General features: G+C 68.9%; 42 protein-coding genes. 20 read left to right on the top strand and 22 right to left on the bottom strand.

Going from position 1 to position 46,565, the window contains the following annotated elements; all coding sequences use genetic code 11:
* Positions 1–110 precede the first annotated feature (110 nt).
* A complete protein-coding gene (locus ACFPZ3_RS59870; protein WP_379523390.1) occupies positions 111–443 on the bottom strand; it encodes a poly(ethylene terephthalate) hydrolase family protein in 333 nt (110 codons plus the stop codon).
* 84 nt (positions 444–527) lie between these two features.
* On the opposite strand from ACFPZ3_RS59870, the gene ACFPZ3_RS59865 reads away from it, so the two are divergent.
* Genes ACFPZ3_RS59865 through ACFPZ3_RS59845 form a run of 5 tightly spaced genes read left to right on the top strand, consistent with a single transcriptional unit; the run spans position 528 to position 5,119 of the window.
* Complete coding sequence (locus tag ACFPZ3_RS59865; protein WP_379523389.1) at positions 528–1,061, top strand: 2,4'-dihydroxyacetophenone dioxygenase family protein; 534 nt, start codon at positions 528–530, stop codon at positions 1,059–1,061.
* 34 nt (positions 1,062–1,095) lie between these two features.
* Positions 1,096–2,343, top strand: coding sequence for an MFS transporter (locus ACFPZ3_RS59860; protein ID WP_379523388.1), 1,248 nt, complete (start codon positions 1,096–1,098; stop codon positions 2,341–2,343).
* Positions 2,340–3,377 (top strand): 2,3-butanediol dehydrogenase, encoded by a 1,038-nt coding sequence (locus tag ACFPZ3_RS59855; protein ID WP_379523387.1) that lies wholly within the window; start codon positions 2,340–2,342, stop codon positions 3,375–3,377. Before ACFPZ3_RS59860 ends, ACFPZ3_RS59855 begins: the two co-directional genes overlap by 4 nt.
* Positions 3,374–4,093: an SDR family NAD(P)-dependent oxidoreductase gene (locus ACFPZ3_RS59850; RefSeq protein WP_379523386.1), complete on the top strand. Its 720-nt coding sequence runs from the start codon at positions 3,374–3,376 to the stop codon at positions 4,091–4,093. Before ACFPZ3_RS59855 ends, ACFPZ3_RS59850 begins: the two co-directional genes overlap by 4 nt.
* 51 nt (positions 4,094–4,144) lie before the next feature.
* Positions 4,145–5,119, top strand: a complete 975-nt coding sequence (locus ACFPZ3_RS59845) for a helix-turn-helix domain-containing protein (RefSeq protein WP_379523385.1) — start codon at positions 4,145–4,147, stop codon at positions 5,117–5,119.
* Positions 5,120–5,288: 169 nt separating this feature from the next.
* Here ACFPZ3_RS59845 and ACFPZ3_RS59840 read toward each other — a convergent pair whose 3' ends face one another.
* Positions 5,289–6,629 (bottom strand): extracellular solute-binding protein, encoded by a 1,341-nt coding sequence (locus ACFPZ3_RS59840; RefSeq protein WP_379523384.1) that lies wholly within the window; start codon positions 6,627–6,629, stop codon positions 5,289–5,291.
* A gap of 325 nt (positions 6,630–6,954) precedes the next feature.
* Between ACFPZ3_RS59840 and ACFPZ3_RS59835 the strand changes: the two genes are divergently transcribed.
* The 6 genes from ACFPZ3_RS59835 to ACFPZ3_RS59810 are packed head-to-tail and all read left to right on the top strand — an operon-like array spanning position 6,955 to position 14,147.
* Positions 6,955–8,367: an aldehyde dehydrogenase family protein gene (locus tag ACFPZ3_RS59835; RefSeq protein WP_379523383.1), complete on the top strand. Its 1,413-nt coding sequence runs from the start codon at positions 6,955–6,957 to the stop codon at positions 8,365–8,367.
* Positions 8,368–8,406: 39 nt separating this feature from the next.
* Entirely contained in the window at positions 8,407–9,594 is a 1,188-nt protein-coding gene (locus ACFPZ3_RS59830) for a CaiB/BaiF CoA transferase family protein (RefSeq protein WP_379523382.1), read from the top strand.
* Positions 9,595–9,609: 15 nt separating this feature from the next.
* Positions 9,610–10,671, top strand: a complete 1,062-nt coding sequence (locus ACFPZ3_RS59825; RefSeq protein ID WP_379523381.1) for a zinc-binding dehydrogenase — start codon at positions 9,610–9,612, stop codon at positions 10,669–10,671.
* The gene (locus tag ACFPZ3_RS59820; protein ID WP_379523380.1) at positions 10,668–11,822 is read left to right on the top strand and encodes an iron-containing alcohol dehydrogenase family protein; all 1,155 of its coding nucleotides are present in this window, start codon (positions 10,668–10,670) and stop codon (positions 11,820–11,822) included. Before ACFPZ3_RS59825 ends, ACFPZ3_RS59820 begins: the two co-directional genes overlap by 4 nt.
* 55 nt (positions 11,823–11,877) lie before the next feature.
* The gene (locus ACFPZ3_RS59815) at positions 11,878–13,398 is read left to right on the top strand and encodes a class I adenylate-forming enzyme family protein (RefSeq protein WP_379523379.1); all 1,521 of its coding nucleotides are present in this window, start codon (positions 11,878–11,880) and stop codon (positions 13,396–13,398) included.
* On the top strand, positions 13,395–14,147 hold the full coding sequence (locus ACFPZ3_RS59810; RefSeq protein WP_379523378.1) for an enoyl-CoA hydratase/isomerase family protein: 753 nt from the start codon (positions 13,395–13,397) through the stop codon (positions 14,145–14,147). Before ACFPZ3_RS59815 ends, ACFPZ3_RS59810 begins: the two co-directional genes overlap by 4 nt.
* A gap of 111 nt (positions 14,148–14,258) precedes the next feature.
* On the opposite strand, the gene ACFPZ3_RS59805 is transcribed toward ACFPZ3_RS59810, so the two are convergent.
* The 3 genes from ACFPZ3_RS59805 to ACFPZ3_RS59795 are packed head-to-tail and all read right to left on the bottom strand — an operon-like array spanning position 14,259 to position 15,870.
* Positions 14,259–14,666: a (R)-mandelonitrile lyase gene (locus ACFPZ3_RS59805; RefSeq protein ID WP_379523377.1), complete on the bottom strand. Its 408-nt coding sequence runs from the start codon at positions 14,664–14,666 to the stop codon at positions 14,259–14,261.
* A gap of 1 nt (position 14,667) precedes the next feature.
* The gene (locus ACFPZ3_RS59800) at positions 14,668–14,988 is read right to left on the bottom strand and encodes a carboxymuconolactone decarboxylase family protein (RefSeq protein ID WP_379523376.1); all 321 of its coding nucleotides are present in this window, start codon (positions 14,986–14,988) and stop codon (positions 14,668–14,670) included.
* Between the two features lie 33 nt (positions 14,989–15,021).
* Positions 15,022–15,870, bottom strand: coding sequence for an aldo/keto reductase (locus ACFPZ3_RS59795; protein WP_379523375.1), 849 nt, complete (start codon positions 15,868–15,870; stop codon positions 15,022–15,024).
* A gap of 280 nt (positions 15,871–16,150) precedes the next feature.
* Between ACFPZ3_RS59795 and ACFPZ3_RS59790 the strand changes: the two genes are divergently transcribed.
* Complete coding sequence (locus tag ACFPZ3_RS59790) at positions 16,151–17,038, top strand: helix-turn-helix transcriptional regulator (protein WP_379523374.1); 888 nt, start codon at positions 16,151–16,153, stop codon at positions 17,036–17,038.
* 30 nt (positions 17,039–17,068) lie between these two features.
* Here ACFPZ3_RS59790 and ACFPZ3_RS59785 read toward each other — a convergent pair whose 3' ends face one another.
* The 5 genes from ACFPZ3_RS59785 to ACFPZ3_RS59765 all read right to left on the bottom strand — a co-directional run bounded on the left by ACFPZ3_RS59785 (position 17,069) and on the right by ACFPZ3_RS59765 (position 22,802).
* A complete protein-coding gene (locus ACFPZ3_RS59785) occupies positions 17,069–17,830 on the bottom strand; it encodes an IclR family transcriptional regulator (RefSeq protein WP_379523373.1) in 762 nt (253 codons plus the stop codon).
* A 291-nt stretch (positions 17,831–18,121) separates the two neighbouring features.
* Positions 18,122–19,798, bottom strand: a complete 1,677-nt coding sequence (locus ACFPZ3_RS59780; protein ID WP_379523372.1) for a carboxylesterase/lipase family protein — start codon at positions 19,796–19,798, stop codon at positions 18,122–18,124.
* 151 nt (positions 19,799–19,949) lie between these two features.
* Positions 19,950–20,855 (bottom strand): ABC transporter permease, encoded by a 906-nt coding sequence (locus ACFPZ3_RS59775; RefSeq protein ID WP_379523371.1) that lies wholly within the window; start codon positions 20,853–20,855, stop codon positions 19,950–19,952.
* Complete coding sequence (locus ACFPZ3_RS59770; RefSeq protein ID WP_379523370.1) at positions 20,852–21,691, bottom strand: ABC transporter ATP-binding protein; 840 nt, start codon at positions 21,689–21,691, stop codon at positions 20,852–20,854. The genes ACFPZ3_RS59775 and ACFPZ3_RS59770 overlap by 4 nt, the downstream gene beginning before the upstream one ends.
* Positions 21,692–21,701: 10 nt before the next feature.
* Positions 21,702–22,802: an ABC transporter substrate-binding protein gene (locus tag ACFPZ3_RS59765; protein WP_379523369.1), complete on the bottom strand. Its 1,101-nt coding sequence runs from the start codon at positions 22,800–22,802 to the stop codon at positions 21,702–21,704.
* Between the two features lie 336 nt (positions 22,803–23,138).
* Between ACFPZ3_RS59765 and ACFPZ3_RS59760 the strand changes: the two genes are divergently transcribed.
* Both ACFPZ3_RS59760 and ACFPZ3_RS59755 read left to right on the top strand, forming a co-directional pair.
* Positions 23,139–24,554 (top strand): aldehyde dehydrogenase family protein, encoded by a 1,416-nt coding sequence (locus ACFPZ3_RS59760; RefSeq protein ID WP_379523368.1) that lies wholly within the window; start codon positions 23,139–23,141, stop codon positions 24,552–24,554.
* A gap of 37 nt (positions 24,555–24,591) precedes the next feature.
* Positions 24,592–25,632 carry an NAD(P)-dependent alcohol dehydrogenase gene (locus ACFPZ3_RS59755; protein ID WP_379523367.1) on the top strand — a complete coding sequence of 347 codons (1,041 nt, stop codon included), beginning with the start codon at positions 24,592–24,594 and terminating at the stop codon, positions 25,630–25,632.
* A 13-nt stretch (positions 25,633–25,645) separates the two neighbouring features.
* Here ACFPZ3_RS59755 and ACFPZ3_RS59750 read toward each other — a convergent pair whose 3' ends face one another.
* Positions 25,646–27,013: an MmgE/PrpD family protein gene (locus ACFPZ3_RS59750; protein ID WP_379523366.1), complete on the bottom strand. Its 1,368-nt coding sequence runs from the start codon at positions 27,011–27,013 to the stop codon at positions 25,646–25,648.
* Between the two features lie 32 nt (positions 27,014–27,045).
* A complete protein-coding gene (locus ACFPZ3_RS59745) occupies positions 27,046–28,227 on the bottom strand; it encodes an FAS1-like dehydratase domain-containing protein (protein ID WP_379523365.1) in 1,182 nt (393 codons plus the stop codon).
* 288 nt (positions 28,228–28,515) lie between these two features.
* Between ACFPZ3_RS59745 and ACFPZ3_RS59740 the strand changes: the two genes are divergently transcribed.
* Positions 28,516–29,574, top strand: coding sequence for an NAD(P)-dependent oxidoreductase (locus ACFPZ3_RS59740; protein ID WP_379523364.1), 1,059 nt, complete (start codon positions 28,516–28,518; stop codon positions 29,572–29,574).
* Between the two features lie 213 nt (positions 29,575–29,787).
* On the opposite strand, the gene ACFPZ3_RS59735 is transcribed toward ACFPZ3_RS59740, so the two are convergent.
* Positions 29,788–30,525: an alpha/beta hydrolase gene (locus tag ACFPZ3_RS59735; RefSeq protein WP_379523363.1), complete on the bottom strand. Its 738-nt coding sequence runs from the start codon at positions 30,523–30,525 to the stop codon at positions 29,788–29,790.
* A gap of 751 nt (positions 30,526–31,276) precedes the next feature.
* Positions 31,277–31,975 carry a winged helix-turn-helix transcriptional regulator gene (locus ACFPZ3_RS59730; RefSeq protein ID WP_379523362.1) on the bottom strand — a complete coding sequence of 233 codons (699 nt, stop codon included), beginning with the start codon at positions 31,973–31,975 and terminating at the stop codon, positions 31,277–31,279.
* A 90-nt stretch (positions 31,976–32,065) separates the two neighbouring features.
* On the opposite strand from ACFPZ3_RS59730, the gene ACFPZ3_RS59725 reads away from it, so the two are divergent.
* Together ACFPZ3_RS59725 and ACFPZ3_RS59720 are read left to right on the top strand one after the other, a co-directional pair.
* Positions 32,066–33,280 carry a pyridoxal phosphate-dependent aminotransferase gene (locus ACFPZ3_RS59725; protein WP_379523361.1) on the top strand — a complete coding sequence of 405 codons (1,215 nt, stop codon included), beginning with the start codon at positions 32,066–32,068 and terminating at the stop codon, positions 33,278–33,280.
* A complete protein-coding gene (locus tag ACFPZ3_RS59720; RefSeq protein WP_379523360.1) occupies positions 33,277–33,789 on the top strand; it encodes a GNAT family N-acetyltransferase in 513 nt (170 codons plus the stop codon). The genes ACFPZ3_RS59725 and ACFPZ3_RS59720 overlap by 4 nt, the downstream gene beginning before the upstream one ends.
* A 276-nt stretch (positions 33,790–34,065) precedes the next feature.
* Here the strand turns inward: ACFPZ3_RS59720 and ACFPZ3_RS59715 are convergent, their stop codons facing one another.
* Positions 34,066–34,782, bottom strand: coding sequence for an IclR family transcriptional regulator (locus ACFPZ3_RS59715; protein WP_379523359.1), 717 nt, complete (start codon positions 34,780–34,782; stop codon positions 34,066–34,068).
* 91 nt (positions 34,783–34,873) lie between these two features.
* Here ACFPZ3_RS59715 and ACFPZ3_RS59710 point away from each other — a divergent pair, with 91 nt between their 5' ends.
* Genes ACFPZ3_RS59710 through ACFPZ3_RS59700 form a run of 3 tightly spaced genes read left to right on the top strand, consistent with a single transcriptional unit; the run spans position 34,874 to position 38,492 of the window.
* Positions 34,874–35,833, top strand: a complete 960-nt coding sequence (locus tag ACFPZ3_RS59710; RefSeq protein WP_379523358.1) for an MBL fold metallo-hydrolase — start codon at positions 34,874–34,876, stop codon at positions 35,831–35,833.
* 14 nt (positions 35,834–35,847) lie between these two features.
* Positions 35,848–37,512 (top strand): FAD-dependent monooxygenase, encoded by a 1,665-nt coding sequence (locus tag ACFPZ3_RS59705; RefSeq protein ID WP_379523357.1) that lies wholly within the window; start codon positions 35,848–35,850, stop codon positions 37,510–37,512.
* The gene (locus ACFPZ3_RS59700) at positions 37,509–38,492 is read left to right on the top strand and encodes an AraC-like ligand-binding domain-containing protein (protein WP_379523356.1); all 984 of its coding nucleotides are present in this window, start codon (positions 37,509–37,511) and stop codon (positions 38,490–38,492) included. Before ACFPZ3_RS59705 ends, ACFPZ3_RS59700 begins: the two co-directional genes overlap by 4 nt.
* Here ACFPZ3_RS59700 and ACFPZ3_RS59695 read toward each other — a convergent pair.
* The 7 genes from ACFPZ3_RS59695 to ACFPZ3_RS59665 form a co-directional block, all read right to left on the bottom strand.
* A complete protein-coding gene (locus ACFPZ3_RS59695) occupies positions 38,485–39,927 on the bottom strand; it encodes an aldehyde dehydrogenase family protein (protein ID WP_379523355.1) in 1,443 nt (480 codons plus the stop codon). The genes ACFPZ3_RS59700 and ACFPZ3_RS59695 overlap by 8 nt on opposite strands.
* Positions 39,928–39,936: 9 nt before the next feature.
* The gene (locus ACFPZ3_RS59690; protein WP_379523354.1) at positions 39,937–41,475 is read right to left on the bottom strand and encodes a GMC family oxidoreductase; all 1,539 of its coding nucleotides are present in this window, start codon (positions 41,473–41,475) and stop codon (positions 39,937–39,939) included.
* A 71-nt stretch (positions 41,476–41,546) separates the two neighbouring features.
* On the bottom strand, positions 41,547–42,062 hold the full coding sequence (locus tag ACFPZ3_RS59685) for a hypothetical protein (RefSeq protein WP_379523353.1): 516 nt from the start codon (positions 42,060–42,062) through the stop codon (positions 41,547–41,549).
* 72 nt (positions 42,063–42,134) lie between these two features.
* Complete coding sequence (locus tag ACFPZ3_RS59680) at positions 42,135–44,342, bottom strand: xanthine dehydrogenase family protein molybdopterin-binding subunit (protein ID WP_379523352.1); 2,208 nt, start codon at positions 44,340–44,342, stop codon at positions 42,135–42,137.
* Entirely contained in the window at positions 44,339–45,316 is a 978-nt protein-coding gene (locus ACFPZ3_RS59675) for an FAD binding domain-containing protein (protein ID WP_379523351.1), read from the bottom strand. The genes ACFPZ3_RS59680 and ACFPZ3_RS59675 overlap by 4 nt, the downstream gene beginning before the upstream one ends.
* Before the next feature lie 6 nt (positions 45,317–45,322).
* On the bottom strand, positions 45,323–45,961 hold the full coding sequence (locus ACFPZ3_RS59670; protein ID WP_379523350.1) for a (2Fe-2S)-binding protein: 639 nt from the start codon (positions 45,959–45,961) through the stop codon (positions 45,323–45,325).
* Positions 45,962–46,234: 273 nt separating this feature from the next.
* A partial coding sequence (locus ACFPZ3_RS59665) for an MmyB family transcriptional regulator (protein ID WP_465263604.1) occupies positions 46,235–46,565 on the bottom strand: 331 nt, incomplete at its 5' end.

Below are 46,565 nucleotides of genomic sequence, written 5' to 3'. Positions count from 1 at the left end.
GCCGGCACAGGTCGGCCTGGAGATCGCCACCACGCTCACCGTCCGGAACAGCACGGCTCCTCCCAAGGGGTGAGGCGCATGGGAGGATCACGACCGGCCGCCGGCGTGGTCTAGATCAGGGGGCAGCTGTTGCGGTACTGCGTGATGCCGTCGCGGTTGGCCATGGGACACAGGAACTGGCTGTAGCGGGTGTCATTGTCGATGGCTATCTTCAGCCAGGGGATCATGGTGCGCGCGAGTATGGTGCTCGGCTGCCCGATGTAGTTGTGACCCGCGCCCGCGATCTCGATGTAGGCCTTCTCGGTCGTCGCCGGAACGGTGTTGTACAGGGTGGTCAGGCGCGACGGGGGCACCAAGGTGTCGTTCTGCATCGCGTAGATGAGTGACTCTTCGCCTGTGCGCGCCCTGGTCTGCCTGCCACCGGAGATGTCCGGAATCTGCAAGCGGCGAGGTCTGCCACGGGAAAGACGGCATCGGCCCCTCCGGGATTCACTTCCTGGAAGCACGCGACGAAAGGGGCCGTTCACATGCCCGACATGCCCACCGGAGAGTTCTGGAAGGACCTCAAGCCGATCGAGAACTCCTTCCGCCCCGACGCTCTGCCCGAGGTCTACCTGTCCAAGGTGGCCACGGACGACGACCGCTACTACGTGCCGTTCACCGAGACCGTCGGCTCCCGGCCGCTGTGGATCAACGTCAAGGACAACAGTTGGGCCGACATCCTGCGGGCCAAGGAGGCGGGGCTGGTCAACCGGCACTATCACCCGCACGAGGTGTTCGCGTACACGATCTCCGGCAAGTGGGGCTACCTGGAGCGGCCCTGGACGGCGACCGCGGGCGACTTCGTCTACGAGGCCCCGGGCGAGGGGCACACGCTGGTCGCCTACGACAGCGACGAGCCGATGAAGACGTTCTTCATCGTCAAGGGCCCGCTCATCTGGCTGGACGAGAACGGCGCGCCCGACGGCTTCTTCGACGTGCACGACTACATCAAGATGTGCCGCGAACACTACGAGAAGGTCGGGATCGGCGCCGACTACGTCAACTCCCTGTTCCGCTGAGCCGCGGCGCACCCCCCCTTGAAGTGAGAACGTCATGACTGACCCCACAGCGGCGCCGGACGCCCGCGCGGCCGATCGGTACGAGATCCGCCTCCTCGTCATCCTCTTCCTGTCCTTCGGATTCGTCTTCTTCGACCGCCAGGCGCTGTCGTTCCTGGCGCCGTACATGGACAAGGACTTTGGCCTGTCCAACGCCGAGCTGGGCACTCTGTCCGGCGTACTCGCCCTCACCTGGGCGCTGGCCGGCATGTTCGCCGGTCGACTGTCGGACGCGCTCGGCCGGCGCAAGCCGATCCTGGTCGTGGCCGTGGTGCTGTTCTCGCTGTTCTCCGCCTCGTCCGGGCTGATGGGCGGGTTCGCCGGGCTGCTCGTGGCGCGGGCGCTGATGGGTACGGCCGAGGGCGCGGTGCTGCCGATGGCGCAGTCGCTGATGGTCGAGGCGTCCAGGGAGAGCCGCCGGGGCCTCAACATGGGCCTGCTGCAGGGTTCGTCGGCTGGGCTGCTCGGCGGCATCCTGGCGCCGCTGGTCGTGGTGTGGATCGCGGAGACCTACGACTGGCGCGTCGCGTTCTACGCCACGATCATCCCTGGGTTGATCATGGCCGCGCTCATCTGGCGATTCGTACGCGAGCGGTCACCGCGGGTCGAGGCGCCCCGAGAGGAAGCGGCGGCGGTCAGGGTGCCGCTGGGCGAGGTGCTCAAGCTGCGCAACATCGTCGTATGCATGCTGATCGCCTGCTGCTACCTCACCTGGTTTGTCACCATCATCACCTTCACCCCGACGTATCTGACCTCGGTCAAGGGCTTCAGCCCCGGCACGATGAGCGGGGTCATGACCTGTCTGGGTGTGGCGTGGGTGTTGTGGGGATTCGCGACTCCGGGCATCTCCGATCGGATCGGGCGCAAGCCGGCGCTGATCGGGTTCACGGTGCTCGCGGTGTGCTGCCCGCTCGCCGTGGTCTACGTCGAGAGCCCGGTGCTGCTCGGCGCGATCATGGTGGTCACCTACACCGGGCTCGGCTGCTTCACGCTGTTCATGGCCACGATCCCGGCCGAGACGGTACCGCGGGGCGCGCTGGCCACGGCGCTCGGCGCCATCATGGGTGTGGGTGAGCTGGCCGGAGGCTTTCTCGGGCCGATGGTCGCGGGCTGGGCATCCGACCAGTGGGGGCTGCAGGCCGCGATGTTCATCGCCGCGGGTGGCGCGCTGGTCGTGGTGGGGCTGTGCTTCGCGCTGAAGGAGACGGCTCCCGCCGTGCTGCGCCGCCGGGCGGCCGCATGAGGGCGGCGCTCTGGTACGGGGCCAAGGACGTCCGCGTCGAGGACGTGCCCGTGACGCCACCCGGTCCCGGCGAGGTGACGATCGAGGTGGCCTACTGCGGGATCTGCGGCAGCGACCTGCACGAATACGCCGACGGGCCGCACGCCGTCCCTGTGGGCGAGGCCCACCCGGAGTCCGGCGTGGCCGCTCCACTCATCCTGGGGCACGAGTTCTGCGGCACCGTCACCGAGGTCGGCGCCGGTGTCACCGGTCTCGTCCCGGGGGACCAGGTGGCGGTGGAGCCGCACTACCGGTGCGGTAGCTGCCCGCGGTGCCTGGCGGGGGAGTACAACATCTGCCGGCACTTCGGGTTCGCCGGGCTCATGGGACACGGCGGGCTGGCCGAGCGCGCCACCGTGCCCGCGTACATGCTGCACCGGCTCCCCGAGGCGGTCTCCCTGGAGCAGGCGGCGGTGTTCGAGCCGGCCGCCGTCGCCCTGCACGCGGTGCGCCGGGCCGGGATCCGCCCCGGCGAGACTGTCGCCGTTCTCGGCCTGGGCCCGATCGGGCTGCTCGTGACCCAGCTCGCGGCCCGGTACGGCGCCGGGCGCATCGTCGCCGCCGATCGGTCTGCGGCCCGCCGCGAGCTGGCCCTGCGCCTGGGAGCCGCGGAGACCGGCGCGGACCTCGCCGATCTGGCCTGCGGTGAGGGGGCGGACGTCGCGTTCGAGGTGGTCGGCTCGCAGGACACCCTGCGTGCCTGCCTGGCCGCCACCAGGCGGGGCGGGCGGGTGATGTTCCTCGGTCTAACCGGCACGGTCAGTGTGGACGCCTTCGCCCTGGTGAACAACGAGCAGACGATCATGACCAGCGTGGGATACCGGGACGTCTATCCGGAGCTGATCCGCATGGTGGCCGAGGAGGGCGTGGACCTGGCCGCGATCGTCACCTCCACCATCCCTCTGGAGCACGTCGTGCGTGACGGATTCGAAGCGCTGTCGCGCGGGCAGGAGCAGGTCAAAATGCTGATACGACCAGGGGAGCAGCGTCCGTGAGCGGGGAGTTCGCGGGGCGGCGGGCGTTCGTGACCGGGGGTACCTCGGGGATCGGCGCGGCCACGGCCGTGCTCCTCGCCGAGTCGGGCGCCGAGGTGATCGCGCTCGGCCTGCCGCCCGCCGACCCTGCCGACCTGCCAGGTCACCCGCGCGTCCGCATCGTGGAGCACGACGTGCTGGACCGTGCCGGGCTGACTGGCCTGCTGTCGGCGGGCGAGCCGCTGGACGCGCTGGTGAACTGCGCGGGCGTCAGCCACGACCGCGAGGAGTACGACCTCGCCCGTTGGCAGCGGGTCATCGAGATCAACCTCACCGCCGTCATGGTCGCCTGCCAGGCCGCCCGCCCAACCCTGGCTGAGAACGGCGGCGCCATTGTGAACGTCTCGTCCATGTTCGCCTTCTCCGGCAGCCGGGATCGGCCCGCCTACAGCGCGAGCAAGGGCGGCGTCTCCCAGCTCACCAAGTCGTTGGCGGCCGAGTACGCCCCCGACGGCATCAGGGTCAACGCCGTCGCGCCCGGCTTCGTGCTCACCCCGCTGGCCCGGGGCGTGCTCGACGACCCGCAGGCCACGGCACAGGTCCTGGCCCGCATCCCGGCCGGGCGCCTCGGGCGGCCGCGCGAGGTCGCCTCGGTGGTGGCGTTCCTGTGCTCGGCGGCGGCCTCGTACGTCACCGGCGCGGTCATCCCCGTGGACGGAGGCTACCTGGCCGTGTGACCCGGCACCTAAGCTGAGTCCCTCTGACATGCACGCACACCAGGAGGCCGCATGTCCGCCCTCTCCGTGATCTCCCAGGCCACCACCGAGCACATCGAACCCTCCGAGCGCATCCACTACTGGGAGGACTACAACCGCAAGGCGCTGGTGGGCCTGTCCTGCACCTCCTACTCCGAGCAGGGCCTGCTGGCCAGGCAGACCAACATCGAGCTGGGCGAGCTGCGCCTCGCCGAGATCTCCGGCAACGCCCACGCCATCGAGCGCAGCCCGCAGACGGTCAGGTCGACGCCCAAGGACTCGGTGTTCGCGACCCTGCTGGTCAAGGGGGAGGCGGTGTTCCTGCACGAGAACGGCTGCCTCGCGGCCACGGCGGGCGAGCTGGTCGTCTACGACACGCGCAGGCCGTATCTGTTCGGGTTCTCCTCCTCGATGCGGCAGATCCTGGTGGACGTGCCGCGTGAGCTGTTCGCGCGGGCGTGCGTGGGAGGTGGGTCGCCCGGGCCGATGTTGTTCGGGCGGGGCACGGCGCGGGAGGGCGCGCTCGTGGCCGCGCTGAGCTCCCTGCTCGGCGGGCTGGCCGCGTTGCGTGGCAGGCACGATCCCGCCGACGCCGAGCGGGCCGTGCTCGACCTGCTCAGGCAGCTCGCCGAGGAGCGTACGGGCGGGCGGCCGGGGCCCGACGCCTACCGGTCGCAGCTCATCGTGGCCGAGGACTACATCGACCGGCATCTGCACGACCCCTGCCTCGGAGCCGCCCAGGTGGCCGGGGTCATGGGCATCTCGGTACGGCACCTGGCGCGGATCTTCGAATCGACCGGCAGGGCGCCGGCGCGGCACATCATGGAACGGCGCCTGGCCCGGGCACATCGGGAACTCACCGGGTCCGGGGCGCGGCAGACCACGATCGCCGACGTCGCGCACCGGTGGGGGTTCTCCAGCCAGGCCCACTTCGCCCGCCTCTTCCGCGCCAGGTTCGGCCTCACCCCGAGCGAGGCCCGCGCGGAGGCGACGAAGCCGATCGCGTAAGCGGAAGGAGACACACCTCACGTAGCCGACCGGCCCACATGAGCCGGGGGCTCCAAGACGCCGCGGGGGGAGCACGTGGCCGGCAGGCTGCGGTGAATCTCCAGGTGGTCGGCATTGCCGGCCTTGAACAACAGAGTGGGTACGGCCGGCCAGACCAGGGAGGCCCGGCTCACTTCCCGATGACCCCGTTGAGGCTGGTGGCGAACTGCTGCGGCGAGATCGACAGCTGGAACAGCTTGGCCAGGTTGTCCAGCAGAACCTCAGCGGCCGTCGGGCTGAGCGCCTGGTCCCAGGACTGCTGGAATGAGTCGGCGTCACTGGCGAGGCCGTACACGAACTTTCGCCACGGCGTGTCGGCAGAGGTGCCGAACAGCGCGTCGGCGCCTTTGACGATCGGTACCTGGTTGACGCCGATCCAGTCCTTGGCCTGCGCGTCGGAGTTCATCTCGGTGGTGAAGAACTTCTTGACGATCTCCTTCTGCTCCGCCGTCGCCTGAGCGGAGATCGCCATGTACAGGGCAGGGGTGCCCACGGCGTTGGCAGGCTTGCCCTTGCCGCCCGCCACTGTCGGGAAGTTCATGTAGCCGAGGTTGCCGCCGGCGACGAAATCGCCGGCGTCCGCCTTCATCGACCCGTACGCCCAGCTGCCGTGCAGCATCATCGCGGCCTTGCCGGTGTGGAGCAGGGCCATGTCGGCGCGGGAGTCGGCGGTGATCGACGAGAAGCCCTTGACGAAGCCGTCCGCCTTGACCAGGTCCTGCAGCTTGGTCAGGGCGTCGATCGCGGCCGGGTTGCTCCAGGCGTCCTTCTGCCCGTCGTAGATCGTCTGGAAGAGCTCGGGGCCGCCGATGCGGTCGAAGAGGAACTCCAGCCACATCATGTTCGTCCAGCGTGACTGCCCGCCGAGTGTGATCGGCGCGATCTTCGCGGTGTTGAACTTCTTGACCAGGTCCAGGATGTCGCCCCACTCCTGCGGGGGCTGGACGCCGACCTGGTCGAAGAGCTTCTTGTTGTAGTAGAAGATGATCGGCGAGCAGGTCTCGCACGGCAGGGCGTAGATCTTGCCGTCGACTGTGGCGGCGCCGAAGGCGGAGGGGAACAGCCGGTCCTTGATGGCCGGGTTCTGGTCGAACCACGGGGTGAGGTCGTCGACCTGGCCGGCCTGGACGTAACTGCGCAGGCCGCCGCCGCCCCAGCCCCAGATGATGGTGGGCGCCTGGCCTGCGCCGATCGCTGTCTTGATCTTGGTTTTGTAGGCGTCGTTCTGGAAGGTGGTCGTCGCGATCTGGCTGTTCGGGTTGGCCTGGTTGAAACGCTGGACCGCGCCGGCGCGCACGCCTTCGGTCGGCTGCCCGGACACGTACCAGTAGGTGAGCTTGCCCGGGCCGCCAGTGGCGGCGCTGCTGCCACCCGAGCCCGTCTGGGTGGGCCGAGTGCCGCCGCAGGCGGCCAGAGCGGCGGCCATGGGGAGGGTGAGAAACGTACGGCGAGACGTTGTGTTGATCTCCACGCTGATCTCCGGACTTGAGCGTGTTGGGTCGGCATCGGCCGCTCGGGAGAAACTCTCGGAACATTCGTTATTTTCCGTGAGTGAAACTCTCGGAACATTCGCGACGTACTGAGTGGCACGCAATCTAAGCTTCGCTCTCAGGGGTGTCAAGAGGCTCCAGAACCGGGAATTCGCGCGCGCCGCGGCAATTCACAGGAGTGGTTATTACTACGCGCGCGCGTAAGGGACGACCTGATGCGAGCCATTGACTCCGGACATCGCCGGTCGTACGCTCGCGAGTGGCATATACGAACGATGGTCCGTATATACGAACCTGGAGGTTGATGTGCTCGAGCGCCAGCAGATCCTGATCGACGGCGACTGGGTGCCCTCGGCCGGTGACGGGGTCATCGAGGTGGAAAACCCGGCGACAGAGGAGATCTTCGCCACGATTCCCCGTGGCAACGCCCATGATGTCGATCGGGCGGCTGAGGCGGCTGCCGCGGCCTTCTGCGAGTGGTCCCAGGCCCCGTTGAACAGGCGTTACGAGGTGCTGCACCGCCTCGCCGACATCGTCGAGAGCCGTGCCGACGAGATCACTCGCGCCATTGTCAGCGAGATCGGCGAGCCGCACTCGATCGCGACCGGGCACCAGACCCTCTCGGCCGTCGCGCATCTGCGGGGCACCGCCGATTCGCTGAAGGACGTCGACTGGGATGTGCAGGCCGGTGACACCCTCGTGCATCGGGCTCCGGCGGGCGTCGTCGGCGCCATCACGCCGTGGAACGTCCCCCTGCTGCTGATCGCGATGAAGGCCGGCGCCGCACTGGCGGCAGGGTGCACCGTGGTGCTGAAGGGCACCGAGGTCGCCCCGATGAGCTCGTTCCTCTTCGCCGAGGCCACTGTCGAGGCGGGCCTGCCGAAGGGCGTGTTCAACCTGGTCTCGGGCACCGGACCCGAGGTCGGCGAAGCTGTCGCAACCCACCCGAAGATCGACATGGTCTCGCTGACCGGCTCTGTCCGCGCCGGGAGCAGGGTCATGGAGCTGGCGTCGGCCTCTGTCAAGCGGGTGGCTCTGGAACTCGGCGGCAAGTCCGCGAATGTCATCCTTGAAGACGCCGACCTGGGGCTCGCGGTCACCACGGGCATCCAGGACGCCTTCCGCAACTCCGGCCAGGTCTGTGGTGGCCTCACCCGCATGCTGGTGCATCGTTCACGACTGGCGGAGGCTGAGGAGATCGCCGCCGTGAAGGCCGCCGCCTACGTCCTGGGCGATCCCTACGCTCCGGACACCACCCTTGGCCCGGTCGTCTCCCGCGCGCAGCGCGACCGCGTACGTGAGCTGATTCAGTCAGGCGTCGACGATGGTGCCCGTCTGATCGCCGGTGGCCCTGAGCAGCCAGAAGGGCTGGAGCGCGGCTATTTCGTCAAGCCCACGATCTTCACCGGCGACCCGTCTCACCGGATCGCCCGTGAGGAGATCTTCGGCCCGGTGGTGACGATCCTGCCCTACGAGACCGAGGAGGAGGCGATCGCCATCGCCAATGACTCCCAATACGGCCTGGCCGGCGCGGTGTGGTCCGCCACGACCGAACGCGCCCGGCAGATCGCCCTGCGCCTGCGGACGGGTCGCATCCGCATCAACGGCTCCCCGGTCAACCCCCGGGCTCCGCACGGCGGATTCAAGCTGTCGGGCATCGGCCGGGAGAACGGCCGGTTCGGCATCGAGGAATTCCTCGAATACCAATCCATCGGCTGACCTGACCATCGTGAATCCGGAGAATGATGGAGACCATGCATGACGGCCCTTGAGGGCGTGAAGGTTATATGTCTCGGGCAGTTTTATTTTGCTCCGTATTGCACCCTGCTAATGGCTCGTATGGGCGCGGACGTCATCAAGATCGAGCCCCTGCGGGGTGACCCGTATCGGCAATATCCGGCTGTCGATGAGGACGGCGAGTCCATCCAGTTCCGTTTCGTGAACTCCGGCAAGCGCACCATGCGACTGGACCTGAAGAACCCCGCAGGGCGAGAGGTGCTGCTCCAGCTCGCCCAGCAGGCCGACGTCCTGGTCCAGAACCTCTCACCGGGAGCGATGGACCGTTTCGGCCTGGGATACGAGCAGCTCAGCGCGATCAACCCGCGCCTGATCATGGCCTCGGGCAGCGGCTTCGGCTCATTCGGTCCCTACGCGAGTGAGCCCGCGATGGACTTGACGATCCAGGCGCGAACCGCCGTGATGAGCACCACCGGATTCCAGGACGGCCCGCCGATGAGGACCGGCCCTTCCGTGGTGGACTTCCTGGCCGGCACCCACCTTGCCGCGGGCGTCCTGGCCGCGCTCTACCAGCGCACCCACACCGGCCGCGGCCAGCATGTCGAGGTCTCGCTGCAGGATGCGATCATCCCGGCGCTGACGTCGAACATCGCCGGCCTGATCGGCAGCGGGGGAAGCATCCCGGAGCGCACCGGCAACCGGCACGGCGGGATGGCCGCCGCCCCTTACAACGCCTACGAGGCCGAAGACGGCTGGATCACTCTCCTGTGCCCGACGGACGCGCACTGGCACCGCCTGCGCGAGCTCATGGGTGACCCGGCGGCTGACGACCCACGCTTCACACTCGCCAGGGGTCGCTGCGCGAGCATGGACGACGTCGATGCCATCGTGACCGGCTGGACCCGGAGCCGACCCAAGGACTCCATAATGATGATCTTGAAGCGTGCGAAGATCCCCTGTGCTCCGATCGTCACGCTGCCAGAACTCCTCGACGACCCGCACGTCCGCGCGCGAGGCGTAGTGCGCACCGTCATGGACGAGCGAGGCTCCTTCACCACCCTGGGCAGCCCGCTCTTCCTCTCCGACTCGCCCATGGTCGAGCCGACCAGGCCCGGCGCCCTCGGTGAGCACACCGAGTCTGTTCTCCGCGGCGAGCTGGGCCTGTCAGCCGATGAGATCGCGAAGCTGCGCGACGCGGGCGCCATCTGAGAAGGGAGGAACGTCATGGCAGTGCAGGCGAAGATCGCCATTCTTCCCCCGGGGCGGCGCGAGCTCGACCTCCGGGATGTGACTCTCGACGCGCTTGAGTCGCATGAGGTCGTCGTACGGCAGAAGGCCTTCGGGGTGTGTCACAGCCAGCTGGACCGCATCAACGCAACCGGCAGGACCGAGTCGATGGTGCTCGGGCACGAGTCGATCGGCACGGTCGTCGCGGTGGGTGATCGAGTCGGGTACGTCGAGCCGGGCGACGAGGTGATCACCACCTGGATTTCCAGGGAAGGACGCGTGCCCGTGCCGCCCCGCGTGATCCTTCCCGACGGAGATGTGGCAAGGACGCACAACACCTTCACCTGGGGCAGCCACGCGGTGGCCGACGAGCAGTACGTGGTGAAGATCCCCCCGGGCATCTCCGACGATCTCGGCGCGATCATCGGTTGCGCCGTGATGACCGGAGCCGGTGCGGTGCTGAACAGCGCCGGTGTCCAGGCCGGGCAGAGCGTCGCCGTCTGGGGCGCCGGTGGCGTGGGACTCTGCTCGATCGCGGCCGCTTCGATCGTGGGTGCTCGCCGGGTCATCGCGGTCGATGTCGACGACGACAAGCTGAAGCTGGCGCAGCAGTTCGGCGCCACTGAAGTGCTCAATGCGAGAAAGGCCGACGCGGTGGCCGGGATCCGCGCGCTCACCGCGCACAACGGCGTCGACTTCTCCTTCGACTGCACAGGGGTCGGAAAGAACGTCCCGAGCAGCCTCGCGTCGGTACGGCCCGGCGTCCGGGGGACCGGTCGGCGTGGCGGCATCGCCGTACTCGTCGGCATCCCCCGTGAACCGTTCGAACTGGACAGCATGGACCTGATCAAGGGTGAGAAAGGCCTGATCGGCTGCGAGGGCGGGAGCTGCGATCCCGAGCGCGATTTCGCCACGTTCGTCCGGTGGAGCCTCGACGGGCGCTTCGACCCGAGCGCGCTGGTGACCGACCGCTATCGTCTCGACGAGATCAACATCGCCGTCGACGACCTGCACCACGGCCGGGTCCGTGGCCGCGCGATCATCGAGTTGCCGGCATGAACCTGCGCCACATCACCCCCGCCTTCCGCACGTTCTGCGGCGAGGACGCCCTCCAGGCCCTGCCGCGGGAGCTTGCCAGGCTCGGCGCCCGCCGAGCCGTCATCATCTGCGCGCCGGCCATCCTCAAGCACCCTGACGCCCTGCGGCGGGTGCACGATGCGCTGGGACAGCACCTTGTGGGCCAGTTCGACGGGGTCGTCGAGCACAGTCCACTCCCCGCGGTGGAGCAGGCCCGGCGGTTCCTTGCCGGCCACGACGCAGAGGCCGTCATCGCCGTCGGAGGGGGCTCATCGGTGGTCACGGCACGCGCCGCTTCCATCCTGCTCGCGGAAGGGCGCGACATCCGTCAGCTGTGCACCCATCGCGATGCCGACGGCAGGCTCGTCAGCCCGAGGCTCACGGCGCCCAAGCTCCCTCAGTGGGTGATTCCCAGCACCCCGACCACGGCGTACGGCAAGGCCGGAAGTGCCGTACGTGATCCGGATACGGGAGAGCGGCTTGCCCTCTACGACCCGAAGACGCGAGCTCAAGGCCTCGTCCTCGACCCGGTCATGGCGCTCACCGCGCCAGCCGGGCTGGCCTGGTCCGCGGCGCTCAATGCCTTCTCGCTGGCGGTGGAGGGCCTCCAGTCGCGCCATGTCGACCCGCTGGCGGACGCGCAGCTGAGTCACGCTCTCCGCACGGTCATGGCGTGGCTGCCCCGCCTGCTGAAAGATCCGCGGGACGCTCAGCCCCGGCTGCACCTGATGCTGGCGGCGCTGATGAGCGGTGAGGGGAGTGACCATACCGGTGGCGGCCTGGCCCAGGCCCTCGCGCATGCGATCGGCCCGCGCTCGTCGGCCGCCAACGGTGTGGTGGAGGCGCTGCTGCTGCCGCAGACTATGCGCTTCAACGCGATCGCGGTGGGCCATCGCCTGACGCTGATCGCAGACCTTCTCGGCCTCGCCGAGAGAAGCGCGGAGGGTGCCATCGCCGAAATCGAACGCCTCCTGGCGCTCTTCAAGGTTCCCATCCGCCTGAGGGACATCGACGTTTCCCAACAGAGCCTGACAGAAGCGACGGACCACGCCATGGACGACTGGGCCATCACCCGCGGGCCCCGAGTGCCCCAGCGGGACGACATCGAGGAGTTGCTGAGCACCGCATGGTAGGGATCACCAACGAACCGCCCACCACCAGTCCTGCGGTCATCGCGCTGGAGGCACGATGAGCGTCTGGGGCGACCGCATCGAGGCCGAGGAGGTGCGGGGCATGTCCTTCCGCACCTACACGCAGCGGCCCAAGGACATCCGCTGCCTCCTGGCATTCGCGGACCGCTGGGGCGATCGCCCGCACATCGTGCAGGGCGACAAGGAGGTGACCTTCGCCGGGCTGCGCAGCGCGGTCGATGGGAAGGCGCGAGAGCTCGCCGAGTCGGGTGTCCAGCCCGGAGACCTCGTGCTGCTGCTGGGCTGGAACAGCCCCGAGTGGATCGTCAACTTCTGGGCTTGCGTCATGGTTGGCGCGGTGCCCGTGCTGGCGAATGCCTGGTGGGGTACGGCCGAGCTCGCAGGTGCCTCCTCCGCCCTGCATCTGAAGCTCGCGCTGGCCGACGCACGCGGCTCCACCAACCTGCCGGTGGGGATACCCACCTGCCGATGGGCTTGTGACGCGGCTCCCGCCGGACGCCGGATGACGGGTGAGATCGACGAGGACTCTCCTGCGGTCATCGTCTTCACCTCGGGGACGGCGGGCCGTCCGAAGGCTGTGGTTCTCTCACACCGCTCCTTGCTGGCCGGGCTGCACATGCTGCTGCACATCACCCGCCGGCTCCCGCAGCAGGTCGAGGAGTCGACCGGGGACGCCGGACTGCACACGGGCCCGATGTTCCACATCGGCGGGGTGCAGACCCTCATCCGTGCGATCACGGTCGGCGACACCCTCGTGATGCCGACCGGTAGGTTCGACCCGGGAGAGGCGCTGCAGCTCATCGAGGAACGCAAGCTCGCCCGATGGAGCGCGGTGCCCACGATGATCTCACGGGTGCTGGAGTACCCTGACATGCACCGCCGTGACCTGTCCTCGCTGCGCTCGATCACCGTCGGCGGAGCACCGGTGCACTCCGAGTTCATCGCGCGCCTGCGCTCAGGGTTGCCGGGGGTCGAACCGCGGGTGGCCACGGGATACGGCCTGACCGAGAACGGCGGGCAGGGCACCGCCGCCTCGGGCCGGGACACCACGGAACGCCCCGGGTCAAGCGGCCGTCCGCTGCCCTGCGTCGAGCTGAAGATCGCCGATGACGGCGAGGTCCTGATGCGCAGCCCCACGCAGATGCTCGGCTACCACGGTGACGAGGATTCCCCCATCGACGCAGAGGGTTGGCTGCACACCGGTGACCTGGGGCGTATCGACGCGGACGGTCATCTGTGGATCACCGGGCGGGCCAAGGACATCATCATCAGGGGCGGGGAGAACATCGCCCCGGTAGCGGTCGAGGAGGCGCTCGCCACGATTCCCGGCGTGGTCGAGTCGGCGGTCTTCGGTGTGCCACATCCCGTCCTCGGGGAGGAGGTGGTGGCCGCGGTCGTCATCGAGCAGGGTCTCACCGCCGAGCAACTGCGCGAGCAGCTACGGACCAAGCTGGCCTCCTTCGCCATCCCCAGCCGATGGCGGCTTCAGCGCGAGCCGCTGCCCACGAACCACGTCGGCAAGATCGACAAAAGAGCATTGGCCGGTGAATGGTCATGAGCGAGGTGGGCCTCACGGCGGTTGCCGAACGCGTCGTCCTGCTGGAGACACGACGGCCACCGAACAACTTCTTCGACGAGGCGCTGCTGACCGACCTCGCCGACGCGCTGCTGTCACTCGACGACGATGACGACGTCTCCTGCGTGGTGCTCTGCTCACAGGGCAAGCACTTCTGCGCGGGAGCCGAACTGCGGGGCGTGGGGGCTGCCGGGATCCGCCGGATCTATCGTCAAGCCTTCCGGATCTTCTCAGCCCGCAAGCCGATGGTGGCCGCCATCCAGGGTGCCGCGGTCGGTGGCGGCCTCGGGCTCGCCATGGCCGCCGACTTCCGGGTCGCCGCGCCAGGTGCGCGACTGACCGCGAACTTCGCCCGCCTCGGCTTCCACCACGGCTTCGGCCTTACCGTGACGCTGCCCAGGGCCGTGGGGCACCAGCGCGCCCTGGAATTGTTGTACACCGGCCAGGCCGTCAACGGTGAACGGGCGGTCGAGTTGGGCCTGTGCGACCGGGTGGCCGACGATCCACGCGCTGCGGCGGTCGAGTTCGCCGCTCAGATCGCAGCATCCGCGCCCCTGTCCGTGCCCGCGATCCGAGCCACGATGCGGCGATCGATGATCGCCGACATCTCGGCCGCTCTCGACGTGGAGGCGGGAGCCCAGGCCGCACTCCTGGGGACCCCGGACTTCGCCGAGGGGATCAGCGCCGCGATGGAGAAGCGGCCACCTCAATTCGGACGAAATCACCCATGATCGAACGCGAGCAGATCTTCAGCAACGGCAAGCTGGCGTACTCGTCGAGCGACGGCGTCATCACCCTGATCAACCCGGTGACAGAGGAGCCGGGTCGCGACTGAGGAACGTCTAGCGGGTGCGGGTCGCTTGGTATTCGGCGTCGTTGACTCGTTCGCCCCAGACGGTCTGGGGGGTGTCGTCGCCGTCGCCCTCCATGAGGACCAGGTGGGACATGAAGCGGTCAGGAGCGGCGCCGTGCCAGTGCTCCTCGCCCGGCGCGGTGAAGATGGTGTCGCCGGGATGCGCCTCGATGACGGTGCCGTCGCGGTTGCCGAGAAGAGCGATGCCCTCCAGGACGTGGATGGTCTGACCCAGGCGGTGGGAGTGCCAGTTGGAGCGGGAGCAAGGTGCGAACCGTACGATGTTCAGCCTGGCCCGGTAGCCCTCAGGACCAGAGTGGATCAGGTCGACCCATACGTCGCCGGTAAACCACTCCGCTGGGCCTTTGGCGGTGGGCGGCTGCTTGAAGATTTCCACGTCACTCCTCGGTGATCTTCTTGAGCTGGATCATGGCTGTCATGGCGTTGGGCCAGCCCGTGTAGAACGCGAGGTGCGTGATCGCGTGCACGAGCTCGTCCTTGCTCAGCCCGTTCTCCAGAGCCTTACGCAGGTGGGAGGCGAGCTGTTCGCCGCGGTAGAGGGCGACCAGGGCTGAGACGGTCACCAGGCTCCTGTCTCGCGGGGACAGCCCGGGATTGGCCCACACCTCGCCGAAGAGCACATCGTCGGTCAGGCGCACCAACTCGGGCGCGGTGTCGCCGAGCAGTTGCTGGGCGCGCGTCTTTTCATCGTTTGTCATAGGTTCATGCCTTCGTTCGGATATATGGCGTGGTCAGTTGATGCGCCGGTTGCCGAGCCAGCTGACGGTAGCGGGTTCGCGGTGGTCGAAGTACAGCGAGGCGCCGGTGTCGAGGGCGGCGATGCGGGCCAGCTGGTCGTCGGTGAGCTCGAAGTCGAACACCTCGAGGTTGGCCGCCATCCGGCCTGGGTCGGCCGACTTGGCGTTCACGGCGATCTGGCGCTGGAGCAGCCAGCGCAGCACCACCTGTGCGACAGATTTGCCGTGAGCTTGGCCGATCTCGCTCAGCACCGGGTCGGCGAACAGGTTGTTCTTCCCGGCCGCGAACGGGCCCCACGACTCGGTCTGGACGCCGCGCTCGTCCATGAGCTGCTGGTAGTCGGCGCGCTGGAAGAACGGGTGGACCTCGATCTGGTTCACCGCGGGCGCCACCTCGTTGTGGTCTATGAGATCGATCAGCCTGTCGGGATAGAAGTTCGACACCCCGATGGCCTTGATCCGGCCCTGGCCGTACAACTCCTGCATGGCGCGCCACTGGCCGTAGACGTCGCCGAAGGGCTGGTGGATCAGGTAGAGGTCGAGGTAGTCCAGGCCGAGCTTGGCCATCGACGCCTCGAAGGCGCGCCGGGTGTTGTCCTCGACGGGTGTGTCCTGGACCCACAGCTTGGTGGTGACGAACAGCTCCTCGCGCGGGATGCCGCTGTTCTTGATCGCGTGGCCGACGGCCTCCTCGTTCTGGTAGGCCGAGGCGGTGTCGAACTTGCGGTAGCCGGCCGCCAGCGCTTCGGTGACGGCCTGCTCGGTCTGCTCCGGCGGGATCTGGAAGACGCCGAACCCCAAGATGGGCATCTCCAGGCCGTTGTTCAAGGTGATGGTCTGCATGTGTCTCCTAACATCACGCGGTGATGTCGCACGGCCGCGGCGGCGTTCGGATCGATATGGCACCTATGACTGCATGTGACGTACAACTACACACAGTAGTCATTGGGAGCTTCAAGTGGCCCCTGCGGGCGTCGCGGCCTGCGGTTCCGGCCGCGGTTGGACTCCCGCGAATCCAGTCTTGCGCCGCTGCGGCCGCGGTGGCAGGGCGGGTGGTTCAGGGTAACGACAGGGCCCCCCACATAGGGGCCCGAACAGGTCAGCAGGGTGTGACACTGAAGGCATGGCAGACGAGCACGCCTCCGATGCAAACGGCTCGGAGCTAGGCTGCTTCCTGCGCGCCCGCCGTACCGAGACCAGTCCCGACCAGGTCGGCCTCCCGGTCGGAACCGGTCTGCGCCGCACCCCGGGATTACGCCGGGAGGAGCTGGCCGCCTTGGCAGGGATCAGCATCGACTACTACGTGCGTCTGGAGCGCGGCAAGGAGACTCGCCCCAGCCCCTCGGTGCTCGACGCCCTCGCCCGCGCCCTTCACCTGGACGACCGCGAGCATCAGCATCTGCGCGAGCTCGCCGCCCTGGCCGCCAGGTACGCTCCCGAGCTCCCGCCGCCGCCCGGCCGCGCCGTACGCCCCCACTTGAAACTGCTGCTGGAGACGATGCGCCCGAACCCCGCCTACATCGTCAGCCGCAACATGGACTTCCTGGCCTCGAACCCGGGTGGGCTCGCCCTGTACGCAGGACTGGACGACTGGCCGAACAAGAAGCGCAACCTCGCCCGCTACCTGTTCCTGCACCCTGCCGCCCGTGACCTGTTCCCCGACTGGGACGCTCAGGTCCGCACCTGCGCCGCCGGCCTGCGCGCCCAGGCCGACACCGCCCCGGACGCGCCCGACCTGATGAGCCTGGTGGGCGAACTGCTGCTGAAGAGCCCGGACTTCGCCAGACTGTGGGAACGGTACGAGGTGACCGGTCGCAGGCACACCAGCAAGACCTTCCACCATCCCCACGTCGGCGCCATCACCCTCAGCCCCCAGTCCATGGAGCTGGATGGAACCCCCGGCCAACGTCTGGGCGTCTACGTCGCCGAGCCTGCCACCCCGGACTATGACGCGCTGCTCCTGCTGGACATGACCGCCCACCACCAGGCAACGACCTTCCCCAAGTGGTGATGTGGCCTGCCTAGCCGGGGTTGCCGGTGGTCAGACGATTTCGCGTGGCGGCGGTGCGGAGCGCGCCGACCACTGATCGACGCGCTCGATCAGGAGCTTGGCGAGCTCGTCCACCTTCGGATCGACCTCGATGCTCGGTCCGACGATAGTGATCGATGCCAGAGGAGATCCCGAGTTGCCCTGGACGACCGTGGCTACCGCGGTCCGCCCGCGCGCCTCGATGCGGTTGACCGCGATCTTCGTCCCCCGGATGGTGGGCCGCTGATCGAGGAACTCGTGGACCAGGTCCTCGTCTTCCTTCCCGCGACGCCGCAGGTACGAAGTCAGGTCGGACTCCGGCAACAGCGAGAGCAGCACCTTGCCGCCCGCCGTCCTCAGCAGATCACGGCGAATGTTCGAGCGGGCCGCGAATGAGGACACAAGGTCGCTACTCGCCTCCGCGACGTAGATGAGGTGGTCCCCCGAGATGACGCCCACGCACGCGGTCAGCCCGGTGTCCCGGTGCAGCGCCTCGATGTCGGACGTGCCGACGAGCCCGGCACGAATCTGGCCGCTGGCGATGGCGAGGCTGTAGAAGGCCGGCCCGAGGTAGAGCTTGTGATCCTGCTCGGTCAGCCAGTCCGCGGCAAGAAGCCCTCGGATGAAACCATAGACTGAACTCTTGGGCGCCCCAAGCGCTCTCGTCAGCTCGGCGAACGTCGAACCGGGCCGGTACACGACCTCCTCGAGAATGCGTGTGACCCGGTTGATCGTTTGATGCCCGCCCGACGGCGACCCCTCAGCCTCTACCACCGGTCGCACCCCTTACCGTTCGCGCTGTTGCTCACGCCAAGACGACTCCTCCCGCGCGTCAACCCCGAAGAGCGGTCGGTTTCACCCAGCCGCATTGACGCCCCAGATTCCCACACCTTGGCCGATCTTTACTGCGATCGCAAGTCCGTATATAAGATCATACTACGGGAGCAGGCCGTGCCCAAGCGTGGTCCATCGCGTGGCTGGATCCTGCCGGCCAGCCGATCCGCACGCGACGCTGCCCGGCCCGGCCACCGCGCGACCGCCCTGTCGCGCGGTGCCGGGACTGGCTCAGCGTGGCCGGGGCAGCCCACCCGCGGCCTCGGAAACGTCCAGCCGTTCCTTGCGGGGATCGGGTCCCGCGGCGATCGTCCCGTCCGGCCTGAAGTCGGTGATCGAGTCGCGGCCGGCGGCGTGCCGCGGCCATGGCGGCACCGTACTGCCATTCGGATCGCCCGTGCGCGCGAAATTGGCCCAGTAGGTGTTGGTGATCCGCGCAACCGCACTATCCTCCGCCGTCGGCTGCGTGCCGCGGGCGGCGAGCGTGTCGAAGACGAAGGGGATCTCCGCGCCGTGGGGAACTCCGTCCACCCACTGCCCTCGACGCGCGGTCGGGACGTAGGAGAAGCGATAGAGATAGGTGGGCACTCCCGTGCCCGCGAAGGCGTTGGCGGTGAACCGCGCGGGCTCGGCCTGCGCGCGGTCGACCCCGACCATCGTCAGCACCCGCTGGAGGGTGGCGGAACCGTCGGGATCGTAGGCGGCCCGCGCACGCGCCGCGTTCGCGCCGAACTGCGCGAACAGCGCGTCCTTGCTGTCGGCTGCGACGAAGCCGATGAAGTCGTTGCTGTTCGTCCCGATCAGCAGCGGCGCGCGCTTTTGGCGGCCGGCGCGGTAGGCGCTCTCCGGGGTTTCGACAGCGAGCCGGCCGTCGAGGATCGGACCCGGATAGGTCGGTGGACCGCCCGGCCCCGCGGTCTCCTGCCCGCCGTCGACCACCTGGGCCGTGTCGAGCGCGCGCAGCCGGGCGACCGCGGCGGCGCCGGTGCCCTCGATGCCGTACCGCCGGGCGAAGTTGACGCCGATCGTCTCGGCCGAGACCGGGTAGAGCGGATCGGCCCCGTCGGCGCGCAGCGGCCGGCCGGTCAGCACCCCGTCCCGCCCGCCGCCGGACTCAATGATGGCCTTGTCGAAGATTCCGCGTGACAACGGCGAGGTCAGGTGCGTGTGCACCGACACGCCACCCGCCGACTCACCGAAGATCGTGACGTTGTGGGGATCGCCGCCGAACGAGGCGATGTTGCGCCGCACCCATTGGAGCGCGGCGATCTGGTCGAGATAGCCGTAGTTGCCCTTGACCTCGGCGCGATGCTCGGCGGAGAGCCCCGGAAAGGCGAAGAAGCCGAACCGGCCCAGCCGATAGTTGAAGGTGACCAGCACCACGCCCTGGCGCGCGAACGGCTCGCCCGAAAAGTCCGGCTGCGCACCGCTGCCGAACACGAAGGCGCCGCCGTGAATCCACACCATCACCGGCAACTTGGCGCCGTGGGAGATCGTGCGTTGGCTCGGCGCGCCGCCCGCCGCAGCACCCGCCGGGCGCCACACGTTGACGAACAGGCAATTCTCTGACGAGCCCGGCGCGGTGGGCGCGTTGGGACTCGCCTGGGCGCAGTCCGCGCCGAACTGGCTGCCATCGCGCACGCCGGGCCACGGTGTCGGCGGTTGGGTCGGGCGCCAACGATAGGAGCCGACCGGCGCTGCGGCATAGGGGATGCCCTTGAAACTCTGCACCCCGGCCTCCGTCACCCCGCGTACGGCGCCGGCCAAGGTCCGCACGACCGGTGGGTCGGCGGAATGGGCGACCTCGATGTGCGGCGTGCCTTGGTTCGGAGGGGAACTGATGCTCCCCGCGATGGAACCGCCTGACAGTAAGCTGATGGCGGCGCTTGCGCACAACAATGCGCGCATGGGTGCTCCCAACGTCCTTCCCTCCTTCTGATACGAACTTCGATTCGTCAATGAAGACATCACGCAGGGCAGTCCCTCGCGCTGAGCCAGCCAGATGATCAGACGCGCGATGTACCGGTCCGCCGGGACAGACCTCCGGACGGCGCCGCGTTCATGGGGTGACCTTGGTCAGGTTGCGCGGCTTCCACCGCAGCAGTCGTTTCTCCAGCAACGTCACCAGCGCGTTGACGACGACCGACACCACCACGAGCACGGCGATGCCCGCGAAGACACCGGCCGTGAAGAAGTTGCCCGCCGACCGCTGGATCAGGTATCCGATACCGGTGTTAGCGCCCACGATCTCGGCGGTGACCGCGGCGACCAGGGCGTAAGGCACTGAGACGCGCATACCCTGAATGATCCAGGTCGCCGCCGATGGCATCCGGACCTTCAACTGCACCGTGAGCCGGGACGCGTTCATCACCTTGAGCACATCGATGAGGCGCTGCTCGACGTCGCGCACACCCTCGTAGGTGCTGTAGAAGACGAGGAAGAACACGATGAGACCGACAAGGGCGACCTTGGAGCCCAGCCCGAACCCGAACCACAGGATGAACAGCGGCACCAGCGCCAGCCGCGGGATCGCGTTGAGCGCGACGATGAGCGGACGGAAGATCTCGCCGAGCGTCGGACTGCTACCCAGCACAACGCCCACCAGGATGCCGGACGCCGCGCCGATCGCGAATCCGTAGAGCGTCGCGGCCACTGTCGCCTGGACGCTCTTCAGCAGCACACCCTCCTCGATCCAGCCGAGCAGCGCAGCCCAGATCTCTGACGGTTCGCTGGTATAGAAGCTGTCGATGAGCACCCCAGGGTCGGTCGCCGGGTCCCCTGCCGCGAACTCCCAGGCCAGCACCAACCCGACGGGCAACGCGACCCGCGAGACGAGAATGATCATCCGCTTGACGTCTGTCCGGCGGCGCGGGTCACGGGCCGCGCTGGAGGACGGCGCAATCGCGGAGGCCGCGCCGGGCTCGTCTGCTGCCCCGGTCGATGCCTGCGCCGACGCCGGTTTCACGATGCCCCCTCGGGGTGCGACGAGCTGTCCAGCAGCTTCCACAATCGTTCCCAGATCTCGCCGTACGCTGGGCTGGAGCGTAATTCGGCGAGATCTCGCGGCCGATTCAGCGGCACATCCTCCACGTGTACGACGCGGCCGGGACGAGTTCCGAAGACGACGATCTTGTCGGCGAGCAGGATGGCCTCGTCCAGGTCGTGCGTCACGAAGATGATGGTCTTGCGGTCACGCTCCCAGATCTGCAGCAGCTCGTTTTGCATGGTGAACCGCAGTTGCGCATCGAGCGCCCCGAACGGCTCGTCCATCAGCAGCGTCGACGGGCCGTAGACGAGCCCGCGCGCCAGTGACGCACGCTTCTGCATGCCCCCCGACAGCTGCGACGGGTATCGCTGCGAGAAGCCCCTGAGGCCCACCAGTTCGAGCACCTCGGCGACCCGCCGGCGGCGCTCCTCCCGGGGCACCTTCCCTATCTCGAGCGCGATCGCGACGTTCTTCTCCAGGGTGCGCCACGGAAGGAGGTTGTCGTGCTGGGTGATGAACCCGACCCCGGTGTTGACCCCGCTCAGCCGCGCACCACGGAAATGCACGGTCCCGTCGCTCGGCGACAGCAACCCGGCCGACAGGTTCAGCAGTGTGGTCTTGCCGCAACCGCTCGGCCCGATCAGGCAGACGAATGACCCGCTGTCGATGTCGAGGTCAACGGATTCGAGCGCGACGAACTCCCCGTCGCGGCCGGAGCGGAACCTGCGGGTGACGTTCCGGTAGGAGAATTCCGGGACCTTCGTCTCCGAGGCACCGGCAGTACTGGTCCTCTCGGTCACCCGAACCTTGCCCATCATCGCCTCCTCATCGCGGCTGTGCGGCCTTCGCGGCGCTCAGGTCGTAGACATCGTCGAAGTCGATCCGCATGGGGGCATCCCGGTTGTAATTCACGAGTTTCAACTCGTTGTCGAACATCTGCCGCGTCGTCAGGGGGGTCACGCCTTTGTAGGCGCCGACCGCGAGCGCCCAGCCCTTGTCGAAGGCCGCCTTGTTCATGTCGGCGAATTCCGGGAGCTTGCGCACCGCGTCTCGCAGCTCGCCGGTCGGGTTCTGCAGATCGCGGTGCGCGAGCCACACCGCCTGCATGACCCGCTTGGCGGTGTCGGGGTGCTCCGCCAGCCAGGAGCGGGTGGTGTAGTAGTCCTGCGAGGCCAGGGGAAGGAGGGATGGCAGATCCTCCGCCCAGTTCAGCCATAGAGCACCCCAGCCCTCTGCCTCTGGAAGGTTCGTCCGTGGGAATGACTGGGCGAATCCGTTCGCCCGTCCCTGGCGCGTCGCTGCGATCTGCGCGGCGGCGTCGTTGTTGGGAATGATCGTCACGTCGGTGTCCGGTTTGACGCCGTGCTCACTGAGCATGATCCGCAAGTAGGCATTGCCGGTCGATCCGGCCGGCGACGCGGCGAGACTCAGGCCTCGCAGGGCCTGGACACGATCCTTGACGGGCGAGTCCGGCGTCACGCCCCGCCGGGCGAGGGCGTCGACGGTCTTCCGATTCAACGCCAGCCCGAACGTGAGGCTGCGATTGGTCGTTCCCAGACTGACGAGGCCTGTCGCGCCCTCGGCGTAGGCGTTGTATATGGCCGAGGTCCCGGACACGCCGACGTCGGAGTCTCCCGAGATGACCCCCTGGGTAACCAGTGAGGCGTTGCTGACTCCGGGTTCGAACGTGGCCTTGAGGCCGACCTGCGCGAAGTAGCCCCGTGCGTGGATCACCGCCGTCGGGAGGTCGGTGAAGCTCATTGAGGTCGCACGGATCCGGACCTGCAGCGTCTCGTCGGGCGCCGCGCCTCTCGACGAACCCCGGCCCGCGCTCGCGCATCCGGAGAGGGTGACGGCAAGGACGGTGAGCAGGGCGAACCAGATCCGTGATGCGGCTGGTGAGGGGACGCGGAAAGGTTTTCGCACGCCGGACTTCCTTCGTCGTAGCGTCGAACAGCTTCGGACCGCCGCAAGTGACCAGCTATGTCACGACGGCGTCGAGATGTCGGCGCGTGGCGGCGTGAGCTCGCTGATCGATCGTATATACGATCGCACGACCGTAGTAACGACTATGTGAACGGTAGGTGGCGGGGCAACACCTGTCAACAGGACCAGGCCACCCGGCCCTGGCCCGCCGGGCATGCATTGACCCGGTTGAACAGCGCACAGTACGGTCGTTGTCGTCATAAGAGACATTAGATTGTATATACGACCATCGAGCGCGGCCGTGTCCTCGACGGTGCTCGCGCAAGGGAGAGAATCGTGATCGAGCGAGACACGATCTTCATCGACGGTAAGTGGGTCGAGTCGGCGGGCGCCGGGACCCTGACCGTCGTCAATCCGGCCACCGAGGAGCCGATCGCGACCGTGCCTCGCGGTCACGCCGAGGACGTCGACCGCGCGGCCCGTTCGGCGGCGCGGGCGTTCGAGTCCTGGTCGGTGTCGACCGTCGAGGAGCGGCTCGCCGTGCTCACGCGCATCGCCGACATCCTTGAGGCGCGGGCCGAGGAGGTGACGCGCACGATCGTGAGTGAAGTCGGCACACCGGTGACGGTCGCCCGGGGCTCGCAGGCCGTGGCCCCCATCAACGACCTGCGCATCGTCGCAGCCGGCCTCAGGGATATCGTCTGGGAGGAACGGTTCGGCGACACCATCGTCCGGCGCATCCCCGCGGGCGTCGCCGCGGCGATCACGCCGTGGAACGGGCCGCTGCGGATGATCACGCTCAAGGCGGGCGCGGCCATCGCCGCGGGCTGCACCATGGTCCTGAAGGCCACCGAGGTCGCTCCGCTGACCTCCTTCCTGTTCGCTGAGGCCGCCGCGGAAGCCGGGCTGCCCGAGGGGGTGTTCAACCTGGTCAGCGGGTCGGGCCCGGACATCGGAGAGGCACTTGTTACCCATCCGCTCATCGACATCGTCAGCCTGACCGGATCGGTGCGGGCCGGCAGCCGGGTCATGGAACTGGCGTCACGATCCGTCAAGCGCGTGGCCCTGGAACTCGGCGGCAAGTCCGCCAACATCATTCTCGAAGACGCGGACCTGGAGAAGGCCGTCGTCGACGGGCTCACCGACGCCTTCCGCAACTCCGGGCAGGTCTGCGGAGGGCTCTCGCGCATGCTGGTCCCCCGCCGGCGACTGGCAGAGGCCGAGGAGATCGCCGCAGCCAAGGCGGCGAGTTACGTGATCGGCGACCCCTTCGACGAGGCGACGACCCTTGGACCGGTGGTGTCCGCCGTGCAGCGTGACCGCGTGCGCCGCTACATCCAGATCGGCGTCGACGAGGGCCTGCGGCTGGTCGCCGGCGGGCTGGAGGCACCGGCGCACCTCGACCGCGGCTACTTCGTGCGGCCGACCGTCTTCACCGGTGACAACAACAGCAGGCCGGCGCGTGAGGAGATCTTCGGGCCGGTCGTCGTCCTCATCCCGTTCGACGACACAGACGACGCCGTCGCCATCGCCAACGACTCCGACTATGGGCTCGCGGGGGCGGTCTGGGCGGCCGACCCCGACCGGGCACGGGATGTCGCGCGCCGGATCCGCACCGGACGCGTGCGGATCAACGGCGCGCCGATCGACATGCGCGCTCCGCACGGCGGTCTCAAGCTGTCGGGCATCGGCCGGGAGATGGGCCGGTACGGGATCGAGGAGTACCTCGAATACCAGGCGCTGCACGGCTGACACCCCCCAACCCGCGAGCCATCGAAAGGTCGTCAGTGTGATCACCGCACGAGCCCGGGCCATGGCCGGGCCGACGGAGCCGTTCAGGACCATCACCGTCGAGCGCCGCGACGTCGGCTCGCACGACGTCCTGCTGGAAATCGCCTATTGCGGTGTCTGCCACACCGATGTCCACCACGCCCGCGCGGAGATCGGGCACACCCGCTACCCGATCGTGCCCGGACACGAGATCGCCGGTGTCGTCCGCGAGGTCGGCACCGAGGTCGCGGAACTGGCGGCCGGTGACCGGGGCGGTGTCGGGTGCCTGGTCGACTCATGCCGGGTCTGTTCCGCCTGTCGCGCGGGGCAGGAGTCCTACTGCCGCCACGGCAAGGTCCTGACGTACAACGGAGTCGGCCGCGACGGGGCGACCACGCTGGGCGGCTACAGCGAGCTCGTGGTCGTGGACGAGAGGTTCGTCGCCCGCATCCCGGATTCCCTGCCGCTGGACGCGGCGGCGCCGCTGCTCTGCGCCGGTGTAACGATGTACCAGCCACTGCGCCGCTGGGGCGCCGCGCCCGGTAAACGCGTCGGCGTCCTGGGTTTCGGCGGACTGGGGCACCTCGGCGTCCAGATCTCCCATGCCCTCGGCGCGCACACGACGGTCCTGGAACGCACCGACGACCGCCGCGCCGACGCCGAGCGCCTCGGCGCGGATGACTATCGGACGACCGGCGACCTGGATGCACTGCGGGACTCGTTCGACCTGATCGTCTCGACGGTTCCGTCGAACTACGATCTGACCGCCCACCTCGACCTGCTCGATCTGGGCGGCACGTTGGTGAATCTCGGCGTGCCCGACGAGCCGCTCCGCGTCGACCCCTACACGCTGCTGACGAACCGACGCACGCTGGCCGGTTCGATGAGCGGCGGCATGCCACAGACGCGGGAGATGCTCGGCTTCTGCGCCGAGCACGGCATCAAGGCCGAAGTGGAGGTCATCCCGGCGAAGCAGCTCGAAGAGGCCTTCGACCGCCTCACCGCGGGCGACGTGCGGTACCGGTTCGTGCTCGACGCCGCGACCATAACCGAGGCCTGACCCCCGGTCCCGTTCAGTGGCGGGATTCGGCGAACCGTTCGGCGAACGTTCCCACGTCGTCGAGCTGTTCGAGGGCGGCAGCCGCGCTGATCCAGCTGTCGGTGTCGACGCCGCTCAAGGCCTCACGCCATTTCGCGCCGAGCTCTGGCCAGGTAGGTCTGCCTCGCAGGCTGTGCCCCCGCGGGTGGTCCACTCGCCGGTCCACGGTCGTGCCGTCGGCCAAGTCGATCGTGACGACAGCGCCTCGCCCGTCCGGCTGGTCGCGCTCGAGGCCGGGGTCCACGCGCAGGGTGATCCGCTCCCGCAGCCTGGTGAACACGGGATCCGTCTGGATCTCCGGGAAGGGGGATGCGGTCAGGCTGAGCCCGCCACGGACGAGGGCGGCGCCCAGCATGTCCTGCAGGCAGATGTTGTGCATCGTCCGCCCGTCGACCACCCGCATCGCGTTGCCCGGCATACCGACGAGCACCGACCTGATCGCGTCGGGGGTGATTCCGTGCGCCGCCACCAGCTCCATCGCCGCCTCGACGGCGGCATGGATCGGGTACCCGGCCCGCAGGAACTTGAAGTTCGCGCCGTTCACCCCGAATTCGGTCCCGAGGCCGCGCACGACGCGCTCCCTTCCATCCTCGACGCCCCAGGCATCGAGGAGCCCGTGGCGTTCGCCGATCACGTCGGCGACTCCTTCCAGGCCGGCCTCGGCCATCAGCGCGGCGCCAACACCGGCGGAGGCGTACTGGCCGTTGCAGAACGCCTTGCTGACGTGGTTGTCCTCTCGGAACAGCGCACAGAGGCCATTGGCGCGGAACGTGGCCAACGCCAGCGCGTTCGCCATCCGGCGGGGTTCCAGCCCGATCAGCCGGCCACACGCCACGGCGGCGCCCACCGCGTGCAGGAAGTCCGCGTGCAGGTGGAACTCGTCCTTGAGCCGGAATGTGCCGCCGCACGCGTCGATCAGCCGGGTGCCGACATCGTAGCCCAGCACCACGGCGTTGATCAGCTCGGCTCCACCGCGGTGCCGCAGCTGAGCGACGGCGGCCGCGGCGTGAACGAGCGTCGCGCCCGGGTGGCCGCCGACGACGTGTGCGCCGTCGATCTCGTCGGCGTGGCCCGCCGTGCCGTTCGCCAGTGCGGACAGCTCGGCCGACGAGCGGTACCGGGTCCCCAGCACCCGGGCCTCGGCGCGAGCGGCCTGACTCACGACGAACCGGGCCGCGAGCCGCCCGGCCGGGCGGCCGGCGCCGAAGCGGGCGCTCGCGAATTCGTCGAGGATGATGAGCTTTCCCAGCTCACGAATGGGGCCGGGAAGCGCGTCCACACTGGTCGACGTCGCGTACTCGGCCAGCGTTCCGGTCAGTCCGGGATTCTGTGCCACCTGCATCCGGGTCCCTCCTGTTCCAGTCCGGTCTTTCTTCACCCTCGCGCCGGCTCCTCGGACCGGCGCGGGAGCGCGACCGTCGCCGTGCCGGGCATGACGTTCTGGCCACGCTGGTTCCGTGCCCAGGTCCGCAGGTGGACCACGGCATCGCCGTCGGAGTCGATCTCCTTTCCGACGACCGAACCGCCCAGCCGCACGACGTCGGAGAGATAGACGTGTGAGCGATACTGACCGTGGATCGCCTTGACCATGCCGGCATCACCGATCCAGTGCGTCAGGGAGTGCAGTTGCCAGCAGCTGCGCTGAATGCCGACGTCGTAGGCGATCTGCGCGCCCTGCAGCTTGGCCGCGTAGTCGTTGTAGTGCACCGAGTAGACCGGCTCGAGAGCATGGGTGCTGGGATCGCGGAAGGCCCACTTCGGGTGCTTACGGTAGCGGCGCAGCGCGACTCCGTGGGCGGACAGACGCGGGATCGGCGCGGCACCGGAAGCGATGTAGGCGATCTCGTCGGTGAGCCCGATGGGGCCCTTGGTCAGCACGTCGAGTTCGTCATCGATCTGCACGTCGTCCCAGGACCGCGGCCGCGCGCCGCGGGGAACTTCAGCGAGGATGTCGTCCTCGATCCGCTCGAGCTCCTCCTCGGTCCAGGGATGCGGAATCTCGATCGCGCGCGACTCGCGTCGCTTCTGCATCTCGGTGCGCTCGAAGCGCATCCGGGAGCAGATGAACCGCGCGACGAGGGCACCGTCCTGGTTCCAGTACTCCTGGCGCAGGTAGTCCTGGATCCGGCGGCCGCCGAAGCTGCTGTCGGTGGGGCCGTCGAAGCCGTCGAAGAACGCCCGTGCGGTGATCTTGTCTCCGATCCGGATCGGAGCGTGGAAGGTCACATCGGTCTCGGCGTGAAAGCCGCCGAGGCCGCGCCACCCGAACTGCACCGAACCCAGGCAGGCGAAGATGAAGCTCGGCGGGGCGACGATCTCACCGTACGGCCCCGCGGCGGCGTACTCCTCGTCCGACCAGAGCGGGTTGTCGTCGCCGATGCCCTCGGCGAATCGCAGGATCGCCAGTCGCGTGGCGTACTCGTTGTTCACACATGCGTCGGTCCGCAGCTCAGTGCCGATCAGGGCCCGCATGCCGGCGAGCATTTCGTCGGTGAACCTGCCGGTGGCCAGTTCCCTGCCGACCCGGGCGTCTCGCGGGGTGTCCATCGTCGTCATCGCATTCCTCTGCTGATCGTCATGATCGCGGCCGGCATCGGCTGCAGTCGCGGGTTCGCATGGATGGGGCGGCGCCTTCGCGACCTACGGCAGCCAGGTCATCACCGTGCGCAGGGCGTCGATCTATCACCTCAGCCTCCCGGACCACAGCACCGCCGGTGAGGTTCGACTGACACCGAGATGCCCATAGCGATGAAAGCGGCGGTCGTATTTACGGATGCCAATCCGTAATTACAGCCAAGAGGCTACGTCTGGACCGTTGGACGTGTCAACGGAGGCAGCGTTGACATGCGAACGTCTTCCGACCTACGGTTCATACGCACATACGGTCATAAGTTCGTAAATACAAACAAGCAACAGGTGGTGGCAGCTTGGGGGATGCCGTCCCTCTCTCGGTGCGACGACGAAGGGCATGTGCAGATGAAGGTCGGATTCATCGGGCTCGGCGGGATGGGCTCGGGCATGGCGCACAACCTGCGACGCGCAGGTCACGACCTCGTGGTCCACGACCTCAATCCCGCCAGTGGCGCGGCGCTGGAGGAGGCCGGGGCCACGTGGGCCGACAGTGTCGCCGGCCTCGCGCGATCGGCCGATGTCGTCTTCACCTCCCTGCCCGGTCCGGCCGAGATGCAACAGGTCGGACTCGGCGAGGGCGGGCTGCTGAGCGCACTTGAACCGGGCAGCGTCTGGTTCGATCTGACCACCAACTCCCCCACTGTCGTCCGCGAAGTGCACGAACACTGCCGCAAGCGTGACGTCGAACTGTTCGACGCGCCGGTCAGCGGCGGCCCCAAGGGCGCCCGCTCGGGCAAGCTCGCCATCTACGTCGGCGGCGACCGGGAAGCGTTCGACCGCCACGGCCCGATACTCGACGCCATCGGCGACCAGATCCTCTACGTCGGAGACATCGGCGCGGGTAACACCGCCAAGCTCGTGCACAACTGCGCCAGCATGATGATCCGCTCCGCCATCGCCGAGGCCTTCACCATGGGCGTCAAGGCCGGTGTCGAGCCCGCCTCCCTCTGGCACGCCCTGCGCCAGGGCGCCGTCGGCCGGACACGGACCTTCGACCGTGTCGGCGACCGATACCTCCAGCAGGCGTTCGACCCGCCCTCATTCGCCCTGGCGCTGGCCGACAAGGACCTCCGGCTCGCCCTGGAACTCGCCGAGCAACTCGGTGTCCCCATGCCCGCCGCCCGCCTGGTCCAGCAAGACTTCACCGAGGCCCTCCACCGCGGATGGGGCAACCGGGACTCGCAATCTCCGCTGCTCCTGCGCAACGAGCGAGCAGGCGTGACGATCAGGCTCTCTGCCGACGAAGTCCAGGCCGTCCTCGACCAGGACTGATCGCCGCACCCCCTATGTGCTCGGAAGCGCGGCGCTCGACGGGATGTCCATCTCTCTCTCCATCGTGATCGTCCTCGGCGCTGCCCTGAGCGATCGATCGGCCGCCGGCGCGTGATCGTTACTGTGGCCTGCCTGGCCGTGGTCTGGCCCTTGTGGTGGCCGAAGTCTTCGCACAGGCCGGTCAGTGGGCCTCGCCCGTCACTCGTTGCGGATTCAGCCCAGGGCGAGGGCCTCGAGCAGCAGCGCGGTGACCGCGTCGGGGTCGGTGACCATGGCGTCGTGTGCGGTTTGGAGCACCCGGTAGTGGAAATGGGGGTCGGCCTCACTGCGCGCCCGCGCCCGTGCCAGCATGTGTGGCTCCTGGGAGGAGGGGACGCATTCCACGAACATCCCCGGGTGCCGCCAGGCGCGGTCGGTCGACCCGATCGGGTCCTGGTAGGACTTGAGAGGCTGCGCCGTCATCCGGCTGTTCACCCAGGCGGCAGCGGTCGGCTCGGTCACGCCGTACCAGGCCGCGTCCGCCGGCGGGATGTACCAGCCGTCGCCGTGCTCGTCTGCCAGCGCGGTCATCTTCTTCGCCCGAGCCGGTCCGATGTGGTCGAATACCGACTCACCGGTCCGGGGCATATGGCCGTCGAGCAGGACGTGCCCGCGAACCCTGTCACTGACCCGTTCCAAGGCGCCGGTCACCACCATGCCGCCGTAGCTGTGCCCGACAAGCACGGCGTCCTGGATGTCCTCGAATCCTAAAGTCGCGACGACGTCGTCGATGTGCGTGCCAAGGCTGATCTCGCGGCTGAGGAGGTGCGCCCGCTCGCCGAGGCCGGTCAGCGTCGGGGTGAACACCTCGTGTCCAGCGGCGCGCAACCGGCGCGCGACCGGCCGCCAGCACCAGCCCCCGTGCCTGCCGCCGTGAACCAGCACGAACGGGCGGGACGGCTCGGTTGCCATGTTGCTCTCCTTGCAAGCGGGTGGAGTGCTAGCCGAAGCGCCGAAAGATGTTTGTATTTAGGAACTCGCGATCGTTATTAAGTACAAGGATGCTACATGCGACGCCACGCCTGGTCCACACCTTGATCGACGCCGGATTGGTCCGAGAGCACGGTGGTGGCACCGAATACGTGCACAGGTACTGAACGATCACTCTCGGACGCGCCGCCGAGAAGGCGAATGCCGATCTCAGCGTCGGCTATCTCGGCGAGCGGCCGGTCGCGGCCGGTCGCGGCCGAGGCGGTCGACAACGCGGTCGATGGCCGAGGCGTAAGGGCGGTGGGTGTTGGCGTTGGCCGTGCGTGGGATGGCCAGGAAGGCGTCGGCAGCCGCGGCGAGTGTGATGTGCCCGCCGCGCTGGGCGGCGACTTTCGGCGCGGCGCTCAAGTCGGCCGCCGGGTGATGTCCGCTGCGACGTACCGGATAACGTGCTGGAGTCGCGCAGCGGCCGGGCAGCGGGCTTCGAGCCAGATCCACTTCTCGCGAACGAAATCAGCCGGCGCGACCGTGACGCAACCATGACACGGGGCGGATGTTGCCGCCACCGCCGCCAACTCGTCGGCCAGGTCTGGGAAGGCGGCCACAACTTCTGGCGATCAGCCCTCCCCGTTGTCCGTCGCTACCTCGGCGAAGTCCAGCCGTGCTCGGTCGCGTCAGCGGAGAACTCCACCCCTGGATGGCAGCGGCTGGAGATCGCCTCCCCGGCCCGGCATCACCTGAACTCCGGCTCAGCATCGGCGCCCTGAGCAGTGTGGGCCCGCTCGCCGTCCGACGTTGATCGCCTTCGGGTGAGCGCATCGGCCAGACGGCCTTCGCCTGCGATGCGCAGCTTGCCGGTCATGTGCGCCTCGGCCATCGTTGTGGCGGCGCGAATGAGCGCGAGACAGGTGTCGCTGTCCATCGTGACCCGGACGTCGGGATCGTCGGCCGGTCCATCGCCGTAGGAGGGCGCGCCTGCGCTGAGGCGGATATGAAAGAGCTTTTCATCCAGTTTGATCTGCACGACTCCCTCAAGTCCGTCCGTCGAGGACCTGAGCGTGTCCATCAGGGGGATGACGAACCAGTGCGCCCGCATGGCGTCCGTCGAGCGTGGGCCGGTGAGTTCGGGCGCGCCCCAGGCGGCCAGCGCCGCCAGGACCGGAAGCAGATCGCGGCCGCGGACGGTGAGCTCGTAGACCGTCGCGGTGCCAGGCGGCGGCAGCCTGCGCCGGGTGACCACGCCGTCGCGCTCCAGGTCCTTCAGCCGGGCCGCGAGCACGTCGGTGCTGATTCCCGGAAGGTCGGCGTGCAGGTCGGTGTAGCGGCGCGGCCCCGTCAGCAACTCCCGCACGATGAGCAGGGCCCACCGGTCGCCGATGACGTCCAGGGCCCGAGCGGCCGCGCAATAGTGGTCGTAGCTTCGCCGTGCCATACGATCACCCTAACTTAACGGTTGGACTTTCCAAGTGGAGAACTTGGTAGAACCAAGTCACCACGTCGGCCCGGCATTGGAGACCAGCACATGGAATTCCGGCAATCCAACAAGCTGAACGGCGTCTGCTACGAGATCCGAGGGCCGGTGATCGCACACGCCGATGCCCTCGAAGAAGCAGGTCACAGCGTGCTGCGTCTCAACACCGGCAACCCGGCGCTGTTCGGGTTCGACGCGCCCGAGGAGATCCTGCAGGACATGATCAGAAACCTCCCACGGGCGCACGGCTACACCGACTCGCGCGGCATCCTGTCCGCCCGCCGCGCCGTCGCCCAGCACTACCAGCACAAAGGCCTGACCGAGGTCGAGGCGGACGACGTCTACCTGGGCAACGGCGTGTCCGAACTGGTCTCCATGGCGATCCAGGCCCTGGTGGACGACGGTGACGAGATCCTCATCCCGGCGCCGGACTTCCCGCTGTGGACGGCCGTGACCCAGATGGCGGGCGGCCTGGCCGTGCACTACATGTGCGACGAATCCTCCGACTGGTACCCCGACCTGGCCGACATGGCCGCCAAGATCACCGACCGCACCAAGGCCGTGGTCATCATCAACCCCAACAACCCCACCGGAGCGGTCTACCCGCGGGAACTCCTCGAAGGCATCCTCGACCTGGCCCGGCGGCACGGGCTGATGGTCCTGGCCGACGAGATCTACGACAAGGTCGTCTACGACGACGCCGTCCACCACCACGCCGCCGCCCTCGCCCCCGACCTGGTATGCCTGACCTTCTCCGGGTTGTCCAAGTCCTACCGCGTCGCGGGCTTTCGTTCCGGCTGGCTGGTGGTGACCGGTCCCAAACAGCACGCGGAGGACTACCTGGAAGGCCTGACGATGCTGGCCTCCATGCGGCAGAGCGCCAACACTCCAGGCCAGTATGCCGTTCGGGCCGCCCTCGGCGGCCACCAGTCCATCACCGAGCTGATCTTGCCTGGCGGCCGCCTTGAGGAACAGCGCACGCGCGCGTGGGAGAAGCTCAACGAGATCCCTGGAGTCACCTGCGTCAAACCCCAGGGGGCCGTGTACGCCTTCCCCCGCCTCGACCCCGCCGTACACAAGATCGTCGATGACGAGAAGTTCGTGCTCGACCTGTTGCTACGTGAGAAAATCCAGGTCGTCCAGGGAACAGGCTTCAACTGGCCCCATCCCGACCACTTCCGCATCCTGACCCTGCCCCACGCCGACGAACTCGACGCCGCGATCAGCCGCATCGGCCGGTTCCTCGACGGCTATCGGCAGGCATGAACGGCATGACCACCAGCCACGGCAAAGACGGCCTTTCACCCGATACCGACGACGCAGGCGGCAACGACGGCCGCATCGTTCAGGTCAGGCCCGCATCCTGCGAAGACGCTGCCGCCCTTGCACACCTGCTGGGCCAGTTGGGTTACCCTACGGTCGTTGCCGAAGCCGCTCACCGGTTGGCCCTCTGGCACGCCACCCCACGCAGCGTGGTGCTTACCGGCGTGCTGGGCACCGAGGTCTGCGGTGTCGCCGCCGTCCACGCCATACCGCTGTTGGAGCGTCCGGGGCTGCGTGGACGCCTGGTAGCGCTCGTGGTCGCCGAAGCCGCCCGCGGCCGAGGGCTGGGTCATGCGCTGATGGATGCGGCCGAAGCCCAAGCCCGCCAGTGGGAATGCCTGGAGATGGAGATCACCAGCTCCCACGACCGGACCACCGCTCATCACTTCTACAAGCAACTTCGCTACCACGACACGAACGATCACGCCCTCAGGTTCATCAAGGCCCTATGAACCGAGGCCGCATAACCAAGCGTGCCGGCAGGTCGGCCGCATGCTCGCCGGCCCGGATATCACCCTCGACCACGCCCAGCCGGGCGCAGGCCGGGCGCCCAGTTCGCCGCAGGCGATGAGCGCCACCGACAGGCCAGTCCGGGCTTCGGCGATCTCGGCGGCGCAGCGGCGGCTGCAGGCGCGGGCCGGCGAACACCGGCCTCCGCCACGACCCCGTCATCAGCGCCTCAAAGCCTCAGATGTGCTCGATGCCTGGCTTTCGGGCGGCGGGTCAGGTCAAGGCAACTCGGCGGCGATGGCGCGGGCGGCCTGCTGAAGGTGCGCGGCGGTGTGCGGCTCGTCGATCTCGCCGGGCAGGAAGACGACCGCGACCGCGGCGACGGTGCCACGGGTTCCGCTGATCACGGGTGTGGCCACGGCGGCCAGGCCGGGGATGACCTCGCCCGTGGTACGGGTGTAGCCCCTGCGGCGGGCCTCGGTGACGTCGGGGCGTTCGCCAGGCCGTGCCGGGCCGCCGGCCAGCAGGGCAAGGCCGGGCGCTCCGCGGTCCAGGGGGTGGCGGGTGCCGGGGCGCTGGGCGACGGCGGCGACGGAGTGGCGGGGCTCGACGCTGACGAGCGTGACGCAGTCCTGCGCGTCGGGGACGACGAGGAAGGCGGTCATGCCGAGCTCGTTGGCGACCTCGGCCAGCTCCGGCAGGGCCGCCGACTGCAGGTCGCCGGAGACGCCCCTGGCCAGGGCGGCCAGGCCCACATCCAGCTCACAGGCGCCTTGGGCGTTACGACGGACGAGCCGATGGTCCTCAAGGGTGCGCAGGATGCGATAGGCGATCGACCGGTGCACGCTGAGAGCCTCGGCCAACTCGGCGATGGACAGAGCGCGTCCCGCCTCGGCGAGCACTTCGAGCATCCGCAGCCCCCGGTCGAGGGTCTGCGACTGGGGCTGGGTAGACGCCTGGCCGCTCTGATCAGCCGAGCCGGCGGCTCGAGGCATGGATGGCTCCGCTCTTGTCCGTCCCTATGACGGAGATTACTATCGCTCTAGTTTAGAACATGTAGTTCTATTATAGAACACAGGAGGCTTCATGACGAAGTCGTTCGCCTCGTCCGCCGATCTGACCGCCAAACCCCAGACCCTCGAGGTGCTGGAGGAGGGGGTCTACGCCCTCACCGCAGAGGGCGACCCGAACGTAGGCGCCATCGAGGGGGAGGACTTCCTGGTCTGCTTCGAGGCACTGGCCACTCCGGTGGCGGCAACGGCGTGGCTGGATCGGTTGCGCGAGCACACCGACAAGCCGGTGCGCTACCTGGTGCTGTCGCACTACCACGCGGTCCGGGTGCTCGGAGCGAGCGCCTTCGACGCTGACGTGATCATCGCGCACGACAGGACCAGGGAGCTGATCGCCGAACGCGGTGAGCAGGACTGGGCGTCGGAGTACGGCCGGATGCCGCGCCTGTTCAAGGAGCCCGCCTCCATCCCCGGGCTCACCTGGCCGACCGCCACCTTCTCCGACCGGTTCACCATCCATCTGGGCGGCGACAGGGGCGACCTGGAGTTGCGCTACTGCGGCCGGGGGCACACCGAGGGCGACATCGTGGCCTGGCTCCCGGAGCGGCGCGTCCTGTTCGCCGGTGACCTGGTCGAGGCGCAGGCGGCGCTGTACACCGGCGACGCCTTCCACCGCGAGTGGGCGTCCACCACCCTCGACGCCGTCGCCGATCTGGGCGCCGAGACCCTGGTCGGCGGGCGCGGTGCGATGGCGCACGGCCGGGAGGCAGTGGACGCGGCGGTCGCCCAGACGCGCGCCTTCCTACGCGTGATGATCGAGGAGGTGCAGTCGGTCCGGGAACGCGGCGGCGCCCTCAAAGAGGCGTTCGAGGCCGTGCACGAGGCACTGGCGCCGCAGTACGGCGGGTGGCCGATCTTCGAGCACTGCCTGCCGTTCGACGTGTCCCGGCTGTGGGACGAGCTCGACGGAGTCGAACGCCCCCGCATCTGGACAGCCGAACGCGACCGCCAGGTCTGGGACGAACTGCAGGGCTGAGCGGGGGTGCGGCGATGACGTATGACGTGGCGGTGATCGGCGCGGGCCCGGTCGGGCAGACAGCGGCCCTCCTGCTGGCACGCTGGGGGTTACGGGTGGTCGTGCTGGACCGGCGTCCAGTACGTGACCCGGTGGGCTCCAAAGCGATCTGCCAGCAACGCGACGTGCTGGACGTGTGGGCGAGCGTGGGCGCGGAGGCGATCGCGGTGGAGGGTCGCACCTGGACCACGGCCCGCACCTACTACCGCGATGCCGAGCTGTTCTCCTGGAGCTTCGCCGACCCCGGCCGCTCGCCGCTTCCCCCGTACGTCAACATCTCCCAGGCCCGCACCGAGGAAATCCTCGACACCTGCATCGCCCGGAACGACCTCGTCGAGCTGCGGTGGGGGCATGAGGTCACGGCGCTGAGTCAGGACGACGCCGGAGCGACGCTGGTATGCGCGAACGGCGCCGTGATAGGGGCACGATTCGTGGTGGCGTGCTGCGGGGCGCGCGGCGGCGGCATCCGGGAACTCTTGGGCTTGGACTTCCCCGGGCTGACGTTCGACGACCAGTTCCTCATCTGCGACATCCGGGCCGACCTGTCAGGGTGGGAGAACGAGAGACGCTTCTCCTTCGATCCGCCCTGGAACCCGGGCCGTCAGGTGCTGATCCATCCCTGTCCCGGCTCGGTGTACCGCATCGACTGGCAGGTGCCGCCCGGCTTCGACCTGGCCGCAGAGGAGGCGGCCGGCGGGCTGGACCGGCGGATCCGGCAGATCATCGGAGATCGGCCGTACGAGATCGTGTGGCGCTCGGTGTACCGGTTCCAGGCCCGGGTGATCGATCGAATGCGGGTCGGCCGTGTGCTGCTGGCGGGGGACTGCGCGCACCTGGTGGCGCCCTTCGGGGCGCGGGGGCTGAACTCCGGCGTCCCTGACGCCGAGAACGCCGCCTGGAAGATCGCGTTCGTGGCCAACGGCTGGGCGCCGCAGGAACTGCTGGACAGCTACCACGCCGAGCGGCATGCTGCGGCCATGGAGAACCTGGAGGTCTCCACGGCGACCATGCGATTCCTGGTCCCACGGGACGAGGCCGGGTGGCGGCGGCGCCGGGAGATCCTGGAGGCGGCGGCCACCGATCCGGCGATCGCCGCCGCGACCGTCGACTCGGGCCGGTTCGCCGAGCCGTTCTGGTACGTGGACTCGCCGTTGACCACGCCCGAACCCAGCCGTCCGTTCGCTGGACGCCCGCCCAAAGGTCAGGCACCGGCTGCGGTGCCCGGAGTCATCATCGCCGACCTTCCGGTGACGATCGCCGCCCGCCCCGATGCCACACGCCTGCGGCAGATCGTCCGCAACGGCTTCACCGTGCTGCTGGCCGACGGCTGCGACGCCGGCGCCTTGGCGCAGGCAGCGCGCGACGCCACCCGGGCACCGGTCACCGTGCTCGCCATCGACGGCATCGACCCGTCCGGCGCCCTCGCCGAGGCGCTCGCCGCGCGTACCGGCGAGGCCTGGCTGATCCGCCCCGACGCGCACATCGCCGCGGTTCTTCCCGACGCCGATCCGGCCCGGATGACCGCGGTCCTGCACCGCGCACTCGCGCAGGAACCCCCTGGCAACAGTCCGCACGGGGCATCCCGCGGCGTTCACCTCGCCCAGGTGACGAGCCGCAGCACGCCGTGGAGATCACCATGACCGTACTGGTACGCACCGAAGAACACGCCGCCTCCGAGCGCTTCGCGGCATGGCGGGAGACCGTGTCGCGGATGTTCGTACCGCTGGAGGCCCGCAGCGACCACGTCGACGGCTTCCGTGGCGACATCGACGCCATCAGCATCGGAGATCTGCGGGTTTCCACGGTCGTCGCCGACCGCCATGTCGTCCTGCGGACACCGGCACTCGTGCGCCGCAGCGATCCCGAGTACTTCAAGGTCGGCGTGCAGCTCAGCGGGGGTTCGAGACTGGCCCAGGACGGTCGGCAGAGCGCGCTCGCGCCGGGCGATCTGGCGATCTACGACACCACCCGGCCCTACGAACTGACCTTCGACGACCGGTTCGCGATGCTGGTGCTGATGTTCCCCCGCCGGCGGCTGCGGATCCGCCCGCAGGACGTCGCGAGATTGACCGCCCGGCGCGTATCAGGGAGTCAGGGCATGGGCGCGCTGGTCTCCCGGTTCCTGACGGACATGGCCGGCCGGCTCCATCAGCCCAGCACACAGGTGTCGGCTCCCCTGGAGGAAGCTGTGCTGGACCTGCTGGCGGCCACGTTCGCCGAGCAGCTCGAATTCCTGGCCGAGCTCCCTCCGGAGACGCACCGGCGGGCCCTGCTGCTGAAGATCCATGCCTTCGTCGAGGAGCGGCTGGGCGACACGGAGCTGTCTCCATCCATGATCGCCCAGGCGCACCACATCTCCCTGCGTTACCTGCACAAGCTGTACGAGGCCGAGGGCACGTCCGTCGCGGTCTGGATCCGGCAGCGGCGCTTGGAGCGGTGCCACCGCGACCTTACCGACCCGGCCCTGCGGCACCTGTCCATCAACACGATCGCGTCCCGATGGGGCATGCCCGACGCGGCGCACTTCTCCAAGATCTTCAAGGCCGCCTACGGAACATGCCCCAGGGATCTGCGCGCTCAGCTCGGCGATCGCGTCCACCCAGGCCACGCGTTCAGGTGAGGGACGTCCACACGCTCTTGATCTCGGTGTAGAGGTCGATGGCGTGCTTGCCCATCTCGCGGCCCCAGCCGCTGCTCTTGAAACCGCCCCAGGGCGCGGCGGCGTCCACCGGATTGGGCATGTTGATGTACACGGTGCCCGCGCGGACGGCGGCGGCCATGCGGTGCGCCTTGGCGACGTCACGGGTCCACACCGCCGCGGCCAGGCCGTAGTCGGTGTCATTGGCGCGGGCGACGAGTTCGTCCTCGTCCTCGTAGGACTGCACGGCGAGCACGGGTCCGAAGATCTCCTCGCGGGCGATGCGCATGTCGTCGCGGACTCCGGCGAACACCGTGGGCCGGTAGAAGAACCCAGGCCCATCGTCAAAGGCTCCGCCTCCGGTGACCAGCTCCGCGCCCTCGTCGACCCCGCTGCGGACCAGCCGATCGACGTGGCCGCGATGTGCCGCGCTCACCAGGGGACCGAGCTGGGTGGCCGCATCCATGCCAGGCCCCACGGTGAGTCCGGCGGCCGCCTGTGCGCACCGCTCGGCGAACTCCTCGGCCCGGCTGCGATGCACCAGGAACCTGGTGTAGGCGGCGCACACCTGCCCGGTGTTCAGCACCGCGCCCTGGACACAGCCCGCCACCGCCGCGGCCAGGTCGGCATCGGCCAGGACGATGGACGGCGCCTTGCCGCCCAGTTCCAGGGAGACGCGCTTGAGGTTGCCGGCCGAGGCGGCCACGATCTGGCGTCCGACCTCGGTGGAGCCGGTGAACGACACTTTGTCGACGCCGTCATGGGCGACCAGCGCCCGTCCGGTCTCCGGCCCGCCGGTCAGCAGGTTGACCACACCAGCCGGGACACCCGCCTGCTCGCACAATTCCACCAGCCGCACCGTGGTCAGCGGCGTCTGCTCGGCCGGTTTGAGGATCGCGGTGTTGCCGCAGGCCAACGCGGGGGCCAGTTTCCACGCCGCGATCATCAGCGGGAAGTTCCACGGAGTGATCAGCGCGCACACCCCGACCGGCTCGCGCCTGGTGTACTGGAACACGCCGGGGAACGACAGCGGGGCCGTCTCACCTTCGATCTTGGTGGTCCAGCCCGCGTAGTACCGGAAGTGCTCGGCGGCTCCGGCGACGCTCACCGCGCGGGCGATGCCGATCGGCTGGCCCTGGTCACGGGTCTCCAGTTCGGCCAGCTCGTCGGCGTGGTCCTCAATGAGGTCGGCGATGCGCCACAACAGCCGAGCCCTGGCCGCGGGGGACATCTGCGACCACCCGGGGTCGGTCAGCGCCCGTCGAGCGGCCGCCACCGCCTCCTCGACATCGGGGGAGCCTGCCTCGGCGCACGAGCGCAGTGGCTCCCCGGTCGCGGGGTCAAGGGTGGTGAACTCCTTGCCGCCCGCCGCCGGGCGCCAATGACCGTCGATGAACAGGGTGGTGGAACCGTGCATGGGATTCCTTCAGCTGTCGAGGATGAGGCCGGCGCCACGCTCGGCGATCATGATGGTGGGGGCGTTGGTGTTGCCGGACGGCACGGCGGGCATCACCGAGGCGTCGGCGATGCGCAGGTTCGCCACTCCGTGCACCCGCAGGGCGGGATCCACCACGGCCTCGCTGTCGACGCCCATCCGGCAGGTACCGACCTGGTGGTGGTAGCTGATCACCGTGCGGCGGATGTAGGCACGCAGCTGGTCGGTGGTCGTGACCTGCGGGCCGGGTGCCACCTCGCGGACCCGCCAGTCGGCCAGCGCCTTGCCTTCGCCGATGTCGCGGCACATCTCCACCGCCGCCTGCATGGCGGTCAGGTCCCGGGGCTCGGCGAAGATCCGCGGGTCCAGGACGGGCGCCTGACGGGGGTCGGCCGAACGCAGCCACATGCGGCCCCGGCTGAGCGGGCGGATCAGTCCGGCCAGGACGCCGTACGCCTGAGCGGGGACGTCGTAGCCGGGCACGGGCAACGGCATCGAGACCATCAGCGGCTGCAGGTCGGGGACGAGCATCGCCGGGTCGCTTCTGGCGAAGAACTGCACCTCCAGCCGGTTGGCGTGCGGCTGCGCCAGCGGTCGCGCCGACTCCCAGACCACCGGGACGAGCAGATGGTCGTGCAGGTTACGGCCGACGCCGGGCAGGTCCGCGCGGACGGGCAGGCCGAGCGCACGCAGCTCGTCAGCCGGGCCGATGCCCGACAGCAGGAGCAACTGCGCCGACCCGATGGTTCCGGCCGACACGATGACATCGTGCCGGGATCGCACGATGTGGGTGCGCCCGTCGCGCACCACCTCGATTCCGGTGCAGCGCTCACCCGTGAACGTCAGCGCGGAGACCAGCGCGCCGGTCACCACGGCCAGGAGAGGATCGCCGAGAATCGGCCGGACGAACGAGGTCCAGGCGCTGACCCGTCTCCCGTCCACGATGTTGAGCTGCGTGTAGCCGGCGCCGAGAATGTCCTCGCCGTTGCAGTCGGGGTTGGCGGGGACGCCGGACTCCACCGCCGCGTTCAGGAAGGCGGTGGAGACCGGATCGGGGTCTCGGTTGTGCCGCACCGGCAGTAGGCCGCCGGCGCCGTGGTAGCTGGACTCCCCGTCCTCGTGATCCTCCGAGCGTTTGAAGTAGGGCAGGACCTCCTCGTACGACCAGCCGTACGCGCCGTTGTAGGCCCAGTTGTCATAGTCGCTTCGGTGACCCCGGACGTAGATCATTCCGTTGAGCGCGCCCGAACCGCCGAGCACCTTGCCGCGCGGCCAAGACACGACGGTGCCGTCGGCGTGCTCCTGCGGCTCGGTGAGATAGGCGTAGTCGACCTCGCTCTCCCACAGCGCCCACAGGTTGGTGGGATCGTGGATCTCCGGTCTGGTGTCCTCGCCACCCGCCTCGACCAGCAGGACGCTGCGTCCCGCGTCGACCAGCCGGCGGGCCAGGACGGACCCGGCCGAACCGGCGCCGACCACGATGTGGTCGTACTCGGCCTCCAGGACGTCCGTCGGGTCTTGGGCGTTCAAGGTCATCACGCTCCCGGGCGCTCCACCGCGGCGTGCGCCGCTCCTCCTCGGCCGCCCACGCCGGACCGGGCTCAACCAGGCGGCGCGGGTTGTGTGAACACTGTCACCGGCCAGCGAGCCGGAAGCTTGTTCTGCAAAGCACAGCTGTTGTCTGCGGGTGTACACGCGCGGACAACAGCTGTGCACCTCAGAAGGTCAGCACGATGCGGCTGCGGATACCCGCCCACTGCCCTGGCGGCTCCGATGACGGCCACCGTGTCGCCGGAGCGAAGCCCGAGTGCGTCCAGCGCGAGCCGGGCGGTGAGCCCGTTCATCGGCAGTGTCGTCGCCTCCACGTCGCTCGCGTTCGCGGGGGATCGCGCGAGGGAGTCTGCGGGCAGCACGATCTGCTCGGCGTAGGCGCCGTGGCGGCCGACGGACACCACCACCACTATGGCGGCGCCGCTGCGCAACAGGGTGTCGGTCGGGTTCACCGCCGCCGCGCGGACGCGGATCCGTATCTGCCCCGGTCCCGTTTCTGGCACGGGCAGGTCCAGGACTTCCAGCACCTGCGGGCCGCCGAACCGTTGTGCTCCCACTGCCTTCATGGTGGTGACGATATGTGATCGCGATCGAACGTTCCGCGCGGGTGGTGGGTGGCCGGCTGACAGGGTCCCCTTTCAGAGCAGGGCGTCGATGGTGATGGGCAACTGGCGGATGCGGCGGCCGGTGGCGTGGAAGACGGCGTTGGCGATGGCGGGTGCCACGCCGACCAGGACGACCTCGCCGAGGCCCTTCACCCCGATGGGGTCGGCGGTGTCGTCGCGGCCGTCGAGGTAGATGGCCTTGAGCTGGGGGACGTCGGCGTTGACGGGGACGAGGTAGTCGGCCAGGTTGGCGTTGGCGATCCGGCCGTCGCGGGGGTCGGTGACGGTGTGCTCCAGCAGGGCGGCGCTGATGCCGCCGACCATGCCGCCGATGGCCTGGCTGTCGGCGAGTTTGGGGCTGATGATGCGGCCGGCGTCGTAGACGGCGAGCATGCGCCGTACCCGCACGAGGCCCAGCCGCCGGTCGACGGCAACCTCGGCGAACACCGCGCCGTAGGCGTACATGGAGGCCTGCGGACGCGCGGGGGTGTAGACACCGTCCGCTTCGAGGTGCGTGCGGCTGTTGCGGGACAGGAGCTGCCGGTATGTTTCGCCGCGTCCTGGGTCGTCCTTCAGGTGGAGCCGGCCGTCGCGGACGACGACGTCGTCCGGGGCGGCGCCGTGCAGCGGCGACTTGGTGTCTTCCACGGCGAGCTGGATCGCCTGCAGGCGCAGTTTGTCGCAACCGTCCTGGACGGTGGATCCGATGCTGGCCATGGTGAGAGAGCCGCCGTGGACGGGGGCGGGCGGCATGATGGTGTCGCCGAGCCGGAAGGTCACCGCGCGTACTTCCAGGCCGAGGGCGTCGGCGGCGATCTGGGTCATGGAGGTGTAGGTGCCGGGGCCCATGTCGCTGGTGGCCGATTCGACCAGGGCGGTGCCGTCGGCGTTCAGCCGTACGCGGGCCTGGGCCGGGGCGCGCAGGGTGTCGTAGACCGCGGTCGCCATTCCGATGCCGATCAGCCAGTCGCCGTCGCGGGTCGAGCTGGGCTTGGGGTCGCGGCGGCTCCAGCCGAACTCGCGGGCGCCGGTGTTCAGGCATTCGCGCAGCCGGCGGGTGGAGAACGGCAGTCCGCTGGCCTGGTCGTTGTCGGGTTCGTTACGCAGGCGTAGCTCGATCGGGTCGATGCCGAGTTCGTGGGCGAGTTCGTCGATCGCGCTCTCGATGGGGAAGGCGGCGGTGGAGTAGCCCGGGCCGCGCATCGGAGTCGGTGTGTTCACGTCCAGCGGCACCGTCCGGTGGGCCTGGCTGACATTGGGGGTGGTGTAGAGCATCTGCCCCGGCGACATGACACCGCGCTCGCTGAACCGCTCATACCTGGACGTCTCCGCGCGCAGGTCGTGGGTCATCGCGGTCAGCCGGCCGTCACGGTCGCTGCCCAGGCGCACCTTGTACTGGTAGGCGGGCCGGAACCCAACCCCGGAGTACAGCTGCTTGCGCGTCAGCACGAGCTTGACCGGGCGGCCCGTCTCGCGGGCGGCGAGGGCCGCGATCACTGTGTGCGGCCAGCAGCGGGCGGCGTTGCCGAACGCGCCGCCGACGAACGGGGAGATGACGCGTACGTCCGTTGCCGGGATGCCGAACACGGCGGCGAGTTCGTCGCGGGTGCTCTGCACCCATTGGGTCTTCTCCCACACGGTGACCCGTGCGCCGGTCCAGCGGGCGATGGTGGCGTGCGGTTCCATCGCGTTGTGGTGGGTGCGGGAGAGCCGGTAGGTCATCTCCATCCGTACGGGCGCCGCGTTGAAGGCCGCCTCGGCGTCGCCGCGCGTATAGGCGGTGGCGGGTTCGTTGGCCGGGGCGCCGGTCAGGTCGGTGACGGGCTGCTGGGCGTCGTAGTCGACGCGCAACAGACCGGCGGCGTGCTGGGCGGCCTCCAGGGTGGTGGCGACCACGACGGCGACGGGCTGGCCATGGAAGTGGACCTGGTCGTCCTGGAAGACGTGCAGGCGCTCGCCGGGCAGGTTGAGCGAGCCGGGGTTGGGCCGGTAGGGCAGCGTGGGGGCGTTGCGGTGGCTGATGACCTTCAGGACGCCACTTTGGGCCTCGGCGGCGCCGGTGTCGATGGCGGTGATGCGGCCGCGGCCGACGCTGCTGGTGACGACGACGGCGTGCACGATGCCGTCGATACCGGCATCGGGGCCGTGGTCGGCGGCGTAGGCGGCCTGGCCGGTCACCTTCAGCCGGCCGTCCACGCGCGACAGCGGCGCGCCGACGGCTTCCTGCGGCTGCGGGCTCATGCTGTTCCTCCCACGATGCGGAGCTGGCGTTCGACGGTGCGCTTGAGCAGCTCGACCTTGAACCGGTTGTGGGTGAGTGGGCGGGCTCCGTCGGCCGCGAGCTCGGCGGNNNCCCACAGAGCGTCGGAGGGGCGTTCGCCGATGAGGTGGCGCTCGACGGCGGGCAGCTTCCACGGCACGGTGCCCACGCCGCCGGCGGCGACCTTCGCCTCCCGGATCACGCCGCCGCGCAGGTGCAGGGCCACAGCCGCGGAGGTGAGCGCGAACTCATACGACTGCCGGTCGCGCACCTTCAGGTAGCCGGACCTCAGCGGGCGCGGGTAGGCCGGGATCTCCACGGCGGTGATCAGTTCGCCTGGGCGCAGGTTCTGCTCGCGCTCCGGCGTACTGCCGGGCCGCAGCAGGAAATCGGCGAAGGCCACGCTGCGCTCGCCGTCCGGGCCGAGCAGGTGCACGCTGACCTCCAGCGCCGCGAAGGCGACGGCGACGTCGGAGGGGTGGGTGGCCACGCACTGGTCGGAGGTGCCGAGGAGGGCGTGGGTGCGGTTGATGCCCTGCAGGGCGGCGCAGCCGGAGCCCGGCCGGCGTTTGTTGCAGGCGGCGGTCACGTCGCGGAAGTACGTACAGCGGGTGCGCTGCATGATGTTGCCGCCGATGGTCGCCATGTTGCGCAGCTGGGCGGACGCGCTCAGTTCCAGGGCCTGGGAGATGACGGGGTAGGCGGTGCGTACCTTGGGGTGGGCGGCGGCCTCAGCCATCCGCACCAGGGCGCCGATGCGCAGAGCGCCGCGTTCGGTGACGGTGATCTCCCGCAGGGGTAGTGCGGCGATGTCGACCAGTGTCTCGGGGCGTTCGACGGTCTCGCGCATCAGGTCGACCAGTGACGTGCCGCCGGCGATGTACCGTCCGCCGCGCCGGCCGGCGTCGAGCGCCTCACGGGTGCTGGTGGCCTTGGTGAAGGTGAAGGGGTACATGGCAGCTCACTTCCGGCCCGCGGCCTGCTCGACCGCGCGCACGATCTTGGTGTAGCAGCCGCAGCGGCAGATGTTGCCGCTCATCCACTCCCGGATCTCCGCGGCAGAGCCGGTGTGGTCCTCCTTGATGCAGCCGACGCCGGACATGATCTGTCCGGGGGTGCAGTAGCCGCACTGGAAGGCGTCCTGGTCGATGAACGCCTGCTGCAGCGGGTGCAGCTGGTCGCCGTCGGCCAGGCCCTCGATGGTGGTGACCTTCGCGCCGTCCAGCCGTACCGCCAGAGTCAGGCAGGCGTTGACCCGCAGTCCGCCGATGAGCACCGTGCACGCCCCGCAGGCGCCGGCATCGCAGCCCTTCTTGGTGCCGGGCAGGCCGAGATGCTCGCGCAGCAGGTCCAGCAGCGACGTGCGGTTGTCGACCATGACGGTGTGCCGGTCTCCGTTGACCGACAGCGTCACCCGGCTGGTGGGCGGCGCCTCGGCGGGTGCCGCCGCGGCCGCCGCGGACGGTCCCGTGGCCGCGCCCGCGGTCGCGGCGACGCCACCGACAGCGGTGGTGGTGGTCGCGATGAACGTGCGCCGGGACAGGGCGGTCGCGTGCTCCTCGGCGGGAGCGACGGTTGACTCGGGTAGTTCGGTAGACATGGCCACTCTCTCGTTGCGGTGGAGGGGGGTCAGTGGTCGTGCACGGGCTCTGCTGATGGCACGGGCCGGTCCTGCCGGTGCCTCACCGTTGATGCGTGCATGCATGATGCGTGGAGATGTGCGAGATGCTGGCTTGACACCGTGACCGGGACGGTGGCCGACCGCACCGTCAGACTGGCGGCTCGGCCGGTCTCGTGACAGGGCGTGCTGTGCCGGGGAATGGCGTTCAGGGGAATGGCACAACCCCCCACGCTTTGTGGATCGCGGTTGAGGTCAGGGCTGTGCGCGCGGCGGCGCCTCATTCGTTGCGGCCGTGTGCGCGGCGGGCTCGGGTGCGGTCAGGTCGAGCAGCAGCATCGCATCGTAGTCGGGGCTGCCGGGTTCGGCGACATAGACCCCGAGGCGTTGGCCGGGGGTGCCTTCCAGGGTCATGGACTGGGCGTTGAGGCTGATGGTGCCAACGTGGGGGTGGTGGAAGGTCTTGCGGATGGGCTTGCGGCCGGTCACGTCATAGCGCTCCCAGAGCTTGGCGAAGTCGGGACTTTTCAGCAGCAGTTCGCCGACGAGGTTGGTCAGGTCGGGCGCGTCCGGCGCGGTGCCGGCC

It is taken from the genome of Nonomuraea insulae (genome assembly GCF_042656245.1).
This window is presented reverse-complemented; position numbering and strand designations above follow the sequence as displayed.

What these genes read in the sequence shown, in the direction of transcription:
- ACFPZ3_RS59720 (WP_379523360.1), top strand. Translation starts at nt 33,277, where the DNA reads ATGAACGGCATGACCACCAGCCACGGCAAAGACGGCCTTTCACCCGAT.
- ACFPZ3_RS59725 (WP_379523361.1), top strand. Translation starts at nt 32,066, where the DNA reads ATGGAATTCCGGCAATCCAACAAGCTGAACGGCGTCTGCTACGAGATC.
- ACFPZ3_RS59780 (WP_379523372.1), bottom strand. Translation starts at nt 19,798, where the DNA reads ATGCGCGCATTGTTGTGCGCAAGCGCCGCCATCAGCTTACTGTCAGGC.
- ACFPZ3_RS59825 (WP_379523381.1), top strand. Translation starts at nt 9,610, where the DNA reads ATGGCAGTGCAGGCGAAGATCGCCATTCTTCCCCCGGGGCGGCGCGAG.
- ACFPZ3_RS59745 (WP_379523365.1), bottom strand. Translation starts at nt 28,227, where the DNA reads ATGACGACGATGGACACCCCGCGAGACGCCCGGGTCGGCAGGGAACTG.
- ACFPZ3_RS59730 (WP_379523362.1), bottom strand. Translation starts at nt 31,975, where the DNA reads ATGGCACGGCGAAGCTACGACCACTATTGCGCGGCCGCTCGGGCCCTG.
- ACFPZ3_RS59735 (WP_379523363.1), bottom strand. Translation starts at nt 30,525, where the DNA reads ATGGCAACCGAGCCGTCCCGCCCGTTCGTGCTGGTTCACGGCGGCAGG.
- ACFPZ3_RS59685 (WP_379523353.1), bottom strand. Translation starts at nt 42,062, where the DNA reads ATGAAGGCAGTGGGAGCACAACGGTTCGGCGGCCCGCAGGTGCTGGAA.
- ACFPZ3_RS59700 (WP_379523356.1), top strand. Translation starts at nt 37,509, where the DNA reads ATGACCGTACTGGTACGCACCGAAGAACACGCCGCCTCCGAGCGCTTC.
- ACFPZ3_RS59860 (WP_379523388.1), top strand. Translation starts at nt 1,096, where the DNA reads ATGACTGACCCCACAGCGGCGCCGGACGCCCGCGCGGCCGATCGGTAC.
- ACFPZ3_RS59670 (WP_379523350.1), bottom strand. Translation starts at nt 45,961, where the DNA reads ATGTCTACCGAACTACCCGAGTCAACCGTCGCTCCCGCCGAGGAGCAC.
- ACFPZ3_RS59855 (WP_379523387.1), top strand. Translation starts at nt 2,340, where the DNA reads ATGAGGGCGGCGCTCTGGTACGGGGCCAAGGACGTCCGCGTCGAGGAC.
- ACFPZ3_RS59815 (WP_379523379.1), top strand. Translation starts at nt 11,878, where the DNA reads ATGAGCGTCTGGGGCGACCGCATCGAGGCCGAGGAGGTGCGGGGCATG.
- ACFPZ3_RS59715 (WP_379523359.1), bottom strand. Translation starts at nt 34,782, where the DNA reads ATGCCTCGAGCCGCCGGCTCGGCTGATCAGAGCGGCCAGGCGTCTACC.
- ACFPZ3_RS59705 (WP_379523357.1), top strand. Translation starts at nt 35,848, where the DNA reads ATGACGTATGACGTGGCGGTGATCGGCGCGGGCCCGGTCGGGCAGACA.
- ACFPZ3_RS59740 (WP_379523364.1), top strand. Translation starts at nt 28,516, where the DNA reads ATGCGAACGTCTTCCGACCTACGGTTCATACGCACATACGGTCATAAG.
- ACFPZ3_RS59865 (WP_379523389.1), top strand. Translation starts at nt 528, where the DNA reads ATGCCCGACATGCCCACCGGAGAGTTCTGGAAGGACCTCAAGCCGATC.
- ACFPZ3_RS59790 (WP_379523374.1), top strand. Translation starts at nt 16,151, where the DNA reads ATGGCAGACGAGCACGCCTCCGATGCAAACGGCTCGGAGCTAGGCTGC.
- ACFPZ3_RS59695 (WP_379523355.1), bottom strand. Translation starts at nt 39,927, where the DNA reads ATGCACGGTTCCACCACCCTGTTCATCGACGGTCATTGGCGCCCGGCG.
- ACFPZ3_RS59795 (WP_379523375.1), bottom strand. Translation starts at nt 15,870, where the DNA reads ATGCAGACCATCACCTTGAACAACGGCCTGGAGATGCCCATCTTGGGG.
- ACFPZ3_RS59845 (WP_379523385.1), top strand. Translation starts at nt 4,145, where the DNA reads ATGTCCGCCCTCTCCGTGATCTCCCAGGCCACCACCGAGCACATCGAA.
- ACFPZ3_RS59830 (WP_379523382.1), top strand. Translation starts at nt 8,407, where the DNA reads ATGACGGCCCTTGAGGGCGTGAAGGTTATATGTCTCGGGCAGTTTTAT.
- ACFPZ3_RS59680 (WP_379523352.1), bottom strand. Translation starts at nt 44,342, where the DNA reads ATGAGCCCGCAGCCGCAGGAAGCCGTCGGCGCGCCGCTGTCGCGCGTG.
- ACFPZ3_RS59770 (WP_379523370.1), bottom strand. Translation starts at nt 21,691, where the DNA reads ATGGGCAAGGTTCGGGTGACCGAGAGGACCAGTACTGCCGGTGCCTCG.
- ACFPZ3_RS59820 (WP_379523380.1), top strand. Translation starts at nt 10,668, where the DNA reads ATGAACCTGCGCCACATCACCCCCGCCTTCCGCACGTTCTGCGGCGAG.
- ACFPZ3_RS59800 (WP_379523376.1), bottom strand. Translation starts at nt 14,988, where the DNA reads ATGACAAACGATGAAAAGACGCGCGCCCAGCAACTGCTCGGCGACACC.
- ACFPZ3_RS59750 (WP_379523366.1), bottom strand. Translation starts at nt 27,013, where the DNA reads ATGCAGGTGGCACAGAATCCCGGACTGACCGGAACGCTGGCCGAGTAC.
- ACFPZ3_RS59810 (WP_379523378.1), top strand. Translation starts at nt 13,395, where the DNA reads ATGAGCGAGGTGGGCCTCACGGCGGTTGCCGAACGCGTCGTCCTGCTG.
- ACFPZ3_RS59710 (WP_379523358.1), top strand. Translation starts at nt 34,874, where the DNA reads ATGACGAAGTCGTTCGCCTCGTCCGCCGATCTGACCGCCAAACCCCAG.